Annotated in this window: 51 protein-coding genes and 2 tRNA genes (1 of these 53 running past the window's edge); 27 read left to right on the top strand and 26 right to left on the bottom strand. The window is 65.7% G+C overall.

The window, feature by feature from the left end; genetic code table 11:
- Together rplI and D2V04_RS00585 are read left to right on the top strand one after the other, a co-directional pair.
- A protein-coding gene (rplI, locus tag D2V04_RS00590; RefSeq protein ID WP_119511449.1) for a 50S ribosomal protein L9 crosses the window boundary here: on the top strand, positions 1-565 show its 3' portion. Its footprint begins 65 nt before the window's first position; 565 of the gene's 630 nt are visible here — the last part of the coding sequence; its start codon lies off the left edge, out of view; it ends in the stop codon at positions 563-565.
- Positions 566-700: 135 nt separating this feature from the next.
- Entirely contained in the window at positions 701-2,140 is a 1,440-nt protein-coding gene (locus D2V04_RS00585; protein ID WP_119511448.1) for an AMP nucleosidase, read from the top strand.
- A gap of 46 nt (positions 2,141-2,186) precedes the next feature.
- Here the strand turns inward: D2V04_RS00585 and D2V04_RS00580 are convergent, their stop codons facing one another.
- Positions 2,187-3,614 carry a glutamate ligase domain-containing protein gene (locus D2V04_RS00580; protein WP_119511447.1) on the bottom strand — a complete coding sequence of 476 codons (1,428 nt, stop codon included), beginning with the start codon at positions 3,612-3,614 and terminating at the stop codon, positions 2,187-2,189.
- Positions 3,615-3,668: 54 nt separating this feature from the next.
- Between D2V04_RS00580 and D2V04_RS00575 the strand changes: the two genes are divergently transcribed.
- From D2V04_RS00575 to dnaN, 5 genes are all read left to right on the top strand, one after another.
- Positions 3,669-4,493 carry an LD-carboxypeptidase gene (locus D2V04_RS00575; protein WP_119511446.1) on the top strand — a complete coding sequence of 275 codons (825 nt, stop codon included), beginning with the start codon at positions 3,669-3,671 and terminating at the stop codon, positions 4,491-4,493.
- Positions 4,494-4,517: 24 nt separating this feature from the next.
- Entirely contained in the window at positions 4,518-5,453 is a 936-nt protein-coding gene (fabD, locus tag D2V04_RS00570; protein ID WP_119511445.1) for an ACP S-malonyltransferase, read from the top strand.
- Between the two features lie 39 nt (positions 5,454-5,492).
- On the top strand, positions 5,493-5,924 hold the full coding sequence (locus D2V04_RS00565; protein WP_119511444.1) for a GxxExxY protein: 432 nt from the start codon (positions 5,493-5,495) through the stop codon (positions 5,922-5,924).
- A 13-nt stretch (positions 5,925-5,937) separates the two neighbouring features.
- A complete protein-coding gene (fabG, locus tag D2V04_RS00560; protein WP_119511443.1) occupies positions 5,938-6,690 on the top strand; it encodes a 3-oxoacyl-[acyl-carrier-protein] reductase in 753 nt (250 codons plus the stop codon).
- A gap of 152 nt (positions 6,691-6,842) precedes the next feature.
- Entirely contained in the window at positions 6,843-7,970 is a 1,128-nt protein-coding gene (gene dnaN / locus D2V04_RS00555) for a DNA polymerase III subunit beta (RefSeq protein WP_119511442.1), read from the top strand.
- Between the two features lie 97 nt (positions 7,971-8,067).
- On the opposite strand, the gene D2V04_RS00550 is transcribed toward dnaN, so the two are convergent.
- Both D2V04_RS00550 and D2V04_RS00545 read right to left on the bottom strand, forming a co-directional pair.
- The gene (locus tag D2V04_RS00550; RefSeq protein WP_119511441.1) at positions 8,068-9,837 is read right to left on the bottom strand and encodes an N-acyl-D-amino-acid deacylase family protein; all 1,770 of its coding nucleotides are present in this window, start codon (positions 9,835-9,837) and stop codon (positions 8,068-8,070) included.
- A gap of 64 nt (positions 9,838-9,901) precedes the next feature.
- Entirely contained in the window at positions 9,902-11,218 is a 1,317-nt protein-coding gene (locus tag D2V04_RS00545) for an FAD-dependent oxidoreductase (RefSeq protein ID WP_119511440.1), read from the bottom strand.
- A 428-nt stretch (positions 11,219-11,646) separates the two neighbouring features.
- Between D2V04_RS00545 and D2V04_RS00540 the strand changes: the two genes are divergently transcribed.
- The 3 genes from D2V04_RS00540 (at position 11,647) to D2V04_RS17695 (ending at position 16,367) form a co-directional block, all read left to right on the top strand.
- Positions 11,647-14,178: an EAL domain-containing protein gene (locus D2V04_RS00540; RefSeq protein WP_324186830.1), complete on the top strand. Its 2,532-nt coding sequence runs from the start codon at positions 11,647-11,649 to the stop codon at positions 14,176-14,178.
- Between the two features lie 96 nt (positions 14,179-14,274).
- Positions 14,275-16,092 (top strand): translation elongation factor 4, encoded by a 1,818-nt coding sequence (gene lepA, locus D2V04_RS00535; RefSeq protein ID WP_119511489.1) that lies wholly within the window; start codon positions 14,275-14,277, stop codon positions 16,090-16,092.
- A gap of 5 nt (positions 16,093-16,097) precedes the next feature.
- On the top strand, positions 16,098-16,367 hold the full coding sequence (locus tag D2V04_RS17695; RefSeq protein ID WP_147391741.1) for a hypothetical protein: 270 nt from the start codon (positions 16,098-16,100) through the stop codon (positions 16,365-16,367).
- Between the two features lie 202 nt (positions 16,368-16,569).
- On the opposite strand, the gene D2V04_RS17690 is transcribed toward D2V04_RS17695, so the two are convergent.
- The 6 genes from D2V04_RS17690 to D2V04_RS00510 form a co-directional block, all read right to left on the bottom strand.
- Positions 16,570-17,061 carry a hypothetical protein gene (locus D2V04_RS17690; protein ID WP_147391740.1) on the bottom strand — a complete coding sequence of 164 codons (492 nt, stop codon included), beginning with the start codon at positions 17,059-17,061 and terminating at the stop codon, positions 16,570-16,572.
- On the bottom strand, positions 17,058-18,101 hold the full coding sequence (locus tag D2V04_RS00530; protein ID WP_119511438.1) for an AAA family ATPase: 1,044 nt from the start codon (positions 18,099-18,101) through the stop codon (positions 17,058-17,060). The genes D2V04_RS17690 and D2V04_RS00530 overlap by 4 nt, the downstream gene beginning before the upstream one ends.
- Before the next feature lie 665 nt (positions 18,102-18,766).
- On the bottom strand, positions 18,767-19,009 hold the full coding sequence (locus tag D2V04_RS00525) for a hypothetical protein (protein WP_228766183.1): 243 nt from the start codon (positions 19,007-19,009) through the stop codon (positions 18,767-18,769).
- Positions 19,010-19,092: 83 nt separating this feature from the next.
- Positions 19,093-20,010, bottom strand: a complete 918-nt coding sequence (locus tag D2V04_RS00520) for a hypothetical protein (protein WP_182849602.1) — start codon at positions 20,008-20,010, stop codon at positions 19,093-19,095.
- Between the two features lie 335 nt (positions 20,011-20,345).
- Complete coding sequence (locus tag D2V04_RS00515) at positions 20,346-21,611, bottom strand: glutamate-5-semialdehyde dehydrogenase (RefSeq protein ID WP_119511437.1); 1,266 nt, start codon at positions 21,609-21,611, stop codon at positions 20,346-20,348.
- A 46-nt stretch (positions 21,612-21,657) separates the two neighbouring features.
- Positions 21,658-22,425 carry a pyrroline-5-carboxylate reductase family protein gene (locus D2V04_RS00510; protein ID WP_119511488.1) on the bottom strand — a complete coding sequence of 256 codons (768 nt, stop codon included), beginning with the start codon at positions 22,423-22,425 and terminating at the stop codon, positions 21,658-21,660.
- 185 nt (positions 22,426-22,610) lie between these two features.
- Here D2V04_RS00510 and proB point away from each other — a divergent pair, with 185 nt between their 5' ends.
- From proB to D2V04_RS00470, 8 genes are all read left to right on the top strand, one after another.
- Positions 22,611-23,777: a glutamate 5-kinase gene (gene proB / locus D2V04_RS00505; protein ID WP_119511436.1), complete on the top strand. Its 1,167-nt coding sequence runs from the start codon at positions 22,611-22,613 to the stop codon at positions 23,775-23,777.
- 205 nt (positions 23,778-23,982) lie between these two features.
- Positions 23,983-24,789 (top strand): outer membrane protein assembly factor BamD, encoded by an 807-nt coding sequence (locus tag D2V04_RS00500; protein ID WP_119511435.1) that lies wholly within the window; start codon positions 23,983-23,985, stop codon positions 24,787-24,789.
- 71 nt (positions 24,790-24,860) lie between these two features.
- The gene (gene recN, locus D2V04_RS00495; protein ID WP_119511434.1) at positions 24,861-26,525 is read left to right on the top strand and encodes a DNA repair protein RecN; all 1,665 of its coding nucleotides are present in this window, start codon (positions 24,861-24,863) and stop codon (positions 26,523-26,525) included.
- Complete coding sequence (locus D2V04_RS00490) at positions 26,522-27,409, top strand: alpha/beta hydrolase family protein (protein WP_119511433.1); 888 nt, start codon at positions 26,522-26,524, stop codon at positions 27,407-27,409. The genes recN and D2V04_RS00490 overlap by 4 nt, the downstream gene beginning before the upstream one ends.
- Positions 27,406-27,804, top strand: coding sequence for a putative quinol monooxygenase (locus tag D2V04_RS00485; protein WP_228766181.1), 399 nt, complete (start codon positions 27,406-27,408; stop codon positions 27,802-27,804). The genes D2V04_RS00490 and D2V04_RS00485 overlap by 4 nt, the downstream gene beginning before the upstream one ends.
- Complete coding sequence (ligA, locus tag D2V04_RS00480) at positions 27,801-29,990, top strand: NAD-dependent DNA ligase LigA (protein ID WP_119511431.1); 2,190 nt, start codon at positions 27,801-27,803, stop codon at positions 29,988-29,990. The genes D2V04_RS00485 and ligA overlap by 4 nt, the downstream gene beginning before the upstream one ends.
- Before the next feature lie 328 nt (positions 29,991-30,318).
- Complete coding sequence (locus D2V04_RS00475) at positions 30,319-30,726, top strand: CBS domain-containing protein (RefSeq protein ID WP_228766180.1); 408 nt, start codon at positions 30,319-30,321, stop codon at positions 30,724-30,726.
- Between the two features lie 21 nt (positions 30,727-30,747).
- Positions 30,748-31,185: a DUF2267 domain-containing protein gene (locus D2V04_RS00470; protein WP_119511429.1), complete on the top strand. Its 438-nt coding sequence runs from the start codon at positions 30,748-30,750 to the stop codon at positions 31,183-31,185.
- Between the two features lie 31 nt (positions 31,186-31,216).
- On the opposite strand, the gene D2V04_RS00465 is transcribed toward D2V04_RS00470, so the two are convergent.
- A complete protein-coding gene (locus D2V04_RS00465) occupies positions 31,217-31,567 on the bottom strand; it encodes a nuclear transport factor 2 family protein (protein ID WP_119511428.1) in 351 nt (116 codons plus the stop codon).
- 140 nt (positions 31,568-31,707) lie between these two features.
- Positions 31,708-33,387, bottom strand: coding sequence for an energy-dependent translational throttle protein EttA (gene ettA / locus D2V04_RS00460; protein ID WP_119511427.1), 1,680 nt, complete (start codon positions 33,385-33,387; stop codon positions 31,708-31,710).
- Positions 33,388-33,499: 112 nt separating this feature from the next.
- Between ettA and D2V04_RS00455 the strand changes: the two genes are divergently transcribed.
- The gene (locus tag D2V04_RS00455) at positions 33,500-34,876 is read left to right on the top strand and encodes a M20/M25/M40 family metallo-hydrolase (protein WP_119511426.1); all 1,377 of its coding nucleotides are present in this window, start codon (positions 33,500-33,502) and stop codon (positions 34,874-34,876) included.
- Between the two features lie 62 nt (positions 34,877-34,938).
- Complete coding sequence (locus tag D2V04_RS00450; RefSeq protein WP_228766179.1) at positions 34,939-35,427, top strand: DUF421 domain-containing protein; 489 nt, start codon at positions 34,939-34,941, stop codon at positions 35,425-35,427.
- Here the strand turns inward: D2V04_RS00450 and D2V04_RS00445 are convergent.
- The 7 genes from D2V04_RS00445 to D2V04_RS00415 form a co-directional block, all read right to left on the bottom strand.
- Positions 35,424-36,692, bottom strand: coding sequence for an MATE family efflux transporter (locus tag D2V04_RS00445; RefSeq protein WP_182849601.1), 1,269 nt, complete (start codon positions 36,690-36,692; stop codon positions 35,424-35,426). The genes D2V04_RS00450 and D2V04_RS00445 overlap by 4 nt on opposite strands.
- Positions 36,693-36,849: 157 nt before the next feature.
- On the bottom strand, positions 36,850-37,956 hold the full coding sequence (locus D2V04_RS00440) for a PepSY-associated TM helix domain-containing protein (protein WP_119511423.1): 1,107 nt from the start codon (positions 37,954-37,956) through the stop codon (positions 36,850-36,852).
- Positions 37,956-40,118, bottom strand: coding sequence for a TonB-dependent receptor (locus tag D2V04_RS00435; RefSeq protein ID WP_119511422.1), 2,163 nt, complete (start codon positions 40,116-40,118; stop codon positions 37,956-37,958). The genes D2V04_RS00440 and D2V04_RS00435 overlap by 1 nt, the downstream gene beginning before the upstream one ends.
- Before the next feature lie 162 nt (positions 40,119-40,280).
- Positions 40,281-40,357 (bottom strand) — tRNA-Pro (locus D2V04_RS00430).
- A gap of 28 nt (positions 40,358-40,385) precedes the next feature.
- A tRNA-Ile gene (locus D2V04_RS00425) sits at positions 40,386-40,459 on the bottom strand.
- A gap of 60 nt (positions 40,460-40,519) precedes the next feature.
- Complete coding sequence (locus D2V04_RS00420) at positions 40,520-41,518, bottom strand: polysaccharide deacetylase family protein (protein WP_119511421.1); 999 nt, start codon at positions 41,516-41,518, stop codon at positions 40,520-40,522.
- Between the two features lie 33 nt (positions 41,519-41,551).
- On the bottom strand, positions 41,552-43,270 hold the full coding sequence (locus tag D2V04_RS00415; RefSeq protein ID WP_119511420.1) for a histidine kinase dimerization/phospho-acceptor domain-containing protein: 1,719 nt from the start codon (positions 43,268-43,270) through the stop codon (positions 41,552-41,554).
- A 207-nt stretch (positions 43,271-43,477) separates the two neighbouring features.
- Between D2V04_RS00415 and D2V04_RS00410 the strand changes: the two genes are divergently transcribed.
- Positions 43,478-43,942 carry an Lrp/AsnC family transcriptional regulator gene (locus D2V04_RS00410; protein ID WP_119511419.1) on the top strand — a complete coding sequence of 155 codons (465 nt, stop codon included), beginning with the start codon at positions 43,478-43,480 and terminating at the stop codon, positions 43,940-43,942.
- A gap of 141 nt (positions 43,943-44,083) precedes the next feature.
- On the top strand, positions 44,084-44,785 hold the full coding sequence (locus tag D2V04_RS00405; protein ID WP_119511418.1) for a hypothetical protein: 702 nt from the start codon (positions 44,084-44,086) through the stop codon (positions 44,783-44,785).
- A 184-nt stretch (positions 44,786-44,969) separates the two neighbouring features.
- Here D2V04_RS00405 and accC read toward each other — a convergent pair whose 3' ends face one another.
- The 5 genes from accC to D2V04_RS00380 form a co-directional block, all read right to left on the bottom strand.
- Positions 44,970-46,319, bottom strand: coding sequence for an acetyl-CoA carboxylase biotin carboxylase subunit (accC, locus tag D2V04_RS00400; protein ID WP_119511417.1), 1,350 nt, complete (start codon positions 46,317-46,319; stop codon positions 44,970-44,972).
- A 3-nt stretch (positions 46,320-46,322) separates the two neighbouring features.
- Entirely contained in the window at positions 46,323-46,808 is a 486-nt protein-coding gene (accB, locus tag D2V04_RS00395; RefSeq protein WP_119511416.1) for an acetyl-CoA carboxylase biotin carboxyl carrier protein, read from the bottom strand.
- 77 nt (positions 46,809-46,885) lie between these two features.
- A complete protein-coding gene (gene aroQ, locus D2V04_RS00390; RefSeq protein WP_228766178.1) occupies positions 46,886-47,332 on the bottom strand; it encodes a type II 3-dehydroquinate dehydratase in 447 nt (148 codons plus the stop codon).
- A 25-nt stretch (positions 47,333-47,357) separates the two neighbouring features.
- Positions 47,358-47,771: a holin family protein gene (locus D2V04_RS00385; protein ID WP_119511415.1), complete on the bottom strand. Its 414-nt coding sequence runs from the start codon at positions 47,769-47,771 to the stop codon at positions 47,358-47,360.
- 75 nt (positions 47,772-47,846) lie between these two features.
- Positions 47,847-48,737 carry an HpcH/HpaI aldolase/citrate lyase family protein gene (locus D2V04_RS00380; protein ID WP_228766177.1) on the bottom strand — a complete coding sequence of 297 codons (891 nt, stop codon included), beginning with the start codon at positions 48,735-48,737 and terminating at the stop codon, positions 47,847-47,849.
- Positions 48,738-49,044: 307 nt separating this feature from the next.
- Here D2V04_RS00380 and D2V04_RS00375 point away from each other — a divergent pair, with 307 nt between their 5' ends.
- From D2V04_RS00375 to D2V04_RS00365, 3 genes are read left to right on the top strand one after another with little or no spacing between them, the layout of a single operon-like run.
- Positions 49,045-50,283, top strand: a complete 1,239-nt coding sequence (locus D2V04_RS00375; RefSeq protein ID WP_119511413.1) for a site-specific integrase — start codon at positions 49,045-49,047, stop codon at positions 50,281-50,283.
- A gap of 39 nt (positions 50,284-50,322) precedes the next feature.
- Positions 50,323-50,682 (top strand): type II toxin-antitoxin system RelE/ParE family toxin, encoded by a 360-nt coding sequence (locus D2V04_RS00370; RefSeq protein WP_119511412.1) that lies wholly within the window; start codon positions 50,323-50,325, stop codon positions 50,680-50,682.
- Positions 50,675-51,016 carry a helix-turn-helix domain-containing protein gene (locus D2V04_RS00365; RefSeq protein WP_119511411.1) on the top strand — a complete coding sequence of 114 codons (342 nt, stop codon included), beginning with the start codon at positions 50,675-50,677 and terminating at the stop codon, positions 51,014-51,016. Before D2V04_RS00370 ends, D2V04_RS00365 begins: the two co-directional genes overlap by 8 nt.
- A gap of 9 nt (positions 51,017-51,025) precedes the next feature.
- On the opposite strand, the gene D2V04_RS00360 is transcribed toward D2V04_RS00365, so the two are convergent.
- Genes D2V04_RS00360 through D2V04_RS00350 form a run of 3 tightly spaced genes read right to left on the bottom strand, consistent with a single transcriptional unit; the run spans position 51,026 to position 54,384 of the window.
- Positions 51,026-51,919: a plasmid partitioning protein RepB C-terminal domain-containing protein gene (locus D2V04_RS00360; RefSeq protein WP_119511410.1), complete on the bottom strand. Its 894-nt coding sequence runs from the start codon at positions 51,917-51,919 to the stop codon at positions 51,026-51,028.
- A complete protein-coding gene (locus D2V04_RS00355) occupies positions 51,916-52,809 on the bottom strand; it encodes a plasmid partitioning protein RepB C-terminal domain-containing protein (protein WP_119511409.1) in 894 nt (297 codons plus the stop codon). The genes D2V04_RS00360 and D2V04_RS00355 overlap by 4 nt, the downstream gene beginning before the upstream one ends.
- A 3-nt stretch (positions 52,810-52,812) precedes the next feature.
- A complete protein-coding gene (locus D2V04_RS00350; protein WP_119511408.1) occupies positions 52,813-54,384 on the bottom strand; it encodes a recombinase family protein in 1,572 nt (523 codons plus the stop codon).
- Between the two features lie 75 nt (positions 54,385-54,459).
- Here D2V04_RS00350 and D2V04_RS00345 point away from each other — a divergent pair, with 75 nt between their 5' ends.
- A complete protein-coding gene (locus tag D2V04_RS00345; RefSeq protein ID WP_147391738.1) occupies positions 54,460-54,810 on the top strand; it encodes a hypothetical protein in 351 nt (116 codons plus the stop codon).
- Positions 54,811-55,046: 236 nt separating this feature from the next.
- Positions 55,047-56,081: an IS110 family RNA-guided transposase gene (locus D2V04_RS00340; RefSeq protein ID WP_119511379.1), complete on the top strand. Its 1,035-nt coding sequence runs from the start codon at positions 55,047-55,049 to the stop codon at positions 56,079-56,081.
- Positions 56,082-56,348: the final 267 nt, after the last annotated feature.

Below are 56,348 nucleotides of genomic sequence, written 5' to 3'. Positions count from 1 at the left end.
GGACGGCTACGCCCGCAACTTCCTGCTGCCGCAGAAGAAGGCGCTGCGCGCCAACGAGTCGAACAAGAAGGTCTTCGAAGCCAACCGCGAACGCCTGGAGAAGGAAAACGCGGAGCGCCGCACCGATGCCGAGAAGCAGGGCGAGAAGGTCGATGGCGTCGAGATCGTGCTGATCCGCGCCTCGTCGAATGCCGGCCACCTCTACGGCTCGGTGAACGTGCGTGACGTCGTTGCGGGGCTTGCCGAGCAGGGCCATGAGATCGACAAGCGCCAGGTCATCATGGGTCATCCGATCAAGACGCTCGGCATGCACGACGTCACCGTCGCGCTGCACCCGGAAGTCCACGTCACCGTGAAGGCGAACGTCGCTCGCTCGGAAGACGAGGCCGAACTGCAGCGCCAGGGTGTCGACGTGCTCGCGCAGATCTTCGCCGACGAGCAGGCCGAGATCGAGGAAATGGCCCAGGCCAATGCCATCGATCCGACGCTTGAACCGGGCGAGATTCCGGCCGATATGCTGGAAAGCCCCGCTGAAGGCGAGGCTACGGACGAAGCCAACGGCTGACCCGCACCGACAGGAAAAAAGGAGGGCGCGGCCTGCGAGGGTCGCGCCCTTTTTTGTGCGTGCGAAGGGGGACGCGCCCTTCTTCCCTCCGGACGGGACTTGGAATTGTCACGCAAGAGGCGCTAATGGCCGTCGATGGAATCACCTGAAAAGATCATCGAAGACCTCACTCGCCTCTACGATGAGGCGGTTCACCGCCTGCGGGCCGACATCATCGCTTTCGGCCGCGAAGGCACCCTGCCGAAGCCCGAGAAGCGCAGCGACGGCAGCTATGCGTATCCGGAGCTCCGCTTGCGCTTTCGCGGCGGCACCCGACCGGAAGACCGCAGCCGCGCCTATGGCCGGCTCAACGCGCCGGGCACCTACACCACCACCGTCACGCGCCCCCATCTGTTCGCCGATTACCTCAGCGAGCAGTTGCGGCTGATCACCAGCGACTACGACGTTGACGTGGACGTGGTGTCCTCGCGGCAGGAAATCCCGTTCCCCTACGTGCTCGACGGCGAGGCGGGGGCCGAGCTGGCCGGCATCAGCCCGCAGGAGCTCGCCCGCCATTTTCCCTCGACCGAGCTGGCCGATATCGGGGACGAACTGGCCGACGGGATCGAACTCGGCGCGCCGGGCGATCCGATCCCGCTCTCGCTGTTCGACGGACTCCGGACCGATTTCAGCCTGGCGCGGCTGGCGCACTACACCGGCACCGATCCGGCGCACTTCCAGCGCTTCATCCTGTTCACCAACTATCACCGCTACGTCGACGAATTCGTCGACTGGGCCGGCGAGCAGCTTGGTAATGACGAGTGCATCGCGCTTGCCGGCGCGGGCGGGCTCTATCTCGACACCCCGCGCAAAAATGCGCGCTCGGAGCTGTCGGACACCGCCTGGCGTCGCCATCAGATGCCCGCCTACCACCTGATCGGGAAGGACCGCGGCGGGATCACGCTGGTCAACATCGGCGTCGGCCCGTCGAACGCGAAGACGATCTGCGATCACCTCGCCGTCCTGCGGCCGGAGGCATGGCTGATGATCGGCCACTGCGGCGGACTCAGGCCGAGCCAGAAGATCGGCGACTATGTGCTCGCGCACGCCTACTTGCGTGACGATCACGTGCTCGATCCGGTGCTTCCGCCGGAGATCCCGCTGCCGGCCATCGCCGAGGTCCAGCAGGCGCTCGCCAAGGCGGCCGAGGAAGTCAGCGGCACCCACGGCGCGGACCTCAAGCGCCGGATGCGCACCGGCACGGTCGTCACGACCGACGATCGTAACTGGGAGCTGCGCTATACTCAGTCCGCGCGCCGCCTCTCGCTCAGCCGCGCGGTCGGGATCGACATGGAAAGCGCCACCATCGCCGCGCAGGGCTACCGCTTCCGGGTGCCTTACGGCACGCTACTGTGCGTTTCCGACAAGCCGCTCCACGGTGAGATCAAGCTGCCGGGGCAGGCGAACAAGTTCTACGAGGAAGCCATCGCCGCGCACATGCAGATCGGCGTGACCACCTGCCGTCTGCTGCGACAGGAGGGCAATCGCCTGCACTCGCGCAAGCTGCGCGCGTTCAACGAGCCGCCGTTCCGGTAATGGATGCCGCTGCGGGGCTCCCGGGCGCTATCGCCCTACGGATTTCCTAACCCAGCCGCTCCAGCAGTTCGCGCGCGAAAGTCGTCAGCGTGTCGTCGCGCGCGCCCATGACCACCACGCGGTGGTTCGGTCGGGCGAGGCAGACGATGCGGTCGCCGCAGGCCTTGCGCGTGGGGATGTATTCGGCATGGCCGCCGGCCACTTCGATCAGCCGCACGATCCGCTCGCTGCCCTCGCCGCGGTCGACCGTGCCGCCGAAATAGACCGGATCGCACAGGATCGTGCAATCCTCGGGCCCGAGTTCGCGCGCGAACGTCTCGGCCAGTTCGGCGCCCATCTGCCGCAGAGGGCCGTAGCCGTGCGGCTGGAAGAAGGCGATCACGCGCCCTTCGTGCGCCTTCAGCGTGCGCAGGGTGGCGGCGCATTTCTCGGGATTGTGGCCGAAGTCGTCGATCACCGCGATGCCCGAGGCGCTGACACCCACGAGATCGAACCGCCGCGCGAGCCCCTTGAAGTCCGCAAGCGCCGCAACCGAAGCCGCGACCGGCACGCCCGCGGCGGCCGCCGCGGCGATGGCTGCCAGCGCGTTCGAGAGGTTGTGCTTGCCCGGCATCGCCAGCGTGAGCGCATGCTCGCTGCCGTCGTGCCGGTCGACGATCATCGCTGCCTGCCGTAGCGGCCCTTCGGCGACCGAGCCGGGCACGACGCCGATCTGCGCCTTCTCCTGATCGATGCCGAAGGTGATGACTTCGTTCGCATGCGGGAGCAGCGCCAGCGCCTCGGCGTCGTCGGCGTTAATCACCGCGATGCGGCTGCGGGCGAGAAACGCGCCGAAGAGCTGCCGCAACTCGTCCATCCCCTTGTGGTCGAGGCTGACGTTGAGCAGCACGCCCACCGCCGGGCGGTAGAGCGCGATCGACCCGTCGCTCTCGTCCACTTCGCTGACGTAGATGCTGCGTCCGCCGACCAGCGCGCTGGCGTTCGGGCGCTCGGCGGTGACGAAGTTCTTCATCACCGCGCCGTTCATCACCGTCGGATCGCGGCCGGCCGCGTGCATGATCCAGCCGAGCATGCCTGTCACGGTGGACTTGCCGCTCGTGCCCGCCACTGCGAGGCCGGCGCCGCTGGTGTTGAACAGGATCGAGTTGAGCTCGGCCCGCGACATCCTGAGGCAGCCGAGTTCCTTCGCACGGACCACTTCGGGTACCGTATCCTCGATCGCGGCAGAGGCGACGAAGACCTGTTCCGCCGAAACGATCCCGCTGCCGTCCTGCGGATGGAGCGCGAAGCCCTGTGCCTCGAGCGCCGCGAACTTCTCCGGCGTGCGCCCCTGGTCACGACTGCGGTCGCTCCCTGCGACCTCGCCACCGCGCCCTTTCACGATCTGCGCGAGCGGCAGCATCCCGGATCCGCCGATCCCGCTGAAGAAGAACGGGCGGGTGAAAAGCTCGTCGGCTGTGGGGATATCGTCCATTGCCCGCTGCGTATTCAGTTGTGCAGGCGGACACAAGCTCGCTAGGTCCCGTGTATGACACGCATTGCCATTTGCGCCCCTGGAAAGCCGCTGGAGCGCGAGCATGCCGATGCTGTGCTCGCGATCGCGGCTGAGTTCGAAAGTGTGGAGCTGCGGTTTCACGAGCAATGCTTCGCCCGACACGGGCATTTCGCCGGAGACGACGAAGTGCGGCTTGCCGCACTGCTCGACTGTGCGAACGACCCCGCGGTGGACGCGGTTTGGTTCGCTCACGGCGGCTATGGCTCCAACCGGATCGCGGCGGAGGCGGTCTCGCGGATGGAGGCCGCTGCGCAAGGCAAGCCGTTCCTCGGCTACTCGGATACCGGCTATCTGCTGGCGGCGCTCTGTCGCGCCGGGATCGGGCGCCCCGCTCACGGACCGATGGTCGCCGACGTGCGGCGCGACGGCGGCGCAGCGGCCGTGCAGCGGGCGCTGGACTGGCTGACAGGCGGTGAGGAGGGGCTCGAAGGGACGCTCGATGGGCATCCCGCGGCGGCGTTTAATCTGATGACCTTGGCGATGCTCTGCGGTACCGACCTGATGCCCGATCTCGCGGGCCATGTGGTGATGGTGGAGGAGGTGTCGGAACACCTCTACGCCGTGGACCGGCTGTTCTTCCATATCAGCCAGCACCTGCGCGGGATCGCGGGCCTGCGCCTGGGGCGGGTTTCCGAGGTCCCGGAAAATGATCGGCCTTTCGGTGCGAGCGCGGAGGAGATCGCGCAATACTGGTGCGCGAAGGCGGATATCCCCTACCTCGGTCTGGCCGACATCGGGCATGATGCGGCGAACAAGATCGTGCCGTTCGGCCTTGCGGGGCGCGCCCCGCACTCATAAGCCGCGCCGCCGAAGGAGACTGACATGCGTGCATTCGTTTTTCCCGGACAGGGGAGCCAGAAAGTCGGCATGGGCGCCGAGCTCGCCGACGCCAGCGCCGCCGCGCGCGAGGTGTTCGAGGAAGTCGACGAGGCGCTGTCGCAGAGCCTGTCAAAGATCATGCGCGACGGGCCGGAAGACGCGCTGACACTGACCGAGAACGCGCAGCCCGCGATCATGGCCAACGCCATCGCCACCCTGCGCGTGCTGGAGCGCGAATTCGGCGTCGCGCTGGCGGACAAGGGCGACTGCGTCGCCGGTCACTCGCTCGGCGAATATACGGCGCTCTGTGCCGTAGGTGCATTCTCGCTTGCCGATACCGCACGGCTGCTCAAGTTGCGCGGACAGGCGATGCAAGCGGCGGTTCCGGTGGGCGAGGGCGCGATGTGCGCGCTGCTCGGCGCCGATCTGGAGAAGGCGCAGGCGCTGGCCGACGCCGCTGCCGAAGGGGAAGTGTGCCAAGTCGCCAATGACAACGATCCCGGGCAGGTAGTGCTTTCCGGCCATAAGGGCGCGATCGAGCGCGCGGTCGCTCTGGTGAAGGATCACGGAATCAAGCGCGGCGTGCTGCTGCCGGTCTCCGCGCCGTTCCACTGCGACCTGATGCAGCCCGCCGCAGACGCCATGGCCGAGGCGCTGGCGAAGACCCCGCCCGGCGCCTTCACTCTGCCGCTCTACGCCAACGTCACCGCGGAGCAGGTGACGGACCCGGCCGAGGAGCAACGCTTGCTGGTTGAGCAGGTGACCGGCCGCGTCCGCTGGCGCGAAAGCGTGCTCGCCATGCGCCGCGCCGGCATCGAGCACTTCGTCGAACTGGGCGGCAAGGTTCTTGCCCCGATGATCGGCCGCATCGACAAGGAAGCCGGCACCACCAGCGCCATCACCATGGCGGATATCGAAGCGCTCGCGAAGGATTTGTAGGGTTCGCGCAGAGCGCGCAGAGGACGCGGAGGGGAATGGATGCAGCCGATCGACGCCATCAGTTCGGACGTGGTCGGGGAAGCGATTCGCATTCATCGCGAGTTGGGGCCAGGATTGCTGGAAAGCGTGTATGAGGCGGTCCTCGCAGGGGCGCTGGTCAAGCGCGGTTATGCGGTCGCACGGCAGGTCCCGGTGGCGATCGACTATGACGACCTCCACTTCGGTTGCGCGTTCCGCATCGACTTGCTTGTCGAGAACCGATTGATTCTCGAGATCAAATCGGTCGAGAAGCTCACCAAGCTGCACGCGAAGCAATTGCTAACCTATTTGCGGTTGACCAAGCAGCCCGTAGGGTTGCTTCTCAATTTTTCGGGCCTGACGATGAAAGAGGGTATCCGCAGGCTTGTGAACGACTACCGGCCGGATCAGGAACCCTCCGCGATCTCTGCGGCCTCTGCGCGAACAAATTGAATCGGAGAAAAGGATGTTTTCGCTCGAAGGAAAGACCGCCCTCGTCACCGGCGCCAGCGGCGGGATTGGGTCGGCGATCGCCTATGCGCTGGCGCGGCAAGGCGCGCGGCTGGCGCTCAGCGGGTCGAACAGCGCGAAGCTGCGCAGTTTTCGCGAGCAGATCAACGAGGAGGTCGGGGGCGATCATGTCGAGATCACCTGCGACCTTTCCAACACGACCCAGGTCGAGGAGCTGATTCCCGCCACGATCGATACGCTGGGCAAGATCGACATACTGGTGAACAACGCCGGGGTGACGCGCGACAACCTCGCCATGCGGATGAAGGACGAGGAGTGGGACGCGGTCATGCGGATCAATCTCGAGGCCGCCTTCCGTCTGATGCGTGCCGCCACGCGGCCGATGATGAAGGCCAAGCACGGCCGCATCGTCAGCATCACCAGCGTTGTCGGCGCGACCGGCAATCCGGGGCAGATGAACTACGCGGCGGCGAAGGCGGGGCTCGTCGGCATGTCCAAGAGCCTTGCGCAGGAACTTGCGAGTCGCGGGATCACGGTCAATTGCGTCGCCCCTGGTTTCATTCGTACGGCGATGACCGACCAGCTTCCCGACGCGCAGAAGGACGCGCTCAACGCGCGCATCCCGATGGGCCGGATGGGCGAGGGCGAGGATATCGGTGCGGCGGTCGCCTACCTCGCATCGGACGAGGCGGCTTACATCACGGGGCAGACGCTGCACGTGAACGGCGGCATGGCGATGATATCCTGAACGGGGATTTATCCCCAAGGAATCGGCACTGACGCCCATTCGTTCTTGCCCCGTCACGCCTCGTCACTAAGGATACTGGCCACTTTCCGGCGCTCGCGGGCGATTCCGGCCCCGAACCTTTCGGCGGGCGCGCATGGGGGAATTGATACGCGATGAAGGCCACTATCGAACGTGCCACGCTCCTGAGGTGCCTCAGCCACGTCCAGTCCGTGGTGGAGCGCCGCAACACCATTCCGATCCTCTCGAACGTGCTGATCGAGGCAGGAGAGGGCGGAGCGCTGAAGGTCATGGCGACCGACCTCGACCTGCAGGTGGTGGAGAACATGGCCGCGGCATCGGTCGACGCGCCCGGCGCGGTCACGGTTTCGGCGCACCTGCTGTTCGACATCGCGCGCAAGCTGCCCGACGGGAGCCAAGTGAGCCTGGAGACCGCCGACAACCGCATGACGGTCAAGGCCGGACGCAGCCGCTTCCAGCTCCCCACGCTGCCGCGCGACGACTTCCCGGTGATCGTCGAGGGCGATCTGCCGACGAGCTTCGAAATTCCTGCGAAGACACTGGCCGAGCTGATCGACCGCACCCGCTTCGCGATCTCGACCGAAGAGACGCGCTACTACCTCAACGGCATCTTCCTGCACGTGTCGGACGAGGACAAGCCGGTCCTCAAGGCCGCGGCGACCGACGGCCACCGGCTCGCTCGCTTCACCATCGCGCAGCCCGAAGGCGCGGCGGGCATGCCCGACGTGATCGTGCCGCGCAAAGCCGTGGCGGAGCTGCGCAAGCTGCTCGAGGAAGCGCTCGACGGCAACGTCCAGGTCGACCTGTCGGCGAGCAAGATCCGCTTCACGCTCGGCGGTGAGGGCGGGGTGGTGCTGACCAGCAAGCTGATCGACGGCACCTTCCCCGATTACAGCCGCGTGATTCCGACCGGGAACGACAAGCTGCTCAAGCTCGATCCCAAGAGCTTCTACGAAGGCGTCGACCGCGTCGCGACGATCGCCACCGAGAAGACCCGGGCGGTGAAGATGGGGCTCGATACGGACAAGGTCACGCTCTCTGTCACCAGTCCGGACAACGGCACCGCGGCCGAGGAAGTCCCGGCCGACTACGCGGCCGAAGGGTTCGAGATCGGCTTCAACGCCAACTATCTCAAGGACATCCTGAGCCAGATCGACAGCGACACGGTGGAACTGCACTTGGCCGACGCCGGCGCGCCGACGCTGATCCGGCAGGATGCCAGCAGCCCGGCGCTCTATGTGCTGATGCCGATGCGGGTGTAGCGGCGTCCGCCACCTCGGCGAAAGCCGCGTGCGCTCGCCGAATCCGTTTTCTCTCCGTCATCCCAGCTTTCGCTGGGATGACATGAGAGCGGAAAGGCTACTCCGCTGCTTCGAGCATGGCGGCTCGTTGCGGGCCGCGGATCAGGCCTCCCGGCGTCGCGCCGGTCCATTTTCCATCGCGGAAGGTGACCACGCCGCCTTTGATCGTCGCCACGTAGCCCTCCGCCTTCTGCAGCAGGCGCTTGCCGCCCGCCGGCAGGTCGAAAGCGAGCCAGGGCTTGCCCAGCTTCAGCTGGTCGAGATCGATCACGTTGAGATCGGCGAGATAGCCGGGGGCGATCACGCCGCGGTCCTCCAGTCCGTAGAGGCGCGCGGTGTCGGCGCACTGGCGCTTGATCGCGTGTTCGAGCGCTATGCGCCCGCCCGAGCGATGATCGGCCTGCCTGCGGTCGCGCACCCAGTGCTGGAGCATGAAGGTCGGGCTCGCCGCGTCGCAGATCGTGCCGCAATGCGCCCCGCCGTCCGAGAGCGAGTTCACCGTGTCCTCGGCCTGCTGCAGCGCCTCGAGGAAATCGAGATTGCCGTCGGCGTAGTTGAGGATCGGCAGGTAGATGAAACCCGCGCCGTCGTCGCGGCAGAGCATGTCGTAGGCATATTCCTCGCAGCTCATGCCGGCCGCGGCGGCGCGCGCCTGCACGCTTGCCTCCGGGGCGGGTTCGTAGTCGAAATCCTCGTCCATCTCGAACTGCATGGTCCACCCTGCGACCACGATCATCAGCAGGCCGAGCATATCCTGCGGCGCGCCGGAGAAATCGTTTGCCTCCGACAGCAGCCGCGCCTTGAACGCCGGATCGAGCAGCTTGGCCTTCTGCTCCTCCCACGGCAGATCCATGATCGCCTGCCAGCTCGGGCGGAAGCGGAACGGGTGGACGGTGCCGCGCCAGGCCATGATGATGCCGTTGCCGCGCAAGGCGATCTGCGCGACGATGTTGGCGCCGTTGTCGTTCTCTGCGCGCATGGTCGCGATCTGCTCTTCCAGCGGAAGTTCCTTGGCGATCGACTGGAGTGCGGCGAACGTGACCGGCAGGCCGGTCTCGCGGCTCAGACGGCCCATCCAGTCGAACTCGTTCCACTCGCGATTGAGATCGCTCGCCATTTCGAACACGCCGTGGCCCGCACGGCCCATGGCACGGCCGATCGCGACCAGCTCTTCGGGCGTCGCGGTCGTGCCGGGCACCAGTTCGCCGTCGACCGACTTGTGGATCACCGTGCGGCTCGTGGAGAAGCCGAGCGCACCCGCGCGCACGCCTTCCTCGACGATGCGGCCCATCGCGGCGATGTCGTCCTCGGTCGGAACCGCGCCGGGCTTCTCCCGATCACCCAACACGTAGGCGCGCACTGCGCCGTGTGGGACGTGCGTTCCGACATCGATCGAACGCGGCAGTTTCTCGAGCGCGTCGAGGTATTCGGGGAAAGTCTCCCATTCCCAGGTGATGCCTTCGGCGAGGGCGGTGCCGGGGATGTCCTCCACCCCTTCCATCAGCCCGATCAGCCACTCGTGGCGGTCGGGCTGCGCCGGCGCGAAGCCGACCCCGCAGTTGCCCATGATCACGGTGGTGACGCCGTGCCAGCTCGAAGGTGCCATTTCCTGGTCCCACGTCGCCTGCCCGTCGTAGTGGGTATGAATGTCGACGAAGCCGGGCGTCACGATCTTGCCGGCAGCGTCGATCTCCTCCGTCGCGTCGCCATCGACCGGGCCGACCTGGACGATCAGGCCGTCCCTGATCGCAACGTCGCCGGTGAAGCGCTCCGTGCCGGTGCCGTCGACGATGGTGCCGTTGCGGATAATCAGGTCGAATGCGGGCATTGTGCGCCTCCTCTCTCCGCAGAGGAAGGTCTCATATCGCAACTGGTGAGTCCAGTGGCAGAACCTATCCCCGCGCGCGGATCATCGCCTCAATGTCCACGAACTTCTCGCGCGGGGCGCCTTCGCGGGCGGCCTTGGCTTCGGCTTCCTCGATTTTCTTCCAGTCGCGGAAGGTGACGATGTCGAGCCCGCGCTGTTCGGCGAGCGCATTGAAGCCGGTGCGGCCTTCCTTGCCGCCAGCACCGAGCGCGCCGGAAGTCAGATCCTCGGCAATCTTCTCGACCACGCCGAATCCGTCGGGACGGTTGGTGCCGATCGTGCCGGTCGGCCCGCGACGCGCCCAGCCGACGCAGTAGATACCCGGCAGAATGCGGCCTTCGTCGTTGGCGAAACGACCGGCGCGCTCGTCGAATGGAACGCCGGGGATCGGCGAACTGCGGTAGCCGATGCAACTGACCACGAGATCGGCGGGGATCACGTAGGTTTCGCCGGTGCCCACCGCACGCCCCGTTTCGACTTTCGTGCGTTCGACCTCCAGCCCGGTTACTTTGCCTTCGCCGAGGAAGCGGAGGGGAGAGGCGAACATGTCGAAGTCGATCTCGATCGCCTTGTCCGCGCGTTCGCTCTCGGGGATGGCGGCGAAGCTCCTGAGATGGGCTACCGACTTGCGCAGCCCCGGCTCCAGGATCGCGTCCTCCGCTTCTTCCGGGAGGTCGGCGGGATCGACCCGCGGCGTGGCGCGGTCGAGGTGCATGAGCTCGCCCAGCTCCTTGGGTGTCATCATGATCTGGTGCGGCCCGCGTCGCCCGACGATGGTAATCGTTTGCAGGCTCGAGACCCGCAGCGCATCGAGCGCATGCGTGACGATGTCGGCCCCTGCGAACTCGGCTTCGGTCTTGGCGAGAATGCGCGCGACGTCGAGCGCGACGTTGCCCATGCCGATGACGACCGCGTTCTTGCCCGACAGGTCGGGATCGAGCCCGGCGAATTGCGGATGGCCGTTGTACCAGCCCACGAATGCCGCGCTGCCGAAGATGTTGCCGAGATCCTCGCCCTCGATCCCGAGTGGCCGGTCGTTGGGCGCACCGGTCGCGAGAACGACCGCGTCGTAGAGCTCGCGCAACTCGTCCATGCTGACGTCGCTGCCGACGGTAACGTTGCCGACGAAGCGCACGTTCTCGTTCAGCGCGGTCGCTTCGTAGCGGCGGCTGACGCCCTTGATCGACTGGTGATCGGGCGCGACGCCGGTGCGGATCAGCCCATAAGGGACAGGCAGCGTGTCGAAGATGTCGATGCGGACGTCATCGCCCCAATGCTTCTGCGCGGCTTCCGCGGTGTAGTAGCCAGCGGGACCCGAACCGATAATCGCAATGTGGTGCATGTCAGCGTCGCACTCCGGCAAGAAAGGGGAGCTGCTGCCGTCGGACCGCGTTCCCGAGCGGCGGAGAGCCGGGACCGGGCGCGGTTCTGGATCCTGCCATCCTCTTCTCCGCGGCAGCAATGTTCGCCGGCAGACTCATGCCCGGCCCGAATTGTCTTGGCAAGGAGACTCCGCCGCGCGATCCGCCAGCCTGGGGCACGCAATTAACCGATTTTTCAAGGGATCGGCGGTATCTTCTCCGCATGGGTGGAGCGCCAGTCAGGGGGGGAACGGAACCGGTCGGGGCCGCACGGCGGCGCTCGTCCCTCGGCATACGCGGCGCGGGAAGCGACACACCCGGGATTTCATCCGATTCCGAGCGCCGCATCGAGCGTGACCGGCGCGAAACCAAACGGGCGAAAGTTTCCGCGTTGGCGGCGGCGCCTCCCGTGGTTCCACCCGCGCTGACATGGATGGCGGTCGCGATCGCTTCCGCCTTCGCGCTTGCGGGCGTGGTCACCCTGACGCTGCCCACGGTGCTCGCCGCGATCTGCGCTGTGGTGGCCATCTCTTTCGCTGCGGCCGGAACGCCGGTCAATCTGTGGGGTGATGGCGCCGACCGCTCGCCTGCGCTGAAGCGGATGCTCGGTATTGCGCTCGTCGGCCTCTCCGCCGCCGGCGTTGGGCTTGGTCTGGCGGACTGGATGTATCACGGGGGGCTCGACTGGCGGATCGGCGTCGCCGGGCTGGTAACCATCAATATCCTCTTCGCCGCGCTGATGAGCGACCGGATCGTGCTCGTCTTCGTCAGCAAGATCGGTTGCTGGGCGCCCGCGGCGATCGTCGATGGTTCGTTCCTGGCCTATGCCGGCCTCGCAATTGGGGTGATCGCCGGTGCGATCGTCGCGGTTTACCAGATCAGGTTCGAGCGGGCGAAGGCGGAGGAAAGCGAGGCGCTCGCCCGCGTCCGCGACCGTGCGCAAAGCATCCTCAAGGACTACGAGGAAACGGGGCAGGGCTGGTTCTGGGAGACCGATCGGCGAGGCAACCTGACGTACCTTTCCCCCTCGGTCGCCCTCACGCTGGGGCGGGCCGAAGAAGAACTCGTCGGCCGGCCGTTCTCGCAACTGTTCGATCTCGGCGACGAGAACCGCGAAGGCGAACGGACGCTGACGTTCCACCTGTCCGCCCGCTCGTCGTTCCAGGAACTCGCGGTGAAGGCCGCGGTTACGGGCGGTGAGCGCTGGTGGTCGATCAACGGTCGTCCGGTATACGACGGCTTCCGCAATTTCTGCGGCTTCCGCGGCTCGGGAACCGATCTGACGGAGAAGAAACGCAGCCAGGAGAACGCCACTCGGCTCGCGCGCTACGACTCTCTCACCGGCCTCGCCAACCGGTTCCAGATGTCCCAGACGCTGGAGAAGATCATCGGCAGCCCGCAGGAGCGCGAGCGGGAGTGCGCCGTCCTTCTGCTCGACCTCGACCGCTTCAAGCATGTCAACGACACCCTCGGCCACCCCGCCGGCGATGCACTGCTGAAGCAGGTCGCGCAGCGGCTCGAGCGCACCGTGGGCCAGGCGGGCCGTGTGGGGCGCCTCGGCGGCGACGAGTTCGAGGTGATCCTGCTGGGCCGCGTCGCGCGCGAGAAGCTCGCGCATCTGGCGCAGGAGATCATCCATGCCCTCTCGCAGCCCTATTCGGTCGAGGGGCAGCGGGTAGTGATCGGCTCGTCGGTCGGTATCGCGATCTGCCCCGACGACGGGCTTTCGAGCGAGTCCCTGATCCGCAACGCCGACCTCTCTCTCTACGCCGCCAAGGACGCCGGCCGCGGGCGGTATCACTTCTATTCCAACGACCTGCACACCGCCGCCGAGGAGCGTAGCGCGCTGGAGCGCGACTTGCGCGATGCGATCGCCAATGGCGGCTTGGAGCTGTTCTACCAGCCGGTCGTGCATGCGGCGACGGCGCGGATCACCGGTTTCGAGGCACTGCTGCGTTGGAACCATCCGCGGCGCGGGTGGCTCTCGCCCGCCAGGTTCGTCCCGATAGCGGAGGACACCGGCCTGATCGGAACGATCGGCGAATGGGCGATCCGCACGGTCTGCAGTGCCTTGGCGCAATGGCCGGAGGAAGTGCGCTGCGCGGTGAACGTTTCCCCGCTCCAGTTCGCCAATCCGCAGCTGCCGGCGATCATCACCCATGCCGTCGCCCAGGCCGGTATCGCACCCTCGCGGCTCGAACTGGAGATCACCGAGAGCGTGTTCCTCGACGACGATGCCGACAACGAAGCGATGTTCGCGGCGCTCAAGCGGATCGGCGTGCGGCTCGCGCTCGACGATTTCGGGACCGGCTACTCCTCGCTCGGCTATCTGAAGAAGGCCCCGTTCGACAAGATCAAGATCGACCAGAGCTTCGTGCGCGGTGCGACCCAGCCGGGCAGCCGCAATGGCGCGATCATCGCTTCGATCACCAGCCTGGCGCAAGCGCTGGGGATGGACGTCACGGCCGAGGGGGTCGAGACGCTTGACGAGCTCGATCTCGTGCGGGCGCACGGGTGCACCCATATCCAAGGCTACATCTACTCCAAGCCCCTGAGCCCGGAGGACGCCGACGAACGCCTTGCGGGCGGCCTGGCGATGGAGGCCGTCGGCCCGCGCTCCGCCCGCGCTCCGCGCCGGACCATGCTGCGCAAGATCGTGCTCGAACACGCGGGACAGCACTATGCCGGGACCATCCGCAACGTCTCCGCTCGGGGCGCGCTGATCGAGGGGCTGTGGAACGTGCCGGAGGGGACGCGCTTCCGCATCGCCATCTCCGATACGCTGACTGCGGACGCGACGGCGCGCTGGTGCCTCGACAATCGCATGGGCGTCGAGTTCGACGAGGCGCTCCCCGACGATCTCGGCAGCCCGGCCAGCACGCCTTTCACCGATCGCCCGCTGCCCGATGATACCAGCGAACGGCGCGCCGCCGCTGGTTAGCCAGCCCATTCAGATGGCTGACAGGCCGCTCCGCCACCGCTAAGGGGCGAGGCGAACGGTGCTGCATTGCACCAGGCACCCCTCAGCGGAATTATGATGACCGATCTTGCACGTATCCGGAACTTTAGCATCATTGCGCATATCGACCATGGCAAGTCGACGCTGGCCGATCGGCTGATCCAGCACTGCGGAGGCCTGACCGACCGCGAAATGAGCGAGCAAGTCCTTGATAACATGGACATTGAGCGCGAGCGCGGGATCACCATCAAGGCCCAGACCGTGCGCCTGAACTACACCGCGAAGGATGGGCAGACCTACGAGCTCAACCTGATGGACACCCCCGGCCACGTCGACTTCGCCTACGAGGTCAGCCGCTCCCTCGCCGCGTGCGAGGGCGCGCTGCTGGTGGTCGACGCCGCGCAGGGGGTCGAGGCGCAGACGCTCGCCAACGTCTACCAGTCGATCGAGCACGATCACGAGATCGTCCCCGTCATCAACAAGATCGACCTCCCCGCCGCCGAACCGGAAAAGGTCCGCGCCGAGATCGAGGACATCATCGGCATCGACGCCAGCGAGGCGGTGCTCACCAGCGCCAAGTCCGGCATCGGGATCGAGGACACGCTCGAGGCGATCGTCGCCAAGATCCCGCCCCCGAAAGGCGATCGCGACGCCCCGCTCAAGGCCATGCTGGTCGATAGCTGGTACGACCCCTACCTCGGCGTGGTCATCCTCGTGCGCGTGATGGACGGCGCGATCCGCAAGGGCCTCCAGGTCAAGTTCATGCAGGGCGGCACCCAGCACCTGATCGACCGCGTCGGCGCCTTCACCCCCAAGCGCGTCGACCTGCCGGAGATCGGCCCGGGCGAGATCGGCTTCATCACCGCGCAGATCAAGGAAGTCGAACAGGCCCGCGTCGGCGACACGATCACCACGGTGAAGGGCGGGGCGGAAAAAGCGCTGCCCGGCTACAAGGAAGCCCAGCCGGTCGTCTTCTGCGGCCTGTTCCCGGTCGACGCGGCCGACTTCGAGAAGCTGCGCGAATCGATCGGCAAGCTGCGGCTCAACGACGCGAGCTTCTCCTACGAGATGGAAAGCTCGGCCGCGCTCGGCTTCGGCTTCCGCTGCGGCTTCCTCGGCCTGCTGCACCTGGAGATCATCCAGGAACGCCTCAGCCGCGAATACGACCTCGACCTCATCACCACCGCCCCCAGCGTCGTCTACCGCATCCGCCTTGGCAAGACGAAGAGCGAGGAGGCGAAGACGATCGAGCTGCACAACCCGGCCGACTATCCCGATCCCAACCGGATCGAGTGGATCGAGGAGCCGTGGATCAAGGCGACGATCTACACGCCCGACGAATACCTCGGCAGTATCCTCAAGCTGTGCCAGGACCGGCGCGGCATCCAGACCGACCTCACCTATGTCGGCGGCCGCGCGCAGGTGACTTACGAGTTGCCGCTGAACGAGGTCGTGTTCGACTTCTACGACCGCCTGAAATCGATCAGCCGCGGCTACGCCAGCTTCGACTACGAGCAGATCGGCCTGCGCGAGGGCGACCTCGTCAAGATGAACATCCTGGTCAACAACGAGCCGGTCGACGCGCTGAGCCTGATCGTCCACCGCTCGGTCGCCGAAGAGCGCGGCCGCGGCATGTGCGAGCGCCTGAAGGACCTGATCCCGCGCCACCTGTTCAAGATCCCGATCCAGGCCGCGATCGGCGGCAAGGTGATCGCCCGCGAGACCATCGCCGCGCTGCGCAAGGACGTGACGGCGAAGTGCTACGGCGGGGATATCACGCGCAAGAAAAAGCTGCTGGAGAAGCAGAAGAAGGGCAAGGCGCGGATGCGGGAGTATGGGAATGTGAGCATTCCGCAGGAGGCGTTTATCGCGGCGTTGCGGATGGGGGAGGAGTGAGTGCGATGACGGCAAAGAAGGGCAGCGATCGATCCCTAGCGATAGAAGGACGCGAGTTGATAGAAAAGGCTATCATGCGATATTTGGCAACTCGTCCGCTTGGTGCGATAAACAATGAGATTGCCAAAGAGCTTGGGCTGGAATCTGATTTTCAAGGAAGGCAAAAGAACTACCTAACTTACTCGGTCTTGGGTGGCCTCATGAAACGAGGACTCGTTGAGCGTAAGGTCGACGGTACACGAAAGGCATTTGTCAAAGTGAGCAAACTTGACTAAAAAGGAAGGATGCCCGGAACTCCTTCGACGCCTATGACTCAGAGAGTTGCGGATGAGATACGTAGGCTCAAGCGTGAGGAAGGCCTCTACAATCATCAAATCGCGGCCAGACTGAATATCAACCAAGGTCGGGTTTCCGAGGTCCTGACCGGTAAGCGATTCCCGGAGAAGAAGCCACTACAACGCGATTTGTTTGACTAGTTCAACTCTTGCTCTTTGTGATCAAAGAAACCCACCTCTGATAATCAGCAGATTGATCGTTTTGGCGGTCTTCGAGATGGCTTACAGCTATTTGTAATTTTTCCTGTCTAGACTTCTCAGGGCTTTCGTCGAGGTTTTTTAGTATCATATCCTCGATTTGAGCGCGGGTTTTCGGAAGATCAGCTTTAATACCGGTTGCAATGGCTATTTGCTTGATTACACCAAGATTCGCACCAAGTTTTGGGTCAGATAGAACGTGTGCGAGTTGAGCTACAAGAGGGTCGCTAGCGCTGTAGCGTTTTTTTGTCGTGCCTTTTGTCGTCGACTTTCGCCGCGATGAAGCTTTATTTTTTTTCGGTACAATTTCCGCGCACTGTTCAGCTATCCGGGCGACTGCCGTGAAGTGCGCAGCAAGGAATTCCCAATCCTCTTTGCTGTGTGAAGCGACCAATTCCGCGACCGTTTTGATCAGCTTGTCTCGTTTCGTGGTCATAACCCAACTTTCTGATAAAATTCCCTAGCGGCCCTTGCTAATTCCGATTTTTTCAGATCTCGAGCATTGTTGGTCCAAAAAATGGGTTGGCCTTTACGGGCGCCTGCGGGATATGAGTCCGAATGACTGATCTCATTATCAAATATCGGAATATTAAATTCATGAGCGGTTTCCCTGACAAACCGTTTTGATTTCAGGTGTTCAACCTTGTCGGAGCTGTCGTTAAAAATAATGCCAAGGATGTCTGGGTAACGATCAGCCGGATGTTGAGCTTTGAACGCATCTACCGATTTTATGAGAAGAGGTAGTCCGATCGTGGATAAAAATTCCGGTTTTACTGGCACGACGATATAGTCAGAAGCATAATAAGCGGCCCAAGTTAGGATGCTTTCCGTCGGAGAGCAGTCAAGAATTATGACGTCATAATTGGTTATTACGTCCTCCAGCGAATCTCGGAGGATGTGTGCGCGTTCGGTAGCCAAGCGAACATTAAATGCGAGCTCAAGTCGAGCGGGTATCAAATGCAGGCATGAACCATCATCGTAATTTGTAACTTGTTGTATTAGCTCGGAAGCATGGACCGGAGGCTTGTCTCCGGTCATCGGACGGAACAGATCATCGATGGTCGGCTCATCAGAGTTGAGTAGCTCTTCGAAGCGCTGCACTCCCAATACGTACTGGCTTAGGTTAAACTGTGGATCTAGGTCGACCAATAAGACTCGATGGTCGAGTCTGGCGGCGCCGTACCATCCCAGATTTGCTGCCAAGGTGCTTTTGCCCACGCCGCCCTTCATGTTCATCATTGCAACGACGGTCGCGCGGGTCTCATTTTGCTGACTGGCTGCACTCGCTTTTGGTGGGTCAATCTCTAGACCTTCCCGCGCCGCCCACTCAACGATGGCGTCCGTACTCCAGACTGGCCCGCTTTTAAGGTTTGCTACGGGTGGAGGGAAGTCCTGACGACGGGCACGCCAATTCGCGACGTTCTGCTTGCTCACCCTGAGAACGTCGGCCACTTCAGCCAAGCCAAGCAATTCCATTCCACATAACCTTGTGTATGCTGTAATCAGAATGTTGTGTAGGGTATGGTGACACACTTGACAACTTTTATTTGGGGTCTATGCCTGAGGGTGGCGACCGAGGCCTGAATCAAGCCTCGGTCGCGATACTCAGTGACCTGCTGGCGCCTACCAAGCAAAAAACAGCAGGCCGCTCCTTTGGGAAAGGAGGTGCGTCGTGTGGCAAGCGACCCGGACAGGCTAAAGAGTCACCGCCGCGAGCCGTGCCCAATCGGCACGCTCGCCATCTACGCTTCAAACTTCTCCAAGTCAAAACGGAGGCTGAAAATGGCCAAGGTGAGTCCGTGGCACTCGATCAAACAGAGTGTCCACCACGACAATACTAACTGCAACACCGGAAACAACATCGAACGGGAAAACCGTCGCGATGGTACCGGAGGTAAGCCGCGCTGCGCCGAATGTGTCCGGCTCGCGTAGCTCACAGCTAAAACAGGGGGCTTGGCGGTCGCCGGGCCCCCTTATTCCTCCGGGCATTAAGCAATGATCGACCGCGGGGTTCATGCCTTGCGGAAGCGCTCCGCCCACCGGCTGACGGCGCAGGTAGTCGGCGGCAGTGGTGCTGGAATTACCAGGACAGAATATTTAACTCAGCAACTCCCCCACCAGCGACGGCCGATTGACGACCCTTACCAGAAGAACCCGCGCCGGTCCGGTCGGTTGCCGCCAACCGTGTTCCCAATTGAGCAACGTACCCTTGGCGACGCCGATGTTGTAGGCGAAGGCGGCTTGCACAGACCGGTGCTGGCACGGATCGCGGCGACGTTGACTTTAGGCACCTCGACCTGATGAACGCGCGCGCCAGTCGGTTTGCCTTCGGCGAAGTCGATGGCTTCGGCCAGCCCCTGCCGGATGCTTTCGAATACGCTCATGGTTGGTCTCCCGCGGACCGGACCTCCTCCTGGCTTCCAGTGCTGTGGGAGAACAGACCCACCTCCCGCGGGAGGGGAGGAGGTCACCAGCCATCATCCTTCAGCGACCTGATGCGCGGGCCGGTGGGTTCGGCGGGTGGGGGCTCGTTCGTTTCTTTCGCGGGGGCGTCGTCGTCCTCCGCCGGTTCCTTCTCCGGCGCCTCGCGGTCGTTCGCCGCCGTGGGACAGGGGCCCTCCGGCGGGGGTAGCTCGGGGAGGGCCGCTTTGGCGCGCTCGCGGTCCTGATAGGCCTGGGAGACCGGGTGTTCCGGGTCCTGGTAGGGGTCGTAGCCGTTGGCCTCGTCCTCCCGCCGGGCGGCTTCGTAGGCGTCGTGGAGGGCGCGGGTGCGGGGGCTCATGTAGAGGAGGAAGCGTTCGCGCATCTTGCCCAGCTTGCGGTCGATGCTGGCGAGCACCTCGTCCTCGTGCTCGTAGGAGGCTTCGCGCTTCTTCTCCTCCTCCCATTCCTTGCGCCACTGCTTCTTCAGGCGCTCGAGTTCCATCCTGCCGATCGCGCCGAGGCCTTTCGCCTTGCCTTCGGTGAAGCGCTCGGGCGCGCGGTTGCGGAGCATGAACATGAGCAGCCGGTCGTTGTAGGTGCGGCGGCTGCCGACGAGCTTGCCGTAGGAGTAGACGGGCACCTCGACGCCGTTGAGCGCGCGCTCCATCGCCACGTCCTCGATCCGCTGGACGCCGAGCTGGAGCGCGGCCTCCCACGCCTCGCGGAAGCTCTCCGCGCCCGGCTGGCGGCGCAGCTCGTAGGCGCCGGGCTGGCTCATGTTGACGGCGCGGCAGGCGGCCTCGACGCTGCCGGTGTCGGCCAGCGCCTCGATGAAGGCGCGCTGGCGCTGCTCGGTCCAGCCGTCGTGGCGTGGGCGGTCGCGGGGGACGGGGGTGAAGGCTGGCAGTTCGCCTGCGGGGAGGGGCAGGCGGGCCTCGCGATTGTCTGCTTTGCGGGTCATTTTCGAGTGTGGAGCAAAAAATCGCGATGTAGGAAAATGGATTTTTGAGGTTCTGGACTTCGGGCGCGGGTTTGTATGTTCGCGCGGAGTTTTTTGTTTTGGCCTCAAGCGCCGGCGGGCCCATCCGGGCCCTTGGCTTCCGCGCCAGTAGGCGCGGCGGCCGGTCGGCCTTGCGGTCCGCTGGTCGCGGACCGGACCAGCTCTCGACAGCCATGGCCGGGAAAGCCCCGGTCGGCGACCAGCCGACCGCAAGCGCGACCGCGCGCCCGCAGGGCCGTCAGGCCCGAGGATAGCCAAGGCCGCGGATGCGGCCGCCGGCGCTTGAGGCAAACAAACTAATCCCTGGTTTGCCCGTCCCCGTGCACCAGGTACTTGAAGCTGCACAGCTGCTCGAGCCCCACCGGGCCGCGGGCGTGCATCTTGCCGGTGGCGATGCCGATTTCCGCGCCCATGCCGAACTCGCCGCCGTCGGAGAACTGGGTGGAGGCGTTGTGCATCACCACCGCGCTGTCGATCGCGGTCAGGAAGCGGCGGGCGGCGTCGGCGTCCTCGGTCAGGATGGCGTCGGTGTGGTGGCTGGAGTGTTCGTCGACCCAGGCGATGCCTTCGTCGAGGCCGTCGACGATCTTCACGCTGGCGATGGGGTCGAGATACTCGGTGTCCCAGTCTTCCTCGGTCGCGGGCTTGATCCGGTCATCGAGCGCGACCGCCTCGGCGTCGCCGCGCAACTCGCAGTCGGCGGCCATCGCGTCGGCCAGCTTGGGGACGACTTCGCCCGCCACCGCGCGGTCGATGACGATGCTCTCGGTCGCCCCGCAGATGCCGGTGCGGCGAAGCTTGGCGTTGCGGATGACCTGCACCGCCTCGTCGATGTCGGCCGCCGCGTGGACGTAGCTGTGGCAGTTGCCGTCGAGGTGGAGGAGGGTGGGGACCTTGGCCTGGTCGCGCACCAGCTCGACCAGCCCGCGCCCGCCGCGGGGGATGACGAGATCGACGTAGTCGACCGCGCGCAGCAGCTCGGCGACGGCCTCGCGGTCGGTGGTCTGGACGGTCTGGACCGCGTCTTCCGGCAGGCCGGCGGCCTTGAGCCCGGCGCGCATCGCGGCGACGATCTCGCGGGTCGAGTTGCGGCTTTCCGAACCGCCGCGCAGGATGATCGCGTTGCCCGACTTGAGGCACAGTGCCGAAGCGTCGGCGCCGACGTTGGGCCGGGATTCGTAGATCATGCCGATCACCCCGATGGGGACGGCGACCCGCTCGATCTTGAGGCCGTTGGGCCGCTCGAACGTCGCGAGCTGGCGGCCGACCGGGTCGGGCAGCTCGGCGATTTCCTCGAGCGCCTTGGCCATGCCCTCGATGCGGTCCTCGGTCAGGCGCAGGCGGTCGACGAAGCTGTCGGGTTTCTTGCCCTCGACACTCGCGACGTCGGCCGCGTTCGCCTCGAGCAGCGCGGGCGTGCCGCTGCGGAGCGCCTTCGCCGCCTCGCGCAGCGCCGTGTTCTTCGCCTCGGTGCTGGCGGACAGGAGCCCGCGTGCAGCCTCGCGCGCGCGGCGGCCGAGTTCGTGGATGTGGATCTGCGGGTCGAGTGTCTGGTCGTTCATCGAAATCCTCGTGTCGTTCGGGTCATGGGCGGGAGCGCGCTGCGTATCAGCGCAACTCGACCGCCCGGTCGTAAGCTGCCTGCAATGTAGCACGCATCAGGCCGGAAAGCGTCTCGTCGCCATTGAGCGCGGACAGGCCGGCGGCGGTCGTGCCCCCCTTGCTGGTCACCGAATTGCGCAGCGTTTCGAGGTCGGGCGCGCCGTCCTCCATCGCCATCGCGAGCGCGCCGGCCATCGTGCCCAGCACCATGGCGCGCGCGTCCTCCGCGCTGAAGCCCTGCTCCTGCGCGGCGGCAATATAGGCGCGGGCGATCTCGAACACGTAGCCGGGGCCGGAACCGGCGACGGCGGTTACTCGGTCGAGCCGGTCCTCGTCGTCGACGGTCACCACGGTGCCTGCGCGCTCCATCATCGCGGCCGCATGGGCGCGCTGGTCGGCGTTCGCCTCCGGGTCGGCGTAGAGCCCGCTGACGCCCTGGCCGACCGCTGCCGGCAGGTTGGGCATGACGCGCACGACCGGCGCCCCGGCCATCGCGCGGGCGATCCGCTGCGCCGCGCTGCCGGCGGCGATCGACAGCACGTAGCCGCCATCGGCCAGCCGGCTGGCATAATCGGGGAGCACATCGTCGATCATCTGCGGCTTGATCGCGACGATCACGACATCGAACTTTTCCTGGCCGAGAGAGTTGAGATCGGAGACGAGCCGGGCGGGCGAGGGCGCGGACTCGAGTGCTGGATCGACGATGGTAAAGTTCTCGCCACCGCTCATCCAGTGATTGAGAAGTGCACCACCCATCTTGCCACAGCCGATCATGAGTATGTTATTGAAGTTCAAGTGTCGCCCCTCACTATAAAAGACTAGTTCGATGGAATGTCGCAGCGGTTCGTGACAAATTCGATCGCAAGAATCGTATGCCGCGCCGCAAGTGAACTTTTTCCGTGTTCCCGGTTGTGCATTGCACAATGGCTATCTACGTACCGACCGGAATTTTTCAAGGAATGGATTTTATCGTCGTGGCCGAGAATCGAAACATCGTCATCAAGATTGGTTCCGCTCTGCTCGCGAATTCGGACCTGCTCACCCCCCGCTTCAGCTTCATTCAACGGCTTCTGGAGGATGTGACCCGGCTTCGCAACGAAGGCTACAACGTGATCCTCTGCTCCTCCGGCGCGGTCGCGCTGGGCCTCAAGATCGTCGGCGAGACGCCCGCGACCGCCGGCGTCAGCGACAAGCAGGCGGCCGCCGCCTGCGGCATGCCTCTGCTGCTCAACGCCTACAAGCAGGTCGGCCACGAATACGGGTTCGAGATCGCGCAGGTCCTGCTGACTCTGGGCGACTTCGAGCATCACCGCCGGTTCCTCAACACCCGCAACACCGTGCACCGGCTGCTGGAAGCGGGCGTGGTGCCGATCGTCAACGAGAACGATTCCATCACCACCGAGGAGATCCGCGTCGGCGACAACGACCGGCTGGCGGCCAAAGTGGCGCAGATGGTGGGCGCAAAGGACTTCATCATCCTGACCTGCGTCGACGGCCTCTACGATCGCAACCCCGACGAACCCGGCGCCCAGCTGGTCGAGGAAGTCCACGACGTGGGCGAATACATGGCCGCCACTACCGGCAAGAGCACGCTCGGCACCGGCGGCATGACGACCAAGCTCAAGGCCGCGAACATGGCCCAGGAAGCGGGCTGCATGACCTATATCGCCAACGGCGAATACGAACGCCCGCTGTCCGCCGTGCTGAACGGCGAGCGTCGCTGCACCCGCTGCCTGCCCAATCCCAACCCGATGTCGGGCAAGGACGGCTGGATCGCGAACCGCCTGCAGATGGCGGGCAGCATCGAGGTCGCGAAGGAACTTGCCGACGAGCTGGTGCAGAACAAGCGGTCGATCCATCGCGAAGACATCCAGGCGATGGACGGCGACTTCACCCGCGGCGACGTGCTGCACCTCTACGACACCGATGGTGTGGAGCGCGCGCGCGGACTCAGCGACTTCACCTCGGAGGAGATCCGGGTGATGCTGGTCAATCCCGAGACCCCGCCCGAGCAACTGCTGGGCTACCAGACCAAGGGCGAGATCATCCGCGCCAACAATCTCGTGATGCTCGATAACCGGCACCTGCTGTGGGACGCGCCCGAGGGGATGACCGCGACGCCGTGAGGCGGGCGGGTAAGTAGCTCCCCGTCATTCCAGCGAAAGCCGGGATCGGGTGCAGCGAAGTCCCGCCTGGTGGAGAGCGATCCCGGCTTTTGCTGGGATGACGTTCATGATGACGCGACAGGGGATGGCCGATGACCCGATGGCCGCCCGCTCTCTCGCCAACTTCACTTTGCGTTCAGCGAGTGCGGCGGTATAGGCCGCTGCCATGACCACACGTCCGCGTTCGCCGCTCAAGCTCGCTCTCGCCGCCACTGCCTGCGCGGCCACTGTCTTCACCGCAGGTTGTGCCGGCGGTGGCGGCGGACCCAAGGATTCGCTCGCCTATGTCGCGCGCGACGTGGAGTCGCTCTACGCGGAAGCGAAGCGGCGGCTCGACAACGGCAATGCCAAGCTTGCCGCCGCGCTGTTCGACGAAGTCGAGCGCCAGCATCCCTATTCGCCCTGGGCCCGCCGCGCGCAGTTGATGAGCGCGTTCAGCTATTACGTGGCGAAGGATTACAACCAGGCGATCCAGAGCGCGCAGCGCTTCCTTTCGATTCACCCGGGCAACAAGGATGCGCCGTACGCCTACTACCTGATTGCGCTCAGCTACTACGAGCAGATCAGCGACGTGCACCGCGACCAGGCGATCACCGAGCAGGCGCGCACCGCGCTGAACGAAGTGGCGCGGCGTTTCCCGCAGACCGAATACGCGTCCGACGCGCGGCTGAAGCTCGACCTTGTCAACGATCACCTCGCCGGCAAGGAGATGGAGATCGGGCGCTTCTACGAGCGCAGCGGCAAGTGGCTTGCGGCGCAGATCCGGTTCCAGAACGTGGTCGACAACTTCCAGTCCACCAGCCACGCGCCCGAGGCGCTCTATCGCCTCACCGAAACCAGCCTGGCCCTGGGCATTCCACAGGAAGCGGTGAAGTACGCTGCCGTCCTCGGGGCCAACTATCCCGGCACGGAATGGTACGAGAAGGCTTACGAGCTGGTGCAGGATCACGCGGCCGGCGTCACCGCGAGCTGATCGCGCCTGTTCGCAAGCGCGCGCCGGTTGGTGACGCGCATTCTCATTCCGGCTAGAGAATCGGGCCAGTCATGCTGACCCGCCTGTCCATCCGCAACGTCGTGCTGATCGAAGCGCTCGATCTCGATTTCGGGCGCGGCCTCGGCGTGCTCACGGGCGAGACGGGGGCAGGCAAGTCGATCCTGCTCGACGCGCTGGGGCTGGTGCTCGGCAACCGGGCGGAGACCATGCTGGTGCGCGCCGGCGAGGACCGTGCGAGCGTGACCGCGAGCTTCGAGTTCGCGCGGCTGCCCGATGCGATTGCCGAAGCTCTCGGCGACGCGGAGATCGCGGTGGAGCCGGGCGAGCCGCTGATGATCCGCCGCCAGGTGCGCGCCGACGGCGGGAGCAAGGCCTTCGTCAACGACCAGCCGGTCAGCGTGGCGCTGCTGCGCGCGCTCGCGCCGGCGCTGGTCGAGCTGCACGGGCAGCACGACGATCGCGGCCTCGTCAATCCGCGCGGACACCGGGCGCTGCTCGACCGCTATGCCGGGGCCGATACCGCCGGTGTCGCGAGCGCGTGGGATGTCTGGCGCGCGGCGGAAGAGCAGCTGGAGGGCGCACGCGCGGAGATCGAGCAGGCGAAGGCCGATCAGGACTTGCTGCTGGCGCATCTCGCGGAACTCACCGCGCTCGAGCCGCAAGCCGGTGAGGAGGCGCGGCTGGCCGAAGCGCGCGCGGCCATGCAGAAAGGCGAGCGGCTCTCGGGCGATCTCGAGGAGCTGCGCCATGTGTGGGACGGATCGGACTCGCCGCTCGCCTCGCTCCGGGTGGCGGCGCGGCGGCTCGACCGGATCGCGCCCGAGCACCCGCTTCTGGCCGAAGCGCTCACGGCGCTCGACCGCGCGGTGATCGAGGCGGGCGAGGCCGAGGAGAAGCTTCAGGCGGCCGCGGAGGCGCTGGTGCACGATCCGGCGGCACTGGAAGCCGCCGAGACCCGCCTGTTCGACTTGCGCGCGCTGGCTCGCAAGCATCGCTGCGAGGTCGACGAGCTGCCCGACAAGATGCGCGCGTTCCGCGCCGCGCTCGACGCGATCGAGGGCGGAGAGGCGGAACTCGACGCGCTCGAAGCGGCGGCGCGCGAGGCGGGCGAACGCTACCGCGCGCGCGCGGGCGCCCTGCACGAGGCGCGCCTCGCGGCGGCGGCGAAGCTCGACGAGGCGGTGGCGGCGGAGCTGGCGCCGCTCAAGCTCGACGCGGCGCGGTTCCGTACGGCGGTCGGCGAACTGCCCGAGGAGCGCTGGGGCCCGCACGGGCTGGACAGCGTCGAATTCCTGATCGCGACCAACCCGGGCGCGGACTTCGCCCCGCTCGCCAAGATCGCCAGCGGCGGCGAGCTGTCGCGCTTCATCCTCGCGCTCAAGGTCGCGCTGGCCGAGCAGGGCGGCGCGGCGACGGTGATCTTCGACGAGATCGATCGCGGCGTGGGCGGTGCGGTCGCGAGCGCGATCGGCGAACGCCTCGCGCGGCTGGCGGAAGGCGGGCAATTGCTCGCGGTGACGCACAGCCCGCAAGTCGCCGCGCGCGGGCGGGTGCATTACCTGATCGCGAAATCGAGCGAGGGCACTGTCACGAAGACCTCCGTCCAGCTGCTCGACGAGAGCGGCCGGCAGGAGGAAATCGCCCGCATGCTCTCGGGCGCCGAAGTGACGCCCGAGGCCCGCGCGCAGGCGGATCGGCTGCTGGAGGGGGTGTGAGGCATGCCGCGCTCGGGATCGCCTTGCTGATGGCCGCGGGCTCGTCCTCGGCCGAGACCGCCAGCGGCGACATGTTCGGCACCGATGCGCATCTCGCGCCGTTGGAGCCGGATGCGGTGCTGCGCTATGCGGATCATCCGCGCGGGTTCGCGGAGCTGCGGTTGCCGGAGGGGGATGGGCCGTTTCCGCTTGCGGTGATCTTTCATGGCGGGTGCTGGAAGACCGGCGTGGCCAACCAGGCCTATATGGCGCCGCTCGCGACGCGCTGGCAGGGGCAGGGGATCGCCACGCTCAACGTCGATTACCGCGAGGTCGGTGACGGGGGCGGCTGGCCGGGGAGCTTCGAGGACTGGCAAGCCTCGGCCGCGCTGATCGACCGGGCGGCGACAGCGCATCCGATCGACCGCGCGCGGGTGACGCTCGTCGGCCACTCGGCGGGCGCTCTGCCGGCGCAATGGCTGGCGACGGCGCAAGGGGAAGGCGGCCCTCTCGGCGCGCGCGCGCCGCTCGCGGTGCGCGCCGCGATCGTCCTCGACGGCCCCGCCGATGTCGGGGCGGAGCGCGAGGCGTTCGACGTCTTGTGCGAATTCTCCTCCGTCGATCCGTTCATGGGCGGCGACCCGGCGCGCGTGCCCGCCCGCTACGCCGCCATCGCTCCTGCCAGCTATGCCCCGCGGCTCGAGGAGCTGCTGTTCGTCCAGGCCGTCCTCCCGCCCCCGCCGACCGCCGCGCAGGCCGCGATCCGCGCGGGCGGCGCGCGGCTGGAGGTTCGCGAGAACCCCGGCGCCAGCCACTTCGCGATCCTCACACCCGGCTCCGAAACCTACACCGCCAACGAGCCCGCGATGCTGAGGGTGCTGCGCGGCGGAAGGGCCGCACGATGATGGACAGGCGGACGCATCTGGCGGCGCTGGCCGCTTTTGCGGCGGCGGTGTTGCCCACGCGGCAGACGAAGGCTTTGGGGAAGATCATGGAAGAGATATATCCGCAATACGGCCTGATCGGTCAGATCATCGCGCAGCCCGGCCAGCGCGCGGCGCTCGCCTCGATCCTGACCGAGGGCACGAATCGGATGCCGGGCAACTTCGCCTATCTGGTCGGCGAGGACGCCGCCAATCCGGATGCGCTGTGGGTGGTCGAGATCTGGGCCGATGAAGAGGCTCACGCCGCCTCGCTGGCCTTGCCCGAGGTCAAGGCGGCGATCGCGAAGGGCCGCCCGCTGATCGCTGGATTTGGCACTCGCGCGGAGTTCAAGCCGGTGGCAGACGCGGCTGCATGACGGATATTGAATCGCTTTCCGAGGCCGACGCCGCCAACGAGCTGATGCGGCTCGCCAAGGCGATCGCGCGGCACAACCGGCTCTACCATGCCGAGGACGCGCCCGAGATCACGGATCAGGAATACGACGCCCTCGTGCGCCGCAATGCCGCGCTGGAGGAGCGGTTTCCGCATCTCGTGCGGGCGGATTCGCCGTCGCAGGCGGTCGGCCACGCGGTCGCCGGGTCGCCGCTGTCGAAAGTGACGCACGAGGTTCGCATGATGAGCCTCGACAATGCCTTCGCCGACGAGGAGGTGGCCGAGTTCGTCGCGCGCGTGCGGCGCTATCTCGCGCTCGCGGACGACGAGCCGCTCGCCTTCACCGCGGAGGACAAGATCGACGGGCTGTCGTGCTCGCTTAGGTACGAGAACGGCACACTTGTCCGCGCGGCGACCCGCGGCGACGGCCAGGTGGGAGAGGACGTTACCGCCAACGTGGCGTGCATTGCGGACATTCCGCAGGCGCTGCCGGGCGGGGCGCCCGAAGTCTTCGAGATACGCGGCGAGGTCTATATGGAGCGCGAGGCCTTCCTCGCGCTCAACGGGCGGCTGATGGAGGAGGCCCGCGCGCAGGCGGAGGCGAAGGAGGAGGAGTTCGATCCCGCCAAAGTCCGCCAGTTTGCCAATCCGCGCAATGCCGCCGCCGGTTCGCTGCGGCAGAAGGACGCAAGCGTCACCGCCAGCCGGCCCCTGCGGTTCTGGGCGCATGGCTGGGGCGCGGCGTCGGAAGTGCCGGGCGAGACGCAATTCGAGGTCATGCGCCGGATCGGCGACTGGGGCCTGCCGATCAGTCCCGACCTCAAGCTCTGTACTTCGCTGGAGGAGATGCTCGCGCACTACCGCGCGATCGGTGAGGGGCGGGCAAAGCTCGGCTACGAGATCGACGGCGTGGTGTACAAGGTCGACCGTCTCGACTGGCAGGAACGGCTCGGCTTCGTCGCCAAGGCGCCGCGCTGGGCGCTGGCGCACAAGTTCCCTGCCGAGCAGGCCGAAACGACGCTGGAGGCGATCGACATCCAGGTCGGCCGCACCGGCAAGCTGACCCCGGTGGGCCGCCTCGCGCCGGTGCTCGTCGGCGGGGTCACGGTGACCAACGTCACGCTGCACAACCGCGACGAGATCGCGCGGCTCGGCGTGCGGCCGGGCGACCGGATCAAGGTCCAGCGCGCGGGCGACGTGATCCCGCAGGTGGTCGAGAACCTGACCCGCGAGGCCAAGCGGCCCGCCTATCACTTTCCCGACGAGTGCCCGGAGTGCGACAGCGAGGCCGTCGCCGAGGAGGGCGAAGTCGACGTACGCTGCACCGGCGGGCTGATCTGCCCGGCGCAGCGGACCGAACGGCTCAAGCATTTCGTCAGCCGCGGCGCGCTCGACATCGAGGGGCTGGGCGAGAAGACGATAGAACAGTTCTTCACCCTCGGCTGGCTCGAAAGCCCGGCCGACATCTTCCGCCTGAAAGGCCGGCGCGAGGAGATCCTCGCGCTCGAGGGGTGGAAGGACAAGTCTGTCGACAACCTGTTGGCGAGCATCGAGGCCAAGCGCGCGCCCGATGCCGCGCGGTTGCTGTTCGGCCTCGGCATCCGCCATGTCGGCGCGGTCACCGCGCGCGACCTGATGAAGGGTCTGAGCGACATCCGGCGGCTGCCGGGCAAGGCGGCGGAGATCCATGCCTACCGCGGGGAGAACCCGCGCGGACCGGACGAGTCCGAAGGCAAGTTCAACACCCGCATGGTCGAGGCGATCAAGGACATCCTCGAAGTGCGCGCGGACGGGATCGGCACCGCGGTCGGCTTCGCACTGGCCGACTTCTTCCACGAGGATCACAACCGCGACGTCTGGAACGACCTGATCGGCGAGAAGCCGGGCGCGGGCGTCGTCGATCCGCCGGCTTACGTGGTCGAGACGAAGGACAGCGCGGTGGCGGGCAAGACGGTCGTCTTCACCGGCAAGCTCGAAACCATGAGCCGCGACGAGGCCAAGGCCCAGGCCGAACGGCTCGGGGCCAAGGCGGCCGGAACGGTGAGTGCCAAGACCGACCTCGTCGTTGCCGGCCCTGGCGCCGGCAGCAAGCTCAAGAAGGCGGCGGAGCTCGGCATCGAGGTGATCGACGAAGCCGCCTGGGCCGAGATCGTCAAGGCGGCGGGCTAAGGGCGCCGCCGCCCGCGCTCGCGTCATCTCGGTGGATCTCGCGTCATCCCAGCGAAAGCTGGGATCGCTCTCCGCACCGTACGATCTGGCTGCACGCGACCCCAGCTTTCGCTGGGGTGATGACCCGTTGAAGGGTGAACCGGCGCGCTCCCGAGCCAAGCCGTGGCCTGTCTGCGGCGGTCGATGCAACGTTATCGCTGGCCATCCATTGGCCAGGTAGACGTGGCGTTTTCCACGTCCTGCTCCGCGCCTCCCGGCGCCCCGCGCCGGATGGTGAGGGGGCGAACCAGCCAACTAGCGGAGACGAACGATGCAAGTCAGCGAATGTATGACGAGAGACGTCCAGGTGGCGAGCCCGGACGACACGATTCAACAGGCGGCAACGATCATGGATCGCATCAATGCCGGCGTCCTTCCGGTTGGGCAGGACGACCGGCTCGTGGGCATGATCACCGACCGCGACATCGCGGTTCGCGCCGTGGCCAAGGGGCGCGAATGCGGCACGCCCGTGCGCGAGGCCATGAGCGGCGAGGTCCGGTACTGCTACGCCGACGACGATGCCAACGAAGTGCTCGAGAACATGGGCGACCAGCAGCTTCGCCGGATGCCGGTGGTCGACCGCGACAAGCGTCTGGTCGGCATTGTCTCGATCGGCGACCTCGCCAAGAAGGACGAGCGCGACAGCGGCGAGGCATTGCACCAGATCGCGCAGCCGGGCGGCCTCCACGCGACCTGACCCGCAGACAGGAGAAAACCGATGAGTGCCAACGGCCTCGAGGTATTCGACAAGACCCTGCAGACGACCAACATCTGGCTCGATCAGATCATGGAGCGGCTCGGCCCCGACCGGCAGGCAGCATGGAAAGTGCTGAGCACCGTGCTGCACAAGCTGCGCGATCGCCTGCCGGTGGAGGAAGCCGCCCATCTGGGCGCGCAGCTTCCGCTTCTCGTGCGCGGGGTCTACTACGACCAGTACCAGCCCGCACGCCAGCCGGTCCGATGCAGCCGCGAGGCGTTCGTCGCCGAAGTGACCGAATGGCTGGCCGACACCCGGCCGGTCGATCCGGAGGAGGCGATCCGGACGGTGTTCGATGTGCTGTCGCGCAACATCGACACCGGGCAGGTCGAAAAGGTCAAGGCGATCCTGCCCGAGGGCATCCGCGACCTCTGGCGGAGCGCGGAGGAAGTGGCCTGAGGGCTTCGAGCACGCCCGTCATGGGCAAGCCCTAGTCCGGCGGTGCCACGTCGTAGTGGATGATCTGCACGGCGATCAGGCCGTCCTTCACCACGAAGGCGTCGGCGCCGTGGCGCGTGCGCGCGCCGTTGGCGGCGGTGGCGGACCAGCCGAGCAGGGCGTAGTCGTCGGCCACCCGCAGCAGTTCGTAGCGATAGGTGGCGTCGGGCAGGTTTTCCTGGAGGATGCGGGCCGTCTTGCGAATCCCGTCCTTGCCGCGGAACACGCCGTCCTTCGCCATGACGAGCAGGTCGTCGGCGTAGTTCCGCTCGACATCCGCACCCAGATCATGCTCGCGCCGCAGCGCGAGGTGATCCTCGATGACTTCCCGGGTCGATCGCATCGGCTTCTCCTCGGAAGGAGAACGCCGGGGCCGAGCGAGTGTTTCACAAAGAAAGCCTCCCCCGCTGCGTTTCCTCTGGCGGGATGGCAGCGGAGGCAGGCCCACCCCGGCCCCTCCCGCAAGCGGGAGGGAGAAGGACGTCAGCGGGTGAGCTTCTTGTAGGCCAGACGCGTCGGACGGTCGGCTGCGTCGCCGAGGCGGCGACGCTTGTCTTCCTCGTAGGCTTCGAAGTTGCCTTCGAACCACTCGACGTGGCTGTTGCCCTCGAACGCGAGGATGTGCGTCGCCAAGCGGTCGAGGAAGAAACGGTCGTGCGAGATGACCACGGCGCAGCCGGCGAAGTTCTCGATCGCCTCTTCCAGCGCACCGAGCGTTTCGACGTCGAGGTCGTTGGTCGGCTCGTCTAGCAGCAGGACGTTGCCGCCCTGCTTGAGCATCTTGGCCATGTGGACGCGGTTGCGCTCACCGCCCGAGAGCTTGCCGACGTTCTTCTGCTGGTCCTGGCCCTTGAAGTTGAACGCACCGACGTAGGCGCGCGTCGACATGTCGTGGCCGTTGACCTTCATGTAGTCGAGCCCGTCGGAGATCTCCTCCCACACGTTGTGCTTGGGGTCGAGGTGGTCGCGGCTCTGATCGACATAGCCGAGGCGCACGGTGTCGCCGATCTCGACGCTGCCGCTGTCGGGTTCTTCCTTGCCGGTGAGAATCTTGAACAGCGTGGACTTGCCGGCGCCGTTCGGGCCGATCACGCCGACGATGCCGCCCGGGGGCAGCATGAACGAGAGGTTCTCGAACAGCAGCTTGTCGCCATAGGCCTTGGAGATGTTCTTGGCCTCGATCACCTTGCCGCCGAGACGCTCGGGCACCTGGATGACGATCTGCGCCTTGCCCGGCTTGCGGTCGTTCTGCGCTTCCTGAAGCTGCTCGAACTTGCGGATACGCGCCTTGGACTTGGTCTGCCGCGCGGAGGGCGTCTGCCGGATCCACTCGAGCTCGCGGCTGAGCGATTTCTGCCGCCCGCTCTCCTCGCGCGATTCCTGCTCGAGGCGCTTGGCCTTCTTCTCCAGGTAGGTCGAGTAGTTGCCCTCGTAAGGGAAGTAGTTGCCGCGATCGAGCTCGAGAATCCAGCCGACGACGTGGTCGAGGAAGTAGCGGTCGTGGGTGATCATCAGCACCGCGCCGGCATATTCCTTGAGGTGGTTTTCGAGCCATTCGACGCTTTCGGCATCGAGGTGGTTGGTCGGCTCGTCCAGCAGCAGGATGCTGGGTTTCTGGATCAGCAGGCGGGTAAGCGCCACGCGGCGCTTCTCACCACCCGAAAGATCGGTGACGGGCCAGTCGCCGGGCGGGCAGCGCAGCGCCTCCATGGCGATTTCGAGCTGGTTGTCGAGCGTCCACCCGTCGACCGCGTCGATCTTCTCCTGGAGCGTGCCCATCTCCTCCATCAGCGCGTCGAAATCGGTGTCGTCCTGGGGATCGCCCATTTCGGCGCTGATCGCGTTGAAGCGGTCGACCATGTCCGCGACGTCGCGCGCGCCGTCCTTGACGTTCTCGAGCACGGACTTCGACGGGTCGAGCTCCGGCTCCTGCGGCAGGTAGCCGACGGTGATGTTCTCGCCCGGCCAGGCTTCGCCGGTGAAGTCGGTGTCGATCCCGGCCATGATCTTCATCAGGGTCGACTTGCCCGCGCCGTTGGGGCCGACGATGCCGATCTTCGCGCCCTGGTAGAACTGCAGGTTGATGTCCTGCAGCACCGGCTTCTGCGCGCCGGGGAAAGTCTTGGTCATGTTCTTCATGACGAATGCGTATTGGGCGGCCATCAGTCGTCCTTCGGGTAAAAACGGGTGTTTCGAGAGTTGGCGCGCAGATAGGCGTTGGGGCGGGCGCGGGCAAGCTGGACTTGGCCGCAAGACGCCGATAGCAAGCGCACCCATGAGGACTCTGGCACTGGCGCTCGCCGCCGCATCGCTCCCGACGCTCGCCGCCGCGCAGACCGTCGCTTCCGAAACCCCCGCCGCCGCTGCAAGCGCCGATGCTGCGCTCGAAAGCGACACGCTCGCGTGGGACTTCGTCGAGGGAATCACGACCGAGGTCGGGCCGCGCCAGGCCGGCACCGAGGCGGAGAAGCGCGGGCGCGACTGGTCGGTCGCATGGCTCAAGGCCAACGGCTTCGCCAACGTCGCCGACGAGCCGTTCCAGATGGAGACCTGGGTCCGCGGCACCGAGACCGCCGAGATCGTCAGCCCCTATCCGCAGCCGTTCCATGTGACGGCGCTGGGCGGCAGCGCCTCGACCGGGCCGGAGGGAATCACCGCCGAAGTGGTCGAGTTCGAAAGCGTCGCGGCGCTCCAGGCCGCGCCGGCGGGGAGCCTCAAGGGCAAGATCGCCTATATCAGCCATTCGATGACGCCGACGCAGGACGGTTCGCAATACGGCTTCGCCGGCCCGGCGCGCTGGGTCGGCGCGGGGATCGCCGCGAGCAAGGGCGCGATCGGGAGCGTGATCAAGTCGGTCGGCACCGACCATCACCGTAACCCGCACGCCGGCGGCACCTCGTTCCCCGAAGGCGTGGCGCCGATCCCTGCGGGCGCGCTATCGCTCCCGGACGCCGCCAACCTGGAACGGATGTTCGACCGCGCCAAGGGGCCGGTCCGCATGAAGCTCGTGCTCACCCCGCGCGATCTCGGCACGACCACGAGCGGCAACGTCGTGGGTGAGATCGTCGGGCGCGATCCCTCGCTGCCGCCGGTGCTCGTCGCCTGCCATATCGACAGCTGGGATCTCGGCACCGGCGCGATCGACGACGGCGCGGGCTGCGGCATCGTCGCCGCGGCCGCCAAGCACGCCGCCGCCGCGGGCCAGCCGCTGCGCACGATCCGCGTGCTGTTCGCGGGAGCGGAGGAGACGGGGCTGTGGGGCTCCAAGGCCTATTCCGCCGCGCACATCGCCGAGCCGATCGCGGTCGGCCTCGAAAGCGACTTCGGCGCGGACCGCATCTGGCAGTTCGGAAGCAACTTCCGCGAGAGCAATCCCGACCTCCACGCGAAGATCGCGGCGGCCGTGGCGCGCTTCGGCGTTTCCAACGGCACCGGCGTCGCAACCGGCGGGGCGGACATCAACATCGTGCGCGACCAGAACGGCGCGATCATCGACCTGTCGCAGGACGGCACGCGCTACTTCGATCTGCACCACACACCGGACGACACGCTCGACAAGATCGACCCGGCGCAGCTCCGCCAGAACGTCGCGGTGTGGACGCAGGTGATCGGCATCCTCGCCAACGAGCCGGGACCGATCAAGGGCGAGTGACGTTGATCGGTCGGTAACGAAAGGACCGGCCGATCCTGTTCGCGAACGATACGCTCGACATAGTGGCGCGCGGCCTGCTGCTCGCGGTCGCCGCGCTCGCGTGGGTGGTATTGCTCGTCAGGGTCAACGGGCTGCGCTCGCTGTCCAAGATGACCAGCTTCGACTTCGTCATGACGATCGCGCTCGGCAGTCTCGTCGCCGGCGCGTCGCAGGCGGACAGCTGGAGCGGGTTCGCCCAGCCGCTGGTGGCGATGGCGGGCCTGTTCGTCGCGCAATGGAGCGCGGCACGGCTGCGCAGGATCTCTCCGGCGATCGAGAACGTGATCCAGAACGAACCGGTGCTGCTGATGCGCGACGGCGAGATTCTTCGTGGCGCGCTCGACCGGACCCGCGTGGCGGAGAGCGACCTGTTCGCCAAGCTGCGCGAGGCCAACGTCTCCGACATGTCGCAAGTGCGCGCGGTCGTGCTCGAAACCACCGGCGACGTCAGCGTTCTGCACGGTGAAACGACCAGCGAGCGCCTGCTCGAGGGCGTTGAGCAGCAACGCTAGCGGCCCAGTTCGCGCCGCATGAGCCGGGGAAGCATCGCCGCCTGGATCGTGGCGCGCGCGACGAGGAACAGCGTGAAGGCGAGCCACAGGCCCCAGTTGCCGTGCGGCCAGGCGAGCCACAGTACCCCGGCATAGACCACAGCGGCGCCGAGCATCGAAACGAGCAGCGCCCGCGTCCAGCTCGCGCCGACGAACACGCCGTCGAACACGAAGCCGGCGACGCCGGCGAAGGGGATCAGGATCAGCCAGAATGCCTGCTGCTGGGCCGCCTCCGCCACCGCGTCGGTCGCGGCGAAGCTGGCGAGGATCGGATCGGCCAGAACTGCGAAGGCGAGGGCAACCAGCGCCGCCGCGCCGAATCCGCGCAGCAGGATCGCCTTGATGTAGCGCGCGAAGCCTTCGCGGTCCGCTGCGCCCGCCCGCTCGCCGTTCAGCACCTGGGCGGCGTTCTCGAACCCGTCGAGCAGCAGCGCGGTGAAGACGAACATCTGGTAGAGAATGCCGTTGGCTGCGAGCACCACCGCCCCGCGCTCGGCGCTCAGCCGGGTCAGCGCGGCCAGCGCCACCATCAGCACGACGGTGCGCAGAAACAGGTCGCGGTTGAGCGAGAGGAATGGCTTGAGGCTCGCCCACCGCAGCACCGTCCGCTCGCGCGCGGCATCGATGATCGTGCGCCCCTGCTCGCCCCGCAGCACGAAGGCCGCGACCGCGGCGAGCTTGGCGTATTCCGCGGCGAAGCTCGACCAGCCGACCCCGGCGATACCCATGTCGAGCCCGAGCACGAACCACAGCCCCAGCGCGACATTGAGCAGGTTGTACGCGACCTCGAACACGAGCACCGCAGCCATCTGCCGCCGTCCCACGAGATAGCCGATCAGCGCGAGATTGAGCATCACACCCGGCGCGGTCCAGTAGCGGATCTCGGCGTATGTGCGGGCGGCCGCAAGCACATCGCCCTGCGCGCCCAGTACCCCCAGCAGCACCGGCATCAGCACCGGCTTGGCGATCAGCAACAGGGCCGCGATCGCTATCCCGATCGCCGCGCCCCGCAGCAATATCGCCGCCTGCTCGTGCGCCCCGCTGCGCGTCCCCGCCTGTGCGACGAGCCCGGTCGTCCCGGTCTTGAGAAAGTTCATCACGGTGAACAGCACCGCGAACAGCCGTGCGCCGACATCGACGGCGCCCTGTGCCGCGGCATCCTCCAGCCGGCCGACGATCCACATGTCACCGAGCCCGATCAGGGCGGTCGCGACGTTGGTGGCCATCGCGGGAAGGGCGATCGCCCAGATGACCCGGGTGTCGAGCGCAGCGGCAGGGGAGGGGGTAGAAATCGCCTGGGCTCCTCGCGGCCTCCGGCGCATGTCCCGCCGGAGCGCGCCAGCCGTAACCCCTAATCCGGCGCCGCGCTACGGGGCCGTGCGATCAGGGCAGGTCCGCCCGGCGCGGCACGAAGGCGCGCGGGCTGGCCGCTCGCGGGCGCTTCCGCGACTTCGAGCGTTTGCTGCCGAACCAGAAGCTCCAGGTCGCGAGCGTGCCGAGCACCACGAGCGCAAGGCCGGAGAAGGTCAGCACCAGCCGCCATGCCACTCCGCCGACCTTGCCCGCGTGGACCGGGTAATACTTTTCGGTGATCGCCGAAGCGGTATCGCCCGTTGCCGGGTCGTCGGTCCCGATAACCTGGCCGGTGGCCGGATCGAGATAGACGTAGGTCCGGCCGTTCGGCGTCCATTCGAAGCTCTGCTTCATCCGCAGCGTGAGCGGCGCGCCGGGTTCCTTCGGAAGCATGAGACGGCGCGACCGGGCCTCGGGGAATGCGGCTTGCGCGTTCGCCATCGCGGTCGACCAGTCGGGGGCGGATGTGCCGGGAGCAAGCCCTTCAGGCACGGGGGCGGCTGCTTTCGTGGGCTCGGCCCAGGGCGTCAGCAGCGCATCCGACACGGCGGGAAATATCATGAAGGCGCCCGTCAGCGCGCTCAGAATCAGGATCGGCGAGGCGACCGCGCCGATATCGCGGTGCTGGCGGATGATCGCTCCCTTGGTGAAGCGGGCCGGCCACAGGCGAAATGCGAAGGACCTGCGGGTGCGCCACCACAGGATCAGCCCTGTCACCGCGAAAGCCAGCAGCAGCAAGCCGAGCGCGCCGGTCACGTATTCGCCGGCCTCTCCCATGAACAGGTAGTGGTGCAGGTCGAACAGCCACAGTTCCGGCCGGCCCCACATACTGTCCCACCGGTCCACAACTGCGCCCGCCTGGGTGAGATAGGCGCCGCCGCCGTCGGCGTAGATCGCCTGGTGGAGTCCCATGTCGTCGCTGGCGAAGGTGATGCGCGAGAGCGCAGGGTCCTCCGCGATCGCCGCCGCCACCGCCTGTCCGATCAGGGCCGGGTCCGCCGTCAACGGATCGTCCGCCCCTGGCAGCCCGATCCAGCTCTCCTCCCACACCAGCACCGTGCCGCTGAGGCCGATCACCGCCAGCAGCAGGCCGACGATGCCCCCGGCCCAGCCGTGCAGGAGGGCGAGCAGGCGCATCAGAAGGCGCCGCGCCAGCTCAAGGTGAAGGTGCGCCCGCGACCGGCGTAGAAGCGGTTGTTGTCCGACGTGCGCACGGTGTCGCTGTCGTAGGTGAGGTAGTACTCGTCGGCGAGGTTCTGCACCGCGAGCGCGAATTCGCCGGCGCCGGTCTGGTAGGCCAGGTAGGCGTCGAGCAGCGTGTAGCCTTCGAAGTCCGTGTCCACGCTGGCGTCGTTGAACGTGCGCGAGAGATAGAAGCGCGACTGCAGACGGGCACTGAACGGACCGTTGCGATAGTCTGCGGAGAGATTGAGCCGGTCCGGCGAGATGTTGGCCCCGTCGAGATCGTTGTTCACCAGCTCGTCTTCATCGTTGCTGTCGGTCTGACCCTCGATATCGCTGTAAGCCGCGCTGAGCGTGAGTCCGGGCAGCGGCGTGCGCCAGGCGATATTGGCCTCCAGCCCCTCGATCTGGATCGGCTGGCGCGAGACGCTGAAGATGCCGTCCTGCCCGAGCACCAGGATCGAGCCGAGATCGCTCGACGACCAGAAGTAGCTGACGCCCGCGTCGATCGCCCAGCGCTTCCATTCGAGCCCGATCTCGCGGTTGTTGGAGATCACCGGTTCGAGCGCGAGGTAGTTATCGATGTCGACGTCGTCTTCGGTGATCCCGCGCAGGATGCGGCCGACGTCGGCGATCGTATAGCCTTCGGCATAGCTGCCATAGGCGCGCAGGCCCGCAATCGGCTCCACGATTACGCCGCCGTTCCACAGCACGTCATTGAACGAGGGGCTGCCGCCGCCGACGGCGACGGGCTCGTAAGTGGAAAGATCGTCCGGATCGTCCGCGCCGTAGGAGGCGAGCGTCCGGTAGTCGCCGACGTCGAGCTTGACGTCCTCGTACCGCAGGCCGCCCGCAAGGCGCACGGCACCGCCGAACAGGGCGAGGTTCGCCTGGGCGAACGGCGCGAAGCTGCGGAAGTCGGTCTCCGGCACCCAGGCGCGGCCGGTCTGGACCAGATACTGCTCGGTGCGGTCGAACAGCGCATCGAACCCGGCGGTGACGGTCAGATCCTCGAAGCCGGGCACGGCGCGCTCGTAGCTGATCTTGCCGCCGAGCTTGCGCGACAGGTTGGCGGACTGGTCGAACAGGTTGCCGGTCGGATCGATCGCCGGGTCCTGGAACGTGTCGGTGACCAGGCCGCCGAATACGTCGCGCGTGCGGCTGAAGAAGGCCTGCACCGCGAACGCGCCGCCGCCAAGATCGTCGTCGGTCAGGGCGGCGGAGAGCAGCTCGGCCCGGTTCGTCGGCGGATCGCCCTGAATCACGCCGCGCTCGCTGCTGGCGGGGATGCCCTCGGTACGATTGCCGGGCACGAGCACGTAGTTGCCGTTGCCCTGCAGCTCGAAACGGTTGGCGATCACCTCGAACCGCGCGCTCGGGCTGAGCTGATAGCCGAAGCGGCCGAACACCGACCAGGAGTCGCTGTCCTGGACCTCGCCCTGGGTACCGTCGACACCGATATTGTTGCCATGCCCGTCCCGATAGGCGCCGCGCTGCTCGAACGTCGCGCCGACCGTCGCATCGAACGGGCCCGCGCGGTAGCCGAGGAGCGCGCCGATCTTGCCGCCCATCGCGGCGCCGTCGAAACCGTCCGCTGCGCTGGCCTGCAGCAGCGTGCGCGCCGCAACGCCGTCTTCCGCCGGTGCACCGACGGTGACCTGGTTCACCACGCCGCCCGTGGCGCCGATGCCCTGCAGCGCGTTGGAGCCGTAGATCACCTCGACCCGGTCGATAAAGAACGGATCGATCGTGTATCCGTCGCGCGATCCGTCGCGGACCGGAGTCGACTGCGGGATGCCGTTGATCGCGTAGAGCGGCGAGCGGCCGCGCAGGCTCTCGCCCGAGCCGGAGAGCTTCTCGCGCGTGGGGGAGAACGAGGGCAGCAGGGCCGAGACCGCATCGACCGTCGAGCCCGAGATCTGCACCTGCTGCTGCAGCGCCTCGGTATCGACCACGTCGATCGTCAGCGGCAGCGCGCTCGGCGGAAGCTGGGTGCGCGTGGCGCTGACGATGATTTCCGCGTCGCTATCCGCCTCAGCACCGGCCGATTGCGCGGCGGCACCGCCGGACCAGGCGAGTGCAACGGCGAGAGCAGGCAACGAAACGCGGACAAACATGGGATCCCCCTGAACTGTGTGGCGGGTCCGCTAGCAGTGCTGCAACTGGCTCGCAATAGCATCTTTTGGCGTGAGTCGAAGAAATCCGAAGGACGCCGCGCAGGCTCCGCTCGCCAAGAATCCCGGCTCCGGGTGCGTCTAAAGTGCGAATGAGGGAGAAGTTGGTCGGGGAGACAGGATTCGAACCTGCGACATCCTGCTCCCAAAGCAGGCGCGCTACCGGACTGCGCCACTCCCCGACCTGATCTGGCCGTTGCAGGTATCCGGTGGGCCCGGCAGGACTCGAACCCGCGACCTAGCCGTTATGAGCGGCCAGCTCTAACCAACTGAGCTACAGGCCCATGGATACCGTTCAGCGTGTCGCGCCTAGCTTGCGGCCCGGCGGGTGGCAAGATGGGATGCTACGTTGCCACCGATCGCATGATCTCCGCCACGCTCGTCGGCTTGACGCCGTGCTGGCCAAGATAGGCGTAAACCGCGCGAAACCAATCGTAGAGCGCGTCGAGATCGGTGTCGGTTTCTACATAGGGCGTATATCCGGGCGCGAGCGACGGACTGTGGAACGACAGCACGATCAGCGGCAATCCGTCGTCAAGCGCCATGTCGAGCGCGCGGATTGCCTCGTCGATCGTGGTTCCCTCGGGCGTCAGGGGAATGCGCTCGAGCAGGCCAAGCTTCGCGAAGGCGCCGCTGATGTTCGGCATGCGCGAGATCATCGGGTGCAGCAGCCGCCCCTGCCGCCGCAGCATGCCCCAGTAGACCGTCGTCAGCGGCAGCTCGAGCACCGACCTCTCATCATCGAGCCAGAATGGTTCGAGCGGATAGCCGCTGTAGTCCGGGCCGTAGCGGTGGCTGTAGTCGAACAGTGGGCGGAACGAGGTGTCGACCCCGACGCCGGCATCGCGCAGCAGCTCGGTGGTCTCGGACCCGAAGCCGTAGCGGCCCGCGCGGTAGAGTTGCGGGCTTGCGCCGAAGTTCTCGGCGATCGCGTCGCGCAGGCGCAGGAACTTGGCGCGCTCGATATCGGGTGGGAGGTTGCCGGCGAAGGAGTTGCGCTCATTCACCTCCTCCTCGAACGGCGGATTGACCCACGGGTGGAGCTGGATGCCGACTTCGGCAGTGCCCCGGGCCACGGGTCCGGCGAGAATGTCCTTCGTCAGCGAAGACGTCGCCACCGGCCAGTCGATCAGATAGTTGGGTACGACGCCGAGGCCTTCGCAGAACTCCTGGAAGTTGCGCAGGCGCGGCAGGTGGTCGAGCCCGTGCCGGTCGCGGGTGAACGGCCCGTTCCAGTCGAATTCCTCTTCGGTGTCGACGGTCAGGAGGACGCGGCGCCCGAACCCGCTCGCGAAGTGCGCCCTGGCGCCGGGCGGCGGAGGCGTGGTCTTCGGCTGGTTCATGCGCTGCACTCCCGGATGCGAGGGCCGCATCGTTCAGCGCGCTTGCGGTCGGCGCCTTTCCTGGCGGTTCGCACCGGGGCTAGGATCGCCCCTTGCGGCGGTCAATAGCGGCAGCGTGAGCCGCAGGCGCTCGTCCACATGTTCGAGGTCGCCGCCAGCTGCGCGGGCTTCGGCGCGAACCAGGCGCAGCGCGAAGCCGGCGCCGAACATGCCGGCGCTCAGCGCGCCCGGTGCGGGACGTGGGGCGGCGGCGAACACGTCTTCTTCAGTCGCGAGCACGGCGGGCAGCGTGGCGGTCAGCGCCATCGCATCGCCCTCTGCCCGCATCGCGACTTCCACGGTCTCGCCCGCGCCGAGCGCGGTCGCCAGCGTGGCGAACAGGCGCCAGGCGAGCGCCTCGCCCTCGCGCAGGGCCATCGGCACGACCAGCGGCGACGGCGGAATGTCCGCCTCGAACTTCGCCATGCGCGGCGCGAGAACGCCTTCGAGCTGCTTTGCCAGTCCGCGGCACAGCAGCGCGAAATCGCAATCTCCCTCGAGCGGCTCGACCGCACCTGTTTCCAGCCGGGCGAGCCGGTCGAGCTCGTCGAAGCCGGCCAGCATCCGGGCGCTGTCGGCGGCGATGTTGGCGGCGAGAGCGCGGTATTCGTGCGGCACCGGGCCGAACACCTGCTGCTGGATCACTTCGGCGAACCCTTGGATCGCGTTCACGGGCGTACGCAGCTCGTGAAGCAACTGGCGGATCCGGTCCGCCTCGATCCCGGCATCAAGGCTGCTGCTAGCGACCGGATGCGGAGCGGGGCGGCGGAACTTGCCCGCAAGACCATAGAACCGGCCGCCGGGGACGGTGAAGCGGGGAGCCGCGTCGACGATCCACTCGCCGGCGATCTGCGGTGCGCCGCGTAGCTCGACAGGCGCGCGCTCGACCCGCTGCCAGGCCCTCAGCGCGCTGCGGATCTCGTCGGTCGTCAGACGAGTGCCCACGACCATCGGCGCCACTTGCGGTTCGGCCCAGTCGACTCGTCCCTCGCTGTCGGTAGTGAAGGCGAAGCCCATCAGCGGCGGGTGCGCCGTTTCCTCCTGCTCGCCGAGCGGAAGGCGAGGGGAGGTGTCGGCTGGGGCGCCCTTCGCGCGGGCGCGCTGGAAAGCCTCGATCCGCCGGACCAGCGCGCCGATGGCGCTTTCTTCCCCGCTCTCGGGCTCGCCGCTGTCGTTTGCCGGGTTTGCCGGAATGGTGAGTTCGAGCGGCTCGCGTGCGCGCGGGTCTTCGCGCTGGCTCTCGCTCTCGCTCACGGCCTGCACGGCGAGGTCGGGGAGGGGAAGGCCGCGATCGTGGATGCCCAGGCGGTCGAGGAGGTCCATCGCGCGCCGCGGCAGGCCGCTGCGCAGGCGCAGAAATCCGCGCGCTCGGATCGGCAGGCGCGGGATCAGCGCCTCCCAGTCCTCTTCCGCGAGATCGGCCCGCACGAGGGCAGCGGAGGCCACTTCCGGTTCGTCCTCCGCGAGATGCGCGGCCAGCTCCGGATTGCGGAAGCGCCAGCCGGTATCGCGAATCATCGCCGCACGGTCGGGTGCCGGAATCGTCTCCCCCAGCGCGCCCAGGCGCAGCCAGGCGGCGGAGAGCAGATTCCGGTCATGCGCGCCGCGCCGTGCGCCCAGCAGGTCGAGCAATTGCCGGAACTGCGTGCGCGCGGCACGCCCGTCGCTCGCGCGGTGGCGCAGCACTGTGGCAAGGCGATCGTCGAACTGCATGGATCCTACGGCAACTTATAGGCGCCCGAAGGCGTTCCGGGAATGTGCCGTTTAGCACTTTCCCCAAACAGCGGGAGCAGCTCTCAGAGCGCGTTGCAAAGCGGGACAATTGCTGGCAAGGATAATAAAATTAGCCAACTGGCGACGATGGGGCCAGTTTAGTTCATTACGTACCGCGCGTTTGCGCGTCCGTTGGGGGCACCCACAATGGCGAATCTGGACGACATTGACCGGCGTTTGCTGGCCGAACTGCAGAACGAGGGGCGCGTGACCAACGTCGAACTCGCGCACCGCGTCGGCCTGACCGCACCGCCGTGCCTGCGCCGCGTCCGCGCGCTAGAGGAAGAAGGCGTCATCAAGGGCTACCACGCGGAGCTCGACGCATCGAAGCTGGGCTTCGCGATCACCGTGTTCGCGATGGTCAGCCTCAAGAGCCAGGCCGAGAACGCGCTGCGCGAATTCGAAGAACACATGCGCGGCCTGCCCGAAGTGCGCGAATGCCACATGCTCAACGGCGAGATCGACTTCATCCTGAAGATCGTCAGCCGCGACCTCCAGAGCTTCCAGGAATTCCTGACCAGCAAACTGACCCCCGCGCCGAACGTGGCAAGCGTGAAGACCTCGCTGACGATCCGCACGGCGAAGCATGAGCCTGGGGTGCCGCTGGAGTAGCGGATAGCCGGCCTTTTTTTAGGCGCGCCGCTGTCAGATGCTCCTGCCGAGTCCATCCTCCGGCTACGTTTGGATGGTAGCTGGTCCAGCCCTTCAATCCGGGCTTTCACAAGCCGCATCACTTCAAGTTAGGATCAAGAATTGCGTATCGGTTACCTCGCCTTGCCTCTCGCCCTCGTGGCGCCCCTTAGCGTCGCGAAAGCGCAGCACCCGTTGGTTCTGGAGAGGCTCGAGACATGGAACGAGGCCGCTCCCGCGCCTAGTGCAGATGTCTTGGAGTCGGCAGTCCGTGACAAGGCGGAGACGATCTATACCGCTAGAGACACTTGCCCAGATTCAGCGGTCACGATCGATTCGGTTAAACCGGCTACGGCTGATGGATATGTGTTCGGTGCTCTCGTGCGCGGCGCCGTAAAGAATGCTTGGTTCGTAACCGCGCGGATGCCGGGATGTGACGATGCGCCAGTGCGCTACATGGTCATGCAAGACATCGACGACAGCTTGAAGACGATCAGGGTCAACCGTGGAACGTCTCATGCGTGGGACTCGCTGATAGGCGATACGCTCCCATCGGCTCGACTGGCTGCCACTGCCGCCCTGCGACGCGCGGGTATTGATTGCAGTGACGAAGATGGAGCATCCTTGGGCGTCACACGAATAGCATCCGAGGAACCCGATCTGGGTGAAGAGATCTTCGGTATTCGCTATTCCGGCCGCTGGACCGAGGTGTGGCCGATCGAGACCTGTGATCGAACCGTCGAAGTTTTGATCAGATTCACCGCTGATGGAGATGGTGGAGCGTTCACCCGTATTCCGGGAGACGAGATCCGAGTCCTGCCGTAATGATTGGACCGGGCTAGGTCGAATCTGACAGTCTCGATTGGCGGAGACATATAGCGCTCCGCCGCTGCCGCGATCGCGCCAACTTCTCCAGTCCCCAAGGAGGACGAGCGAACGGGCAGGAAGGAAGAGCTGTGAATGCATGCGAGCATTTGTCTCGCACGACGATGCCTGGCGCAGGGCGCCGCTACCCCTCCCGCTCCTTCAGCCATTCCTCGAGCCATTTGATCGAGTAGTCGCCGTTCAGCACGTCGGGCTGCTTGATCAGTTCCTGATGGAGCGGGATCGAGGTCTTGACGCCTTCCACGACCATTTCCTCCAGCGCGCGGCGGAGGCGCATGATGCAGCGTTCGCGGTTGCGGCCGTAGACGATCAGCTTGGCGATCATGCTGTCGTAGTAGGGCGGGATCGAATAGCCGGCGTAGAGCCCGCTATCGACGCGCACGTGCATGCCGCCCGCCGCGTGATAGTAGTTCACCTTGCCCGGCGAGGGGGCGAAGGTGAACGGGTCTTCCGCATTGATGCGGCACTCGATGGCGTGGCCCTTGAACTCGATGTCTTCCTGGCGGCACGACAGGTCTTTGCCGTCGGCGACGCGGATCTGCTCGCGCACGAGATCGATGCCGGTGATCATCTCGGTCACCGGATGCTCGACCTGCAGGCGGGTGTTCATCTCGATGAAGTAGAACTCGCCGTCTTCCCACAGGAATTCGATCGTGCCCGCGCCGCGATAGCCCATCTGCGCCATGGCATCGGCGCAGATCATGCCCATGCGATCCCGCTCTTCGGGGGTGAGCACGGGGGAGGGCGCTTCCTCGAGCACCTTCTGGTGGCGGCGCTGGAGCGAGCAGTCGCGCTCGCCCAGATGGATCGCGTTGCCGCGCCCGTCGCCGAATACCTGAAACTCGATGTGACGGGGATTGCCGAGGTATTTCTCGATATAGACGGTGGCGTCGCCGAACGCGGATTTCGCCTCGTTCCCGGCCTGCTTCATCAGCGTTTCGAGCTGATCCTCGGCGGCGCAGACTTTCATCCCGCGCCCGCCGCCGCCGCTCGCGGCCTTGATGATGACCGGATAGCCGATCTCGGCCGCGATCCGCCGCGCCTCGTCATAGTCGGACACCGCGCCGTCGGAACCGGGGACGAGGGGAAGGCCCAGCGCGCCGGCGGTGCGCTTCGCCTCGACCTTGTCGCCCATCGTGCGGATATGCTCGGGCTTGGGTCCGATCCAGGCGATGTCGTGCGCTTCGACGATCTCGGCGAACTTGGCGTTCTCCGACAGGAAGCCGTAGCCGGGATGAATCGCGTCGGCCTGCGAAATCTCAGCCGCCGAGATGATCGCCGCGACGTTGAGATAGCTGTCGGCGGCCGGCGGGGGGCCGATGCACACCGCATGGTCGGCAAGCCGCACGTGCATGGCATCGGCATCCGCGGTCGAGTGAACCGCGACCGTCTCGATCCCCATCTCGTGCGCCGCGCGGTGGATACGCAGCGCGATCTCGCCGCGGTTGGCGATCAGGATGCGTGAAATACCCATGGGTCAGGCGATGACGATCAGGGGCTGGTCGAACTCGACCGGCTGCGCGTTTTCGACCAGGATCGCCTTGATCGTGCCGGACTTGTCGGCGGTGATCGGGTTCATCACCTTCATCGCCTCAACGATCAGCAGGGTATCGCCCTGCTTCACGCTGTCGCCGACCTTCACGAAGGGATCGGCGCCCGGCTCGGCCGCGAGATAGGCGGTGCCGACCATCGGCGACTTGAGAGCGCCCGCAGGATCGTCCTGCGCAGCGACGGGCTCTGCCGGGGCGGCGGCGGGCGCGGGCGCTGCGGCCGGAGCGGGCGCGGAGTATGCCATCGGTGCTGCGGTCATGCCGCCGCGTGCGACGCGAACCTTGCGGTCGCCGTCCTCCACCTCGATCTCGGTCAGCCCGGTTTCGGCGAGCAGTTCGGCCAGTTCGCGGACCAGCCCGGTATCGACGTCCATGCCGGACTTGCGCCCGGCGCTGCCTTTGTTTTCGGCCATAAACAACCCTTGTTCGCTACAGGCGGACGCCTATGCGCGGCTCGGGCCGGACTGGCAAGGGGTGGGCGGCGGCGAAGTTACAATTCCGCGACGGCCTCCAGCGCCACCAGATAGGACCGTGCGCCGAGGCCCTGGACGGTCTTCGCCGCCGCAAGGCCGACATAGGAATGGTGACGGAAGGGTTCGCGGGTCGAGGGATCGGAGAGGTGCACCTCGATCACCGGCGTGCGGATGGCTTTGATTGCATCGAGCAGCGCGATCGAGGTGTGGGTATAGGCCGCCGCGTTGAGCAGCACCGCCTTCGCCCCCTCGGCCTGGGCTTCGTGCAGCCAGTCGACCAGATGTCCCTCGTGGTTCGACTGGCGCATCTCGATCTCGAGGCCCAGCTCGCGGGCGCGATCCTCCAGCATGGCGGCGATGTCGTCGAGCGTGTCCGCGCCGTAGATCTCGGGCTCGCGCATGCCGAGCAGGTTGAGGTTCGGTCCGTTGAGGACATAGACGGTGTTGGTGATCGGCACGCTCATCCCGCCCGCTTAGCGCGAGGAAACCTCAACTGTCGACGCCCTTCGCCTTCCCCCACTGGCGCGCGGCGGTATAGCCGAGGTAGCCGGTCCCGAAGAGAGTGTAGAGTTCGGTGGGGAGGGCGCGCAGATAGGCGGTCATCCCGGCGCTGATGTCCTGCGCGGCCTGCGCGTCGAACGCCGAGATCACCCCCATGGGCAGCGCGAAGAGCATGAGCGCATACATCACGTAGAGGAAGCTCGGCCGCGCCCGGCTGGTCCAGGGATCGCGCGAGTTGGCTTCGGCCAGGATCGCGGCAAGGCGCGCCTCGATCTGCTTCAGTTCGTGCGTGCCTTCGAGCGCAAGCAGCTCGAGCTTGGCCTTCGCCCGCGCTTCCTTGTCGGGAATGATCTTGTCGATGATCGAGGTGATCGGGCCGATTAGCGATTCGATGATGGACATGGCTGCGCTCCGCTGTTTGCGATTCGCCCGACCATATAACCAAAATGGTTCGTGTAGGAAAATGGTTTTATCGAATCAGGTGTCGATTCCCGCGTCCGCCAGGAGCGCCTGCGCCAGCAGGAGGTGCGGCCGGTCGAGCATCGCCCCGTCGAGCCCCACGGTCCCTGTGCCGGGGTTCGCCGCGAAGGCCGAGATCACTGCACGGGCGTGGGCGATCTCGTCCTCGCCCGGCGTAAAGGCCTCGTTGATCACCTCGACTTGCGCCGGATGGATCGCGAGCATTCCGCGATAGCCCTGGCCGCGCACCATTCCGGCACGTTCGCGCAAGCCGTCGAGATCGCGGAAGTCCGCCTGAATCGTCTCGATCGCCGCCACGCCCGCGGCCGCGGCGCCGAGCAGGCACAGGCTGCGGGCGAGCTCATAAGTCGGCATGTAGCCGCCATCGGACCGGAACTGGACCCGCGCACCGAGCGCGGAGGAAAGGTCCTCCGCCCCCCAGCTCATCGCGACGAGCCGCGGCGCGCCTTCGTAGTCGCCGGTGCGAAACATCGCGCGGGGAGTTTCGGTGACGAGCGCCGCCACCCGGGTCGAGCCCGGCGCGATCCCGTGCGCCTGCTCGAGCGGCGTCAGCATTTCGTCCAGCGCCTCGACGTCCGCGCGCCCTTCGGCCTTGGGCAGGAACAACCCGCCCGGCGCGGAGGGCATGACGGCTTCGAGATCGCGCACGGTCTCACCGCCGGAGAGAGGGTTTACGCGCACCCACAGCCGCTCGCGATCGGCGCGCCCGGCAAGGAAATCGCGCACCATCTCGCGCGCCATGGGCTTGCTCTCGGGTGCGACCGAATCCTCGAGGTCGAGCAGCACGATGTCGGCAGGCCCGTCGGCCGCCTTCGCCATCTTCTTCTCGCTGTCGCCGGGGGCGAACAGCCACGAGCGCATGCGGGGGCGGGTGCTTGACGCGTTCATCGGGCAAATCCTCCTGCGCGCCGCGCCTAGGTGCGAAGCGGCGGAGGTGCAATATCGGCGATGAAACCGGGCCACTGGTCGGGACGACTGGATTCGAACCAGCGACCCCCACACCCCCAGACCGAAAAATTGGGGGTCTGGTATGCCTCGTCGCGCAACCTAAAAAGCTTGTTTTATCAGCCTATAACAGGTAGTTAAGGAGCATATTTCATGTTCCATGCGGTCTCCCTATGTTCCGCTGCGATGCATGAAGTTGCACCACCAGTGCACCACCAGAGCGATTTTCAGCGGAAGCGGAGGGTGTGGCATGCGAGCGGTTCTGACCCAAGCGATGATCGAAAAAATGCCGCTTCCGGCCAAGCGGAAAGATTGCCGGGACACACGCCTCAAAGGGCTGATCCTGCGCGTCACTCCGAACGGGGTGAAATCGTTCTACTGCGAGTATGCGCGCGGCAAACGCGTCTGGCTGGGGAGGGCGGATGCTCTCGGTCTGGCCGAAGCGCGCGAGAGCGCCCGCGCGATCCTCGCCGATGTCTATCGCGGCATCGATCCCATCGCGGCGCGCAAGCCGAAGAAGGAAGTGCCGACTTTGCGCGGCTTTCTCGATGGCGACTATGCGACGTGGGCAAGGGCCACGCAAAGGGCGCACGCGCAAAATCTCAATCGGCTGAAGACCGCCTTCAAGGCGCTGCTCGGCAAGCGGCTCGACGAAGTGACTGGGCTCGACGTTGAGCGCTGGCGCGCGGGCGAGATCGCACGTGGCCTCAGCCTTGAGACGATCAACCGAGACATTGCGTCGATCAAGGCGGTGTTCAATCGTGCGGTCGATTGGGAGGTGATCGCGGCAAGTCCCTTGGCCAAGGTCAAGAAGTCGCGCACCGACGATTGCCGCAAGGTGCGCTTTCTCAGCGACGACGAGGAAACCTGGCTGCGCAGGGCACTCGATGCGCGCGAGGAACGCCGGCGCACCGAACGCGATTCTGCCAACTATTGGCGGCGCGAAAGGGGTTACGTTCAGCTGCCCAGCCTACGGCCCTTGGCCTTCACCGATCACCTCAAGCCTCTAGTTCTCCTCTCGATCAACACGGGCGCCAGGCGGGGTGAACTGTTCGACCTCGACTGGTCGAACGTCGATCTCGAACGGCGGGTCCTAACGGTGACCGGCGCGACCGCGAAATCGAGGCGCACCCGGCATATCCCGCTCAACCGCGAGGCGACACTTGTTCTACAAGGCTGGCGGGAGCAATCGTCGACGCAGGAGGGACGGGTTTTCGTCAACGATGACGGCGAGCGGTTCGGCCAGGTCAACACCGCGTGGCGGCGGCTGCTCAAGGATGCGGGCATTACCCAATTCCGCTGGCACGACATGCGCCATCATTTTGCCTCGCGGCTGGTGATGGGCGGAGTCGATCTCAACACCGTTCGCGAACTGCTCGGGCACAGCGACTATGCGATGACGCTGCGTTATGCGCACCTCGCGCCTGGTCACAAGCTGAAGGCGGTCGAAGTGCTCGATCGCGAAGTTCCGCTCACGGCCGTGGCTTGATCCCCTCTCTAATTGACATGTTGGCAGATTTGACTACATATGGCTAAACCGCGTTCGACGTTGCGTCCGATCTCTTGGATCAAGGCGGCGCGGAAGGGTTTCGAGGCGTTTCCGCAGCGGGCAATCGACAGGGCTTTGGATGCCCTGACGATTGTCGCCGATGGTGGGACGCCGGATATCGCCAAGCCGCTCACTGGGCTTGGTGCGGGCGTCTGGGAACTGGCGATCAAGGAGCGCGGCGATGCTTATCGCGTCGTCTATGCGCTGCAATTGGGCGATGACATCTGGGTGGTTCATGCCTTTCAGAAGAAGTCGACCAAGGGAATTTCGACGCCGCGCCACGAGATCGATCTCGTGCGTGAGCGGATAAAGCGGTTGAAGGAGATGCTCGATGACTGATCGAGATGATGATTTCGAGCTGGTTCGCGGCTCCGGCAATGTCTTTGCCGATTTTGGCGCGCCCGATGCGAGCCTGCGCCAGCTCCGCGCGATCCTCGCCGCCGAAATCGTCAAGGCGCTCGATACCGAGCGGCTGACGGTGCGCGAGGCCGAGGCGCGCACCGGCATTGCAGCGGCGGACTTTTCCCGCATTCGCCAGGTCAAGCTTGACCGGTTCACCATTGATCGGCTGATGCGTATTCTCGACCGGCTCAATCAGGATGTCCGGGTGAAGATTTCCGTCGCGCCGCGCGCGCGTCCGCCACGGCGGACGCCGCCCTCGCTGGCTGCCTAACGCGCTTGGCTAAGCAACGTCGCGGAGCTGCACGATCCGTTGGAACTCGGCGAGCAGTTCGGGATGATGGCGGGCGAGGTGATGCACCACGCGCACGTTCTGGGTCAGGCGGGCCAGGTAGCCGGTCGCTAGAACCAAATCGAGGTGGTCGGTTCCGTAGCTCTGCTCGATCATGCGGAACTCGCGGTCGATGTTCGTCGCTTCGCGTTCCATGTGCTCGACCTGCTCATCGCTCAGGCCCCGCACAATCTTGCGCTTGTCGCTGACGAGCAGGTGCTGCGGCGTGGCTGCGATCAGCGATTTGGCATAGGGCCATGAAAACTTGTTCATCGCGATCATGGTTTCGGCGACTTCAATCTGTCGCATCGGACGCAGCTTTCTCAATTCGCGAAAGGTGTTGAGCGGCACCATCCGATCTTGCAGCAGCTTGGCCACCTCCTCGCAGATGCCGTCGAGCAAGCGGCGCTTGCTGCGAATGCTCGATATGTTGACGTTGAGCGCCCGCGCGAGGCGCTCCTCCGAAACGCCCTTCTCAAGCGCTTTCAGGATCATCTTGTGCTCTTGAACGATAGCCATGCGGCTGATGCGCTTGTTGTAGGTTATCGCCTCGTCGTCGGTCGCCACCAGGCAGACCACGTCCTTGTCGCCGCGCTCTTTCAGCACGTCGATGCGGATATGTCCGTCGAGGAGCCGGTATCGCTCCTCTTTTCCGGGCAAGCGGACGACGACGGGCGGCTCGATGATGCCAACTTCGCGGATGGAAGCAGCGATCTGGCCGTATTTGACCGACCTCCTCATTGGCTCGGGCATGGCGCGCAGAAGCTTGATTTGATCAAGCGGAATTCGCAGGCTGGTCCGTTCAAAGGCCAGCTTAATTTTGCGCGGTTGTTTGCTTCGGGTCATTGCACGCCGATCCTCATGTTGTGAATCCGCTCGGCGAGGCGCGTCGGGATTGCCGCCAGACCTTCGTCTTCGAGGAGTGCGACGAATGTCTCGTCGTTCGATAGCTGGCCCAGCGCTTCGACGATGAAGATGAGGCGGTTGCGCGTTGCCTCGGTCTTTCGGATCATCATCCGCTTGCGTTCGGTGTCCTCCTGAAAGGCTTTCACCAGGCCTTCGGGCGTGGTGGCCGCGTTCTTGCCGACCAGCTTGGTGAGCTTGGCGGCCTTGCCGGAGCGCTTGCGGACTTCCACCAAACGGCGCGCGGCAATGAGCGCACGGCCGCGCAGCAGATTGTCTTCATAGGCTTTGTGAAGCGCGGCCTGCACGCCCTGGTCATCCGCCTCGCAGATTTCGAGAGCGACCGAGATGGGAAGATAACCGGCCTCGACGGCAGCGACGAGCCGCCGTTCGCCGCGTTCCAAAAGCCTTCCCACGATATAGACGTAGTTGGCGGAAAGCCCGGTCATGGCGGCGATTTCGCTGTCGGAATGTCCCCGCTCGCGCATCCCGAGGATGTCTTGCAACAGGTCCACGGCCTGGTGCTGGCGGCGGGCACAATTCTCGACCAGGCTGGCGACGAAACAGTCTTCCTGATCGGCCGTTACAATGAGCGCGGGCACCTCGGTCTGGCCAAGCTGGCGGAAGGCTTCGAGGCGCCCTTGGCCGCAAACAAGATCATAGAGCGGACCATCCTCGCCGTGGCGGCTGGTAACGGTGATCGGGCGTTTGAGGCCGATTTCGGCGATGTTCTCGACGATCCCCTTGAACACCTTCTTGTTGCGGACGCGCGGATTGACGACGGTGATCCGGTCAATCGGGATCATCTCCACGCGCTGGGCGGGGCGTGTCATGGCCTATGCCGCCCGCGGTATCGGCGCGCGCTCTGCGAGCGCGAAGAAACCGTCCAGCGTGTCGAAGCGGAAGGCGTCGAACGACAGGCCATTGTGGTCGGCGAGCCGCAGAACGCTTTCGGCAAGGGTCATGCGCGGCAGGATATAGAAGTCGTGCGCGTTCATATTGTCCTCGTCCATTCTGACGCAGATAGTGAGGTCCGGGCGCAGGCTTTCGTCGAGCCTGATCTTCCAACGGCGGCTGCCGCCGGGTGTCAGTTTGCACCGCGCAATGACGATGGAGGCGGTGATCTCCTCGTTGACGAGTAGCGTGTCGTCTTCGAGGCTCTGGATCGCGGTTCCGCCGGCAGCACGCACGCCCGCGATCACGCCTTGGACGACCGAGGGGTGCATCCGGCGCAAAGCGCGGTTGATCTCTATGTAGCGGTAGTCGTGGTCGGGCACGAAGCCGATCAGCGAATAGGCGCGCAGCAGGCTGCCGAAGCGGGACTGGTAGGCGCTGCTTGACGGGCCGTCCTCGAACTCGTCGATGATGAGGCCAGACAGGTAGCCGTTCTTCTTGAAGATGTCCGAGAGCAGCGCGAGCATTTCATCGTCGGTCAGGCGTTTTGATCGTTCCTCGACGATTAAGCGGGCCTGATCGAACTGGGCCTGAGAGACGATGGCGGGAAAGGCGTCGTCCTGCCTGATCCATTCCGATGGATCGTTGCGCACGTGGCGGGTCTTCAGCTTGAAGGATGTGCGGCCCCAGACGTTGTGTCCGGCGTACTTGTCGTTGATGAGGATTTGATGGACCGCGCCGCGTGTCCACGAACGGCCAAGGTCGGACAGGATACCTTGCTCGTTGAGCCAATGGGCGATCTCGCGTTCCGATCGTCGGTCCTCGACGAATTGGCGGTAGATCTCCTGGACGGTGGCCACTTCCTCCTCAGGCCCGCGGACGAGGACAATTCGATCGGTGGCGATGCTCTTGTGATCGCCGCGTTCCAGCACGCCCTTTTGCTGGCCGTGTTCATCGACCAGCATCCGGCGTAGGCCGAAGCCGGCTGCGCCGCCCTGGCGGTAGCCCAGTGTGATCAGGCGGCACTGTCCCTTGAAGACCTTGACCGACAGCTCGCGGCTGTATTCGCCCGCCATCGCACGTTTGACGGTCTTGATGATGGACGAACCGATGGTGCCGTCGTTTTCGAACTGCTCGGCGACGTAGTGAACGGCGATCCCCGCGCGCTTGCAACGCAGTTCATAGTGGGCGGCTTCGTCAGGGTCCTGGAACCGGCCCCAGCGGCTAACATCATAAACGAGGATTGCCTCGAAATCGACGTTGCCGTTGTCGATATCGGCGAGCAGCTGCTGGAGTGAAGATCGCCCGTCAATACGAAGGCCGCTCTTGCCTTCGTCGGCATAGGTTCGCACGATTTCGAAACCGCGCCGATCAGCATAGGCACGGATTTCCGCCGCCTGATTGTCGGTAGAGTATTTCTGATGTTCGGTGGACATGCGGACGTATTCGGCGGCTCGTTTAGGAGACCGATCCCCGGATTGGGTGTCATTGGCCGTCCTCCACTCAATGACCATCGGCTACGCCTTAATCTTGCTCGAATACTCCCTCGCCGTCCTACTCCGCGACCCTAACAGCAAAGGGCAGGCAACATGTTTCCAAAGAAAGGCAGTCCGTTTCCTGTCGGCCGGGATGCGCTGACGGACACAGAGTTTGCGCAAGTGATCGCCTCTGCTCTGAAGGTTGAGTTCGGATCGACGCGCAACGGTGCGAAGATGATCATGAAGTGGACAGGCGTAAGCGAGCGCACCGCGAAGAATTGGTTGAGCGGCACCAATTCCCCGAGCGGCGTGCATCTCATCCTGCTCGCGCGGGAATCCAATGCGGTGCTCAAGGCGATGATGCTGATGGCAGAGAGGCCGGAAATGTCGCTCGGCGCGAGCTTGCTATCGCTAAGGCGCGTGCTGGCGGAAACGATGGCCGCACTCGATCAGGTGATGTGACTTGATATTGCGCCTAAATGGTGCGGTCGGGGCTAGAGGCTTGGCGGTCGGTGCCTAGTCGGACCATGACCGGATTCCATCGGTAGCTGTCGGTCAGCGGACGACTAGTTCTGGTCATCGCGGCTGTTTGACGACGTGCCGAAAACCAGATGAGGTGGATGGCTCCCGCTCACGGCATCTAGGTGCCAAGGTGTGAAGACCGTCAGGTATTCACGAGCAAAATGGGAGCCACCCAGATGGATATTAGCACGATCGGTCTCGATTTGGCCAAGAACGTTTTCCAGGTTCACGGCGTAGATGCACAGGGCACGGCCGTTGTTCGCAAGGCATTGCGGCGCTCGCAGATGCTTCCCTTCTTCGAGAAGCTTCCGCCTTGCGTGGTTGGCATGGAGGCCTGCGGCACGTCGCATTACTGGGCTCGGGAGCTGATCAAGCTGGGCCATGAGGTTCGGCTGATGCCGCCGGCTTACGTCAAGCCCTACGTGAAGCGCGGCAAGACCGATGCTGCGGATGCGGAAGCAATCTGCGAGGCAGTGACGCGCCCCACGATGCGCTTTGTGCCGGTGAAGTCAGCGGAGCAGCAGGCGGCGCTGTCGATGCACCGCACGCGGGATCTGTTCGTCAAGCAGCGCACGCAGCTAATCAACATGATGCGAGGGCTTTTGGCCGAGTTCGGCATCGACATCCCCCAAGGCATCAATCGAGCTTTGGAGAAGGCACGTGCGATCGTCGACGGGGAAGCGCCTGACGTGCCGTCCGATGCTCTTCGCATCGTTGAGCGGCTGTCGCAGCAAGCCCTCGATGTCCACGCCCAGGTACGGGAGATCGAACGTGATCTGATCGGGTGGCAGCGCAAGAGCGACGTTGCCACCCGCCTCATGACGATCCCGGGCATTGGCCCGATCGGAGCGACGGCACTCGCAGCGTCGGTCAGTGATCCATCTCAGTTCCGCTCTGGCCGGCAGTTCGCGGCCTGGCTGGGGCTAACCCCGCTTCAGAAGTCCAGCGGCGGCAAAGAGCGGCTCGGCCGCATCTCGAAGATGGGCGACAGGTATCTTCGTAAGCTCCTGGTGGTCGGCATGACGGCAGTGGTGCGGAACGCGAAAAGAAAACCGGAGGCGGTCGATCCCAACGTTCTCGCCTTGCTGGCGCGCAAGCCCGCACGGGTGGTCACCGTGGCTTTGGCAAACAAAACAGCGAGAATCGTCTGGGCCATCATGACCCGCGGGGAAGTCTATCGTGAGCGCCACGTGCCTGCGTTGGCGGCGTAGAGGCAAAACGGAATAGCGGCGAAAGCCACTTCAGGAGTTGTGAGAGCAAAGCGAGATGATGGCGAACCGGTCAGACCGGGAACCGGGACAACCCAGCGAATGGCCGAGGCGATACAGCCTGTAAACCAGTTCGGGACCCAGTTCGCGGACACCATCAGGGCCAGCAGTCTACTTCATGGCTGCATCAACAGGCCGGACAGAAGTCTGCACCCGACCCAAGCGCCAGCACATCGCATTTGCCCTTGCAACGCGGGAGCCATCCACAGA

This window comes from Pelagerythrobacter aerophilus (assembly GCF_003581645.1).
Lineage (GTDB): Bacteria > Pseudomonadota > Alphaproteobacteria > Sphingomonadales > Sphingomonadaceae > Pelagerythrobacter > Pelagerythrobacter aerophilus.
This window is presented reverse-complemented; position numbering and strand designations above follow the sequence as displayed.

What these genes read in the sequence shown, in the direction of transcription:
- D2V04_RS00380 (WP_228766177.1), bottom strand. Translation starts at nt 48,737, where the DNA reads ATGAACGCGTCAAGCACCCGCCCCCGCATGCGCTCGTGGCTGTTCGCC.
- D2V04_RS00475 (WP_228766180.1), top strand. Translation starts at nt 30,319, where the DNA reads ATGACGAGAGACGTCCAGGTGGCGAGCCCGGACGACACGATTCAACAG.
- D2V04_RS00420 (WP_119511421.1), bottom strand. Translation starts at nt 41,518, where the DNA reads ATGAACCAGCCGAAGACCACGCCTCCGCCGCCCGGCGCCAGGGCGCAC.
- D2V04_RS00510 (WP_119511488.1), bottom strand. Translation starts at nt 22,425, where the DNA reads ATGATCGGCTGTGGCAAGATGGGTGGTGCACTTCTCAATCACTGGATG.
- D2V04_RS00470 (WP_119511429.1), top strand. Translation starts at nt 30,748, where the DNA reads ATGAGTGCCAACGGCCTCGAGGTATTCGACAAGACCCTGCAGACGACC.
- D2V04_RS00580 (WP_119511447.1), bottom strand. Translation starts at nt 3,614, where the DNA reads ATGGACGATATCCCCACAGCCGACGAGCTTTTCACCCGCCCGTTCTTC.
- D2V04_RS00500 (WP_119511435.1), top strand. Translation starts at nt 23,983, where the DNA reads ATGACCACACGTCCGCGTTCGCCGCTCAAGCTCGCTCTCGCCGCCACT.
- D2V04_RS00365 (WP_119511411.1), top strand. Translation starts at nt 50,675, where the DNA reads ATGACTGATCGAGATGATGATTTCGAGCTGGTTCGCGGCTCCGGCAAT.
- D2V04_RS00545 (WP_119511440.1), bottom strand. Translation starts at nt 11,218, where the DNA reads ATGCACCACATTGCGATTATCGGTTCGGGTCCCGCTGGCTACTACACC.
- D2V04_RS17690 (WP_147391740.1), bottom strand. Translation starts at nt 17,061, where the DNA reads ATGACCACGAAACGAGACAAGCTGATCAAAACGGTCGCGGAATTGGTC.
- D2V04_RS00415 (WP_119511420.1), bottom strand. Translation starts at nt 43,270, where the DNA reads ATGCAGTTCGACGATCGCCTTGCCACAGTGCTGCGCCACCGCGCGAGC.
- D2V04_RS00550 (WP_119511441.1), bottom strand. Translation starts at nt 9,837, where the DNA reads ATGCCCGCATTCGACCTGATTATCCGCAACGGCACCATCGTCGACGGC.
- D2V04_RS00585 (WP_119511448.1), top strand. Translation starts at nt 701, where the DNA reads ATGGAATCACCTGAAAAGATCATCGAAGACCTCACTCGCCTCTACGAT.
- fabG (WP_119511443.1), top strand. Translation starts at nt 5,938, where the DNA reads ATGTTTTCGCTCGAAGGAAAGACCGCCCTCGTCACCGGCGCCAGCGGC.
- fabD (WP_119511445.1), top strand. Translation starts at nt 4,518, where the DNA reads ATGCGTGCATTCGTTTTTCCCGGACAGGGGAGCCAGAAAGTCGGCATG.
- D2V04_RS00435 (WP_119511422.1), bottom strand. Translation starts at nt 40,118, where the DNA reads ATGTTTGTCCGCGTTTCGTTGCCTGCTCTCGCCGTTGCACTCGCCTGG.
- accC (WP_119511417.1), bottom strand. Translation starts at nt 46,319, where the DNA reads ATGGGTATTTCACGCATCCTGATCGCCAACCGCGGCGAGATCGCGCTG.
- D2V04_RS00375 (WP_119511413.1), top strand. Translation starts at nt 49,045, where the DNA reads ATGCGAGCGGTTCTGACCCAAGCGATGATCGAAAAAATGCCGCTTCCG.
- D2V04_RS00355 (WP_119511409.1), bottom strand. Translation starts at nt 52,809, where the DNA reads ATGACACGCCCCGCCCAGCGCGTGGAGATGATCCCGATTGACCGGATC.
- D2V04_RS00515 (WP_119511437.1), bottom strand. Translation starts at nt 21,611, where the DNA reads ATGAACGACCAGACACTCGACCCGCAGATCCACATCCACGAACTCGGC.
- recN (WP_119511434.1), top strand. Translation starts at nt 24,861, where the DNA reads ATGCTGACCCGCCTGTCCATCCGCAACGTCGTGCTGATCGAAGCGCTC.
- D2V04_RS00575 (WP_119511446.1), top strand. Translation starts at nt 3,669, where the DNA reads ATGACACGCATTGCCATTTGCGCCCCTGGAAAGCCGCTGGAGCGCGAG.
- D2V04_RS00385 (WP_119511415.1), bottom strand. Translation starts at nt 47,771, where the DNA reads ATGTCCATCATCGAATCGCTAATCGGCCCGATCACCTCGATCATCGAC.
- D2V04_RS00340 (WP_119511379.1), top strand. Translation starts at nt 55,047, where the DNA reads ATGGATATTAGCACGATCGGTCTCGATTTGGCCAAGAACGTTTTCCAG.
- D2V04_RS00440 (WP_119511423.1), bottom strand. Translation starts at nt 37,956, where the DNA reads ATGCGCCTGCTCGCCCTCCTGCACGGCTGGGCCGGGGGCATCGTCGGC.
- proB (WP_119511436.1), top strand. Translation starts at nt 22,611, where the DNA reads ATGGATTTTATCGTCGTGGCCGAGAATCGAAACATCGTCATCAAGATT.
- ettA (WP_119511427.1), bottom strand. Translation starts at nt 33,387, where the DNA reads ATGGCCGCCCAATACGCATTCGTCATGAAGAACATGACCAAGACTTTC.
- D2V04_RS17695 (WP_147391741.1), top strand. Translation starts at nt 16,098, where the DNA reads ATGACGGCAAAGAAGGGCAGCGATCGATCCCTAGCGATAGAAGGACGC.
- D2V04_RS00485 (WP_228766181.1), top strand. Translation starts at nt 27,406, where the DNA reads ATGATGGACAGGCGGACGCATCTGGCGGCGCTGGCCGCTTTTGCGGCG.
- D2V04_RS00520 (WP_182849602.1), bottom strand. Translation starts at nt 20,010, where the DNA reads ATGACCCGCAAAGCAGACAATCGCGAGGCCCGCCTGCCCCTCCCCGCA.
- D2V04_RS00465 (WP_119511428.1), bottom strand. Translation starts at nt 31,567, where the DNA reads ATGCGATCGACCCGGGAAGTCATCGAGGATCACCTCGCGCTGCGGCGC.
- D2V04_RS00345 (WP_147391738.1), top strand. Translation starts at nt 54,460, where the DNA reads ATGTTTCCAAAGAAAGGCAGTCCGTTTCCTGTCGGCCGGGATGCGCTG.
- D2V04_RS00360 (WP_119511410.1), bottom strand. Translation starts at nt 51,919, where the DNA reads ATGACCCGAAGCAAACAACCGCGCAAAATTAAGCTGGCCTTTGAACGG.
- lepA (WP_119511489.1), top strand. Translation starts at nt 14,275, where the DNA reads ATGACCGATCTTGCACGTATCCGGAACTTTAGCATCATTGCGCATATC.
- D2V04_RS00565 (WP_119511444.1), top strand. Translation starts at nt 5,493, where the DNA reads ATGCAGCCGATCGACGCCATCAGTTCGGACGTGGTCGGGGAAGCGATT.
- D2V04_RS00525 (WP_228766183.1), bottom strand. Translation starts at nt 19,009, where the DNA reads ATGAGCGTATTCGAAAGCATCCGGCAGGGGCTGGCCGAAGCCATCGAC.
- D2V04_RS00410 (WP_119511419.1), top strand. Translation starts at nt 43,478, where the DNA reads ATGGCGAATCTGGACGACATTGACCGGCGTTTGCTGGCCGAACTGCAG.
- D2V04_RS00455 (WP_119511426.1), top strand. Translation starts at nt 33,500, where the DNA reads ATGAGGACTCTGGCACTGGCGCTCGCCGCCGCATCGCTCCCGACGCTC.
- D2V04_RS00350 (WP_119511408.1), bottom strand. Translation starts at nt 54,384, where the DNA reads ATGGTCATTGAGTGGAGGACGGCCAATGACACCCAATCCGGGGATCGG.
- D2V04_RS00370 (WP_119511412.1), top strand. Translation starts at nt 50,323, where the DNA reads ATGGCTAAACCGCGTTCGACGTTGCGTCCGATCTCTTGGATCAAGGCG.
- dnaN (WP_119511442.1), top strand. Translation starts at nt 6,843, where the DNA reads ATGAAGGCCACTATCGAACGTGCCACGCTCCTGAGGTGCCTCAGCCAC.
- aroQ (WP_228766178.1), bottom strand. Translation starts at nt 47,332, where the DNA reads ATGAGCGTGCCGATCACCAACACCGTCTATGTCCTCAACGGACCGAAC.
- D2V04_RS00445 (WP_182849601.1), bottom strand. Translation starts at nt 36,692, where the DNA reads ATGGCCACCAACGTCGCGACCGCCCTGATCGGGCTCGGTGACATGTGG.
- D2V04_RS00530 (WP_119511438.1), bottom strand. Translation starts at nt 18,101, where the DNA reads ATGGAATTGCTTGGCTTGGCTGAAGTGGCCGACGTTCTCAGGGTGAGC.
- ligA (WP_119511431.1), top strand. Translation starts at nt 27,801, where the DNA reads ATGACGGATATTGAATCGCTTTCCGAGGCCGACGCCGCCAACGAGCTG.
- accB (WP_119511416.1), bottom strand. Translation starts at nt 46,808, where the DNA reads ATGGCCGAAAACAAAGGCAGCGCCGGGCGCAAGTCCGGCATGGACGTC.